The organism is Nonomuraea phyllanthi, assembly GCF_006334985.2.
In the GTDB taxonomy this organism is placed as follows: domain Bacteria; phylum Actinomycetota; class Actinomycetes; order Streptosporangiales; family Streptosporangiaceae; genus Nonomuraea; species Nonomuraea phyllanthi.
Window position 1 is genome coordinate 674,389 of the sequence record NZ_VDLX02000002.1, and the last position, 54,893, is coordinate 729,281.

Genomic DNA, 54,893 nt, shown 5'->3' on the forward strand with positions numbered 1-54,893 from the left:
TGGCCGCCGCCCGCGAGGCCACCGCCCACCTGCTCGACCTCGGCCGTCGCCGGGTGGCCGCCATCGGCGACCAGCCGTACGCGAACGGCGAGACCGCCCAGCTCCGCACCGCCGGCTACCGCCAGGCGCACGCCCGCGCCGGGCTGGAGGTGGACGAGGAGCTCGTCGTCACCACCCCGCACTTCCACCGCCGGCTGGGTGCCGAGGCCATGGAGCGGCTGCTCGCCCTGCCCGAGCCGCCCGACGCCGTGTTCTGCTACAACGACCTGCTGGCCCTGGGCGCGATCAGGGCACTGACCAGGGCCGGCCGCCGGGTGCCCGACGACGTGGCCGTGGTCGGCGTGGACGACATCGAGGAAGGCCAGTACAGCACGCCGAGCCTGACCACGATCGCCCCCGACAAGGGCGAGATCGCGCGCCGGGCGGTGGACACGCTGATGGGCGCGATCAACGGCTCGGCCGCCGCGCCCTCCGAGATCGTGGTGCCGCACCGGCTGATCGTCAGGGAGAGCACCGCGGGCTGAGCGGGGACATGCGACTGCCCGCCGGGCGTCCGCCCAGCGGGCAGCGAGCGTACCGGGCCGGCTGCTAGCGCAGAGCCGCCTCCGACGGGCGTTCGGCGAAACGCTCCTCCATGCCGCCGTACCGGCCGGTCTCGGTCATGGTGTCGGTTATCTCCTCCATGCGCAGGGCGATGCCCATCGCGAAGAACGTCGGCGCCCATTCGCCGACGAAGATTCCCCATCGGTCCGCACGGTCCAGGCTTTCCGCCTCGAACTTGTTGGACGCGAGCCACGATGTGAACGCCAGGCCCACCGAGGCGATGCCTGCCATGTACATGTGATTCGACTTCACACCCCATTTGCGCAGTGTCTTGATCACGACTGTCCCCCTTCGTCCCTGGCCCAGTACCCGCCGGGCCAGGTCAGCAGGCGCGCCGTTTGTCGCTTATTACCTACTTTGCCGGTTCCTGTGGCTCCCCGGCGGCGACCGCGATCCGGCGGACGCGGCGGTCCAGGAGGGCGAGCAGGCACACCATGATCACCCCGACGGCAGCCAGCCCGGCGCGGTCGGCCGCCGTGTCGGCGTTCGAGATCAGGGCGAAGCCGGTGTGCGCCACCAGGGCGCCGGCGACCAGCGCAAGACTGTGTCGATCCGTCCAGCAACTCCCCGCCGCCCTCGTGCCGTCCGCCGTCGACGGGCCGTCCGCCGTCCACTGCCCGCGTCCACCTGTCATCCGCTGCCCGCCCGCCGTCCAGCGGCGCAGGAGCCACGCGGCGACGACGGCCAGCACGGCGGCACCGGCCATCGGCACGGCCACCCACCCGCCGTGCGTGAAGGCGGGCCGCGTCGCGCCGCCGAAGGGGAACAGCAGCGCCAGATACCCGAAGGCGGCCACCGCGCCGAAGCCGAAGACCGCCCCCGGCCCGGGCACCCCAGGCAGTCCGGGCAGTCCAGATGGCCTGGGCAGCCCGGGCAGTCCAGGCGGCGCGGGCGGCTCTCCGGGTGACCTGCCCGGACGCGACCTCAGCCGTACACCCGCCACCACCAGCACGACCACGGCCGCCGCGCAACCCACCAGGACCGCCGGCGGCGCCTGGTACCCGGGATCGATGGCGGTGACCACGGTCACGCGCAGCAGCAGCGCACCCACCACGAAAACCGCCCCCGCCACCCAGAGGCCGAGCCTGCCCAGGTAGGGCCTGTCACGCAGGGACGGGACGGTCAGGTCGACCAGCAGGATCGGGATCGCCGCGCTGAACACCGCGTGGTACGGGATCTGCAGCTCCGCGTAGGCCGTGTTCAGGCCCAGGATCCTCGGCGCCCACCCGGCGGCCCCGTACATCGTGGGGCTGCTCAGCGCCTGGAGCGCCAGGCCCTCCTCGACGATGCCGTAGGCGGCGCCGAGCAGCAGCACCCCGGTCCACCCCGTACCGGCCCGGCGTGCCAGCTCGCGCACGACGACGATGCCCGCGCCGTAGATCGGCACCCACAACAGCAGGAGCCAGGCCATGCGCAGCGGCGGGTTGCCGAGCGTGAACTCGGCGACGAGCGGCGTGATCACCGCGAGCAGCAGTGCGGCCCACCGGCCGCGCGCCCTGTTCACCATTATGGGGCCAGGGTGCTTCCCGTGCCCCTCTCCGGGCTGCTGCCCCGGGTCCTGTCCGTGGCAACCCAGGTGACAGTCCCCCACCAACTCCGGTTGCTGCCGCCACCCGGTCGCCCCCGGTTACGCTGGCCGCCCGTGCCGGCAGGCGCGTGGCGACAGGCGCGGGGGCGGCATACGTAGGCGCGACAGGTGCGGATGCGGCCATACGAGGGTGCGAGACGTTGGTGCGGCAGGCGCGGATGTGGCCGGCGCGGAACGGGGACATCGTGACAGCAGGCGCATGCACGGCAGGCTCGGAAGCAGCGGGCGCGGAAGCGGCGGACCTTGTCGCGACGGGCACGGAGGCGGCTGGCGCGGAGGAGAGGGACGTTGGCGTGGCGGATGCGGGGGCAGGGCGGGACCGGGTGACGATCGCCGGCAGCTTCGCCTGCGCGCTGGTCGCGGCGGTGGTCGTCGTGCACGGGGACCTGGGCGGCACCGCGCCCACCTGGTACCTGGTCGCGGACGTGGTCGGCGGCGCGGCGGCGTGCGCGGCGCTGTGGCTCTCGCGCCGGTGGCCGGCCACGGTGGCGCTGGCGGTCGTGGCGATATCCGTGCCGTCCGCGGCGGCCTCGTGCGCGGCGGGCGTCGCGACGCTGATCGCCGCCCTCCACCGCCGCTCAGCGGTGGCGATCGGGGTGGGCGCGGCCTGGGTGGCGGCGACGCTGATCCGGTTCTGGCTGCGCCCGCCGGGGCTCGCGCCGTACCCCGTGTGGGCGCTGGTCGCGGTGCTGTTCGGGGCGGCGCTGACCGGCTGGGGCATGCTCGCGAGGGCCCGCCGCCAGCTCGTGTCGTCGCTGGTGGAGCGGGCGCGCAGGGCCGAGGAGGAGCAGCGCGGGCGCGCCGAGCAGGCCCGCCGCGCCGAGCGCCTGGCCATCGCCCGCGAGATGCACGACGTGCTCGCGCACCGGCTGTCGCTGCTGGCCCTGCACGCCGGGGCGCTGGAGTTCAACGCGCGGGCCGACCCCGGGGAGGTGGTCGAGGCCGCCTCGGTGGTGCGCGCCAGCGCCCACCAGGCGCTCCAGGAACTGCGCCAGGTCATCTCGGTGCTGCGCGAGGCGCCGGTCCTGGCCGAGCTCGACCTGCCGGCCCTGGTCGCGGAGGTACGGCGGGCGGGCATGGAGGTCGACATACGCGACGGCGGCGTGCGCCTGCCCGACCTGCCGGGCGCGACGGCGCGGGCCGCGTACCGGATCGTCCAGGAGGGCCTCACCAACGCGCGCAAGCACGCGCCCGGCCGGCCCGTGAGCGTGCGCCTCGAAGGCTCGCCGGACGAGGGGCTGACCGTCGAGGTCCGCAACCCCGTCACGGGTACGCCGGGACCCGAAGGGGCCGGCGCCGGGATGCAGGGAGGGGAGGCGACCGGTCCGGCAGGTACAGGCATGCCGAGAACCGGGGAGGCTGGTTCGACCGGCATGCGGAGAGATGAGGGAGCCGATCAGACCGGGAGACCCAGGGGCGGGGGGACCGGGGTGGCCGGGATGGCGGGGATCGAGGGAGCGGGGCTGGCCGGTGTGCGGGAGCGGGCCGAGCTGGCGGGCGGGCGGGTCGAGCGGGCCGGGGTCGAAGCGGGCGAGTTCCGGCTGGCCGTCTGGTTACCATGGCCGGTGTGAGCGCCATACGCGTGCTGGTCGTGGATGACGACCCGCTCGTCAGAGCCGGGCTGACGCTGATGCTCAAGGGGGCCGACGACCTGGTCGTGGTGGGCGGGGTGGCCGACGGCGCGGAGGTCGGGGCGGCGGTCGACGCGCACGCGCCCGACGTGGTGCTCATGGACATCCGGATGCCCGCCCTCAACGGCATCGACGCCACCAGGATGCTGCGGCGGCGGCCCGACCCGCCGCACGTCGTCATGCTGACCACGTTCGACGCCGACGAGCACGTCTTCGGCGCGCTGCGCGCCGGCGCCGGCGGGTTCCTGCTCAAGGACACCCCGCCGCAGGGCATCGTGGACGCGGTCCGCCGGGTCGTGGCCGGCGAGCCGATCCTGTCTCCCGACGTGACCCGGCGCCTGATCGCCCACCTGGCGCCCGAGACGGAGGACCGCCGCCGCGACGACGCCCGCAGGCTGCTGTCCCGGCTCAGCGAGCGCGAGCGGGAGGTCGCCGCCGCGGTCGGGCGCGGCAGGCCCAACGCGGACATCGCGGCCGAGCTGCACATGAGCGTCGGCACGGTCAAGAGCTACATCTCCCGCATCCTCACCAAGACCGGCCTGGAGAACCGGGTGCAGCTCGCCCTCATCGCGCACGACGACTCCTCGTGAGGCCGCGCCGGGCTCGTTAGCGACCGGGCTGCCCGGGTAGCCGGTCAGCCGAGGGACATGCGAGTCGGGGGAAATGCCATGCGTACGACTGTCTATCGCGACACGGCCGCGGAGGAGCCGCGGCGGATCCTGCCACGGGCCGTCATCGTGGGGGGCGCGGGCGTCTGCGCCGGGGCCGCGGTCGCGTACCTGTTCGATCCGGTGGCGGGGCGGGCGCGCCGGGCGCGGGCCCGCGACCAGGCCGCGCACCAGGTGCACGGCCTGCGCGACGGCCTCGGCGTCCTGAGCCGCGACCTGGGCAACCGCTGCCGGGGGTCGGCGGCGGCCGTACGGTACCGCTTCACCGGCGGGTCCGCCGACGACCGGGTGCTGCACGAGCGCGTACGCGCCGAGCTGGGCCGCTACGTCAGCCATCCGCACGGCGTCGAGGTGCACGTGCAGGACCACGTCGTGACGCTGGACGGCGACGTGCTCGCCTGGGAGGACGAGCGGGCCCGGCGGGCGGTGCAGCACATCCCTGGCGTACGCAGGGTCCAGGCCCGCTGGCGCACGCACCGCGACACGGCCGGCGTGCCGACGTTGCAGGGCCGGCGCCGCCGCCGCGAGCCGGTGCCCGAGCTGTTGCAGCAGCAGTGGTCGCCCACCGCGAGGTTCGCGGCCGGCACGGTCTCCGCCTGGATGTGGATGCTGTCCGGCCGGCTGCCCCGGCCGGTGTCGTGGGCCGTCCGGAGCGCGAGCGTGGTGCTGGCCGCCCGCGTGGCGACGAACCTTCCGCTACGCCGGCTCACCGGGATCAACGCGGGCCGCCGGGCCGTCGACGTCACCTCGGCCATCGAGATCGACGTGCCCGTGGACGCCATCTGGTCGCTGGTGAGCGACTACTCCGTCTTCTCCCGCATCATGCCCGACGTGCAGGAGGTACGCCGTTCGCCCGACGGGCAGCTGTCCCACTGGGTGATCACCGGCCCGGCCGGGGCGCCGATCCGGTTCGACGCCACGGAGACCAGGCGCGAGGAGGGCAAGGAGATCGCCTGGAAGACCACGGAGGGCCAGCTCATCGCCCACACGGGCGCCCTGCGCCTGACGGAGCAGGCCAACGGCAGGACCCGGGTCCAGGTACATCTCACCTACAACCCGGTGGCGGGCGCGACGGGCCACGCCATCGCGCGGCTCATCGGCGCGAACCCCGCGCGCAGGCTCCAGCAGGACCTGGTGCGCCTGAAGGAGCACGCCGAGCGCGAGCGGCAACCGGCCGGGCTGGGAACCGGCACGGCACGCTAGTCAAGGAGGCGATCCACATGCCCGAAGGTACGGCCCTCGCCGAGATGCGGCAGGTCCTGGACGAGGTCTTCCAGGACCGCGAGCGGGCGGCGGTCCGGGAGGTCTACGCCTGCGCCTCGGAGAAGGTGCGCCTGCCGGCCGACGTGCTGGCGCACCTGAACGAGGTGCCGGAGGGTGCCTACACCCGGGAGGAGTTCGTGGAGGCGGTCAACGAGGTCATCCGGCGCCGTGGTGAGCAGGACATCCTCGGCCTGCTGGATGAGTCCTGACCGGCGGCTCCGGCCGTCACAGCAGCAGCGACCGCCGCAGCGGCCCTGACGGGCCGGGCCCGCCCGCCGGACGCCGGTGATCACGAAGGCGGCCTCGCCGAGCGCGTCCCCGATCTCGTACAGGTCGATCGGGCGGATGCGTTCCAGGGCGCGGTAGTCCGCGGCGACGTACAGCAGGTGCAGGCCGGTGGCCACCACCACGCCGCCCTGGAACCCGCCGCCGGGGGTGATCGGCCCGTGCGCGACGACGTAGAAGCCGATCAGCAGCGCCACGGGCAGCATCAGCGCGCCGTACCAGCGGATCCTGGCGGACACGTCGAGAGCCGCCGGGCCGTGCCGGCGGTCGCCGCGCGTCTGGCGCAGCAGCACGACCGTGCCGAGCACGGCCGAGAACAGGATCGTCTCCTCGCCGAGCGTGTCGAAGGCCCGCTGGTCGAAGTTGACCGAGGCCACGCTGTTGGGGGTCAGCCGTGCCAGCGCCGCCCGCACCGCGCGGTCGCCGTACGGGTGGTGGTCGCCGCCGAAGGGCGGCAGCGCCAGGCAGGCCATCGTGAACAGCGCGGCGACGACCGCCGCTCCGGCCGCGAAGACCCACAGCCGGGCCCGGCCGCTCACGGACTCTCGCTCTCGTCCCCGTCCTGGTCCGTGGACTCGCGCTTCACCTTGCGTACGGCAAGCAGGATCATCAGCGGCGTGACGGCCGATCCGACGGCCAGTTGCGACAGCGCCACGTCAGGAGCCTGCACGGCCATGAACAGCAGCGCCAGCGACAGCCCGAGGAACGACAGCACCAGTGCCTGGCGCGTGGGGTCCCGGTTGAACACGGCCGCCGTCGCGGCGCCGCCGACCAGGACCAGCGCGATCACGATCACCGTGCTCACCACGCCGGACCGCCTTCACGACGAGCGCGGCCACCACGCCGGACCGCCTCCGCGATGGGCACGTCAACCATGCCGGTCTCCCTTCACGCTGGTGACGGTGCCGCCGGCGACCAGCAGCGCGCCGATGACCAGCACCTTGACCATTTCCCGTCCCGGCCCCACCGCCGCGCACACCGGCCCGACCACCGCCGGCACGCCGATCGCCGCGCCGTACAGCACCGTCCGCGAGCTCGGCAGCACGCCGAGGAAGCGCGCGTAGACGAGCGTTCCGGCCGGGCCGAGCACGGCGAGCACCAGGGCCGCGTCCCGGTAGGGGGAGCGGCCGTAGCCCTGCGCCATCAGCAGGAAGGCCAGCGCCCCCACGACGGTCGCCAGGTTCTGGGCGATCAGCCGCCGCTCCGGCGCGGCGACGGCGGCCACGCACAGCGCCGGGCCGAACGCGGCCACGAGGAGCACCGCGGCCGCGAGCAGCCAGAGGTTCACGGCCGCCCCACTGCCGCCCGCCGGGTGCCCCGCGCCGCGGACGCCGCCAGGAGGGCCGCCCCGGCGCCCACCACGACCTCGAGCGGCTGGACGGAGGAGACGAGCACCAGCCACAGCCCGGTGAGCACCGCCCACCAGGCAAGCACTTCAAGCACCCCGATCATCGGACACCCCCGCCGCGCGGCCGCCCCCGCAGGCCGACGTTTCGCATCGTAAGCCAGCCGGGTGCCCGGATCGGGGAGCCCCACGCCACCCGGAGCATCCAGGTCGCCGAGCGGCCGGTGCCGCGCGCGGTCGCGCCGGTGTACCGCCGAGCCTCAGCCTGGGAACGCCTCAGGCACGTCTTCCGCTGAGGCCGTCCTCTCCGTGGACCGCCTTGCTCCGAGGATCGCCGCAGTGCTCTCGTCGGCCGGCAGGAACGCCTCCAGGCGCAGCTCGGACAGCGTGACGTCCACGGCGGTCGCGAACGACGTCAGCGTGGTGATGAGGCGCAGCTCGCCTTCCCGTACGCGCAACCGCAGCGGCACGGCGAAGCCGAGATGCGCCGCCGACGGGTCCTGGCCGGGCAGGTAGCCGTCCAGCTCGGCGATGAGCTCCTCCAGCCGGCGATCGGGGCTCTGCCACGCCTGGGCGCGCAGGCTGCCGGTGATGTGGCGGCCCCACTCCGCCAGGTTCGCGACCCGGCGGGCCATGCCGTCCGGGTGCAGGGCCAGGCGCAGCACGTTGACCGGGGGCTCCAGCAGGGCGGGCGCGGCGCCCTCGGTCAGGACGTCGAACGCCGCGTTGGCGGCGGCCAGCTCGCCGTACGGCCGGACGACGACGGCCGGGTACGGCATGTGCCCGTCGAGGATGCGCTCCAGCGCCTCGCGTACCGGGCCGAGCTCGGGCGCGTCGAGGCTCGACTCGGCGTAGACGGGCGCGTATCCCGCGGCGAGCAGCAGCTCGTTGCGCTCCCGCAGCGACAGCTCCAGGGACTCGGCGAGCCGCACCACCATGGCGCGCCCCGGACGGGAGCGTCCCTGTTCGAGGAAGCTGAGGTGGCGCTGGGTCGTGTCGGCCCTGATCGCCAGGTCGAGCTGGCTGAAACGGCGGCGCGCCCGCCAGCGCCGCAGCTCGCGCGCGAACTGGTCAGACTCCGCCAAAACCGTCATATCACTATTCATACTGGACGCCGTCCGCCGCGCGATTCCCTCCAGGGAATCGCGGCGCGGCACGTCCCGGACGCACACTGCGGGTCATGACGATCGATGTGAAGCGATGGGCCGACCGCTATGTCGCCCAGTGGAACGAGCCCGACCCCGCGGCCAGGACCGCCCTCGTCCGCGAGCTGTGGGCACCCGACGGCGTCCAGGTGCTGGTCGACCCGCCCCAGGCGATCCGTGAGGCCGCCGCGGACCTGGCGTTCCCCGCGCCGCCGTTGGAGGTGCGCGGCCACGACGCCCTGGACGCCAGGGTGGCCCGCGCGTACGAGATGTTCGTCGCGCCGGGCGAGCACGTGTTCGAGGCCGCCGGGGAGGCGTCCCTCCTCCTGCAGAACGTGGTGGCCATCCGGTGGTCGATGGTCTCCACCCGCACGCGGGAGGCCGTCGGCGGCGGGCTGGACATCCTGGCGCTGGACGGCGACGGCCGGGTGCGTACCGACCACCAGTTCATCGGGGTGAGCTGATGCGTTACACCAGGATCATGCGTACCGAAGCAGGCGGGTCGGCGTTCGAGGACGGCGAGATCGTGCTCGAACGCCGCCAGGTCGCCGACGGGGTGCCGCCCATGACGGTCGGCGGGCTGCCGTCGAAAGGCGGCGTCCAGTTCGTGGGCAGCGCCGCCTTCGACAGCGCCGCGCACCCCGCGCCACGCGAGCAGTGGGTGGTGATGCTGCGCGGGGTGATCGAGGTGACGGTCACCGACGGCGGCCGGCGCCGTTTCGGGCCTGGCGACCTGGTGCTCGCCGCCGACACCACGGGCCTGGGTCACGTCACGACCGGCGTCGGGGACGCGCCGTTCGAGGCGCTGTTCATCCCCGTCTGAGACACGGCTCGAAGCACGGCGTACGGACGTCTCATGGCCGGTATGAGGCCCCGGGCGGCCCTGGGCGACAAGGCGTCCTGACTTGTCATCACGCCGCATTGACACGACAATCACGTTCCCATGGGTCACACCAGCATGAGACGTCTCTCCGCCGTCGCGGCACTTGTGATCACCACCGGCTGCGGGATGCTGCCGGGCACCGCCAGTTCGGGTGAGCCCGCCGAGGGGCCGCACCGGGTGGCCGTCGAGGAGCCCGCCCGGTCCTCCGGCGACGGTGGGCGGCCGGCGGCCGTCGAGCACCACTGGGTCGGCCTGCACCAGGCCTGGCAGGTCGAGCAGATCGACGAGGAGCCGATGCGCTACGGCCTGGTCTCTGACGGCGAGCGCTTCGTCGCCCTGCGCCAGAAGATCGACGGCGAGGGCGCTGCCGAGGTGACCGGCTACGACGGCGCGACGGGCAAGCGGTTGTGGCGCAAGAGCCTGCCCTGGGTGGGCGACAGCTCGCCCGTCGCGGCCGACGGCACGATCGTCGTCCCGCTGGGGAGGACGCACGCGTCCAGCGTCGACGAGCCCGCCCAGTTCGCGGCGCTCGACCTGGCGACGGGCGAGGAGCGCTGGCGCGCGCGGGTGAAGTCGCGCGTGTTCATGACCTCCAGCCTCAACCTGCCCGCGCCCGACCCCGGCGCCATCCTCGACGGCGTCTTCTACTACGCCGACGGCCCGAAGCTGTACGGGCGCGACCTCGCCACGGGCAAGATCCGCTACCAGCGGAAGAGCAAGTCGCACAAGGCGGTCGCGGGCCCGCTGGCGGCGGGCGACAAGCTCGTGGTCGTGGTCAAGCCGGACCTCATGGTCGACACCGAGGGCATCGACTACGGCATCGACAGCCTGGCCGTCCTCAACAAGAAGCTGACCCCCGTCCGCCAGGTCGACTTCCCCAAGGACGCCGCGCCCGACGCGGTGGTCACCGGCGGCGACATCGCCGTCGCCTATGTCGCCGGTGGCGACGACCCCCGCATGTGGGCCATCGACACCAGCACGGGCAAGCGGCTGTGGGACCAGCCGCTCGGCGAGTACCAGGACCCCGGGCCGCCCCTGGGCGACGTCCTGCCGATCATGGACGCCTCGGTCAACCATCAGCAGCAGTTCGTCGGCCGCGACCTGCTCACCGGCAAGCAGCTGTGGAAGCTGGGGCCGCGCGACGCGGAGAACGTCCTCGACAGGGGCCGCGCCATGGGCGTGGCGGACGGGACGCTGTTCGGGCTCGGCCACGGTGTCGAGATCGTCGACCCGGAGACGGGGAAGGTGACGTTCCGCCACCAGTTCACGCCGCGCGGCGGCGGCCTGGTCACGGCGGCGGGCGGCCGGATCGTCATCTACAACCACGACGGGCTCATGGGGTTCGACTAGCCCGCCCGCACTCCCAAGGGCGGCTGATCAGACGGTGATGATGATCTTCCCGGCGGGGTGGCCCTCCGTGAGGTAGCGCATCGCGTCGGCCGTCTCGGCGAGGGGGTAGACGCGGTCGATCGCCGGGGTGACCGAGCCGGACTCGATCAGCCGTCCCAGCTCCTCCAGGTCCTGCGTGCGCTCCCTGGAGGTCAGGCCGCGCAGGCGCTGGCCGGTGAGCATCGAGACGAAGGGCACGCGCAGCTGGCGGGTGTAGCCGCCGAGCAGCCCGCCCGCGTCGTGGCCGCCCCCGGCCACCACCAGGGTCCCGCGCGGCGTGAGGGCGCGGCGCAGCAGCGCCAGCGGCCGGCACCCCGCCGTGTCGATGATCACGTCGTGGCGCGGCCCGTCGCGGTCGACCTCGTCGCGGGTGTAGTCGATGACCTCGTCGGCGCCCAGCGACCGCACCAGCTCCTCCTTGCCGGCGCCGCACACGCCGGTCACGCTCGCGCCGGACGCCTTGGCTATCTGCACCGCGAACGACCCGACGCCGCCGCCCGCGCCGATGACCATCACCCGCTGCCCCGCGCGTACGCGGCCGCAGTCGCGGACGGCCTGCAGCGCGGTCACCCCGGAGATGGGCACCGCCGCGGCCTCCTCGAACGACAGCTTGGCCGGCTTGGGCGCGAGCCGCTGCCACGAGACGGCCGCGTACTCGGCGAACGTGCCGCCCGGGTGGGTGCCGTACACCTCGTCGCCGGGTTCGAAGCGCCGCACGCCCGCGCCGACGGCCGTGACGACCCCGGCCAGCGCCCGGCCGCGCACCCGCACCCTGGGTCTGGTCAGCCCGGCCGCGACGCGCACCGCGTACGGCCGGCCGGTCATGAAGACCCACACGCCCGGGTCGAGCCCGGCGGCGCGTACCTGGACCAGCACCTGGTCGTCCTGGACCGGCGGCCGGTCCACCTCGCGCAGCCCCAGCACCTCGGCCGAGCCGTAAACGTCGTGCGCGATCGCCTTCATCGTGACCGTCCGATCCCGCGTAACCGTCCGGAGTCCATCGTCGCCTTCCTCCTCTATCGTCGTTCGTACTTAGTACGAGACGCTACAGTACTAAGTACGAAAACGCCATGGGCCGGGAGCGAGATGTCGAAACGCGTTGGCGAGACCTCAGGGGCACGCACTCAACTCAGCCGGGAGCGGGTGCTGCGCGGCGCGGTCGCGGTCGCGGACCGGGACGGCATCGGGGCGCTGACGATCCGCTCGCTCGCCCAGGAGCTCGGCGTCAAGCCGATGTCGGTCTACTACTACGTGGCCAACAAGGACGAGATCCTCGACGGCATCGTCGACCTGGTCTTCGGCGAGATCGAGCTGCCCTCGCCTGGTGGCGACTGGCGATCGGAGATCCGGCGGCGCGCGGTGTCGGCCCGGGCCGTCCTGCGGCGCCACCCCTGGGCCATCGCCCTGATGGAGTCGCGCACCACCCCCGGCCCCGCGACCCTGCGCCACCACGACGCCACCCTCGGCACGCTGCGCGGCGCGGGCTTCTCGGTGGGGATGACCGCCCACGCCTACGCCCTGCTCGACGCGTACGTCTACGGCTTCGCCCTGCAGGAGTCCTCCCTGCCCTTCGCGGGGCCGGACACCGCCGCCGAGGTCACGGAGTCGATCGCGCAGCAGATCAGCGCCGAGGACTATCCCCATCTCATCGAGATGGCGACCGAGCACGTCCTGCGGCCCGGCTACGACTGGGGCGACGAGTTCGAGTTCGGGCTCGGCCTGATCCTCGACTCCCTCGCCGCGTCCCTGCCCGAAGCCTGAACGGGCGGGGCTCAGTACGTCGTGGAGATTTGCACGTCGACGTTCTGCTCGTCGCCGTGGAGGGCGGTGGTCAGGCCGGCCCCGGCGGCGAGGGCGACGGCCAGGGCCGCCGCGGCGAGGAGCAGGCGGCGGGGCGACCGGCGATGGGCGACCGGGGCGGGGTCGCCGACGGCGATCCTCGCGCGGGCCGCGAGCCAGGGCCGGAGGTCGTCGCCGTCCAGGCCGCAGGCCCTGACGAAGGCGGCGAGCAGCTCCTCACGGGGGACGCGGTCCTTGGCGAGCATGGTGGAGGCCGTGGAGTAGGGCAGCGTGTCGCCCGCGTCGGCGGCCCGGCGGTCGAGCTGGCGGAAGCTCAGCCCCGACCAGGTCTTGAGGCGTCGCAGCGCGGCCATCAGGGTGGCCGCGTCGGTCGCGGTCTCGGGTGACGGCGGCGGCGTGGCGGTCATGTCGCTCCTCCAGCGGTAGGGGCTCTGAGCTGGGCGTACGGTGTCCCGCACAGTCTCGGACACCCTGACATGTTGATCAGTGTGGACGCCCGTGGTCAACCTTGACCCCCACGAAGCCTGGGGGAGGGGCCGGATGAGGATCACGTGGTACGGCGGTGCGGTCGCGTTGGTCATGGCGACGCTGACCGCCTGCGGCAACGGGCTGGGCGACTGCGCGGAACCGATCGGCGCGTACGTCGCGGACGCCTGGCCGGAGGGTGCCGGCGGCACGGTCATGGTGGCGCGCGGCGGCGAGGTCGCGTACTGCCAGGGGTTCGGGATGGCCGACGTGGCCGGCGGGGTCCGGGCGAGCTGCGACACCGTCTACGACATCATGTCGATCACGAAGCAGTTCACCGCCGCCGCCGTCATGAAGCTGGAGATGATGGGCCGGCTCCGGGTGACGGACCCGATCGGCAGGTACCTCGGCGCGGTGCCCGCCGACAAGCGGCCGATCACGCTGCACCAGCTCCTGACCCACACGTCGGGGCTGGTCGAGGCGCTCGGCGACGACTACGACCCGCTGTCGCGCGCGGACATGCTGGCCGGGGCGCTCGCCTCGGAGCTCCGGTCGCCGCCCGGCGCCGCGTTCCACTACTCGAACGTGGGGTACAGCCTGCTGGCGGCGATCATCGAGAAGGTCTCCGGTCTCGGCTACGAGCGGTTCCTGGCGACGTACCTGTTCGAGCCGGCGGGGATGACCAGGACCGGCTACGTGCTGCCGGACTGGCCCGAGAGCCAGGTCGCGGTGGAGTACGACGGGCGCGGCGCGAGCAGGGGGCGGCCGTACGACCATCCGTGGGCGCCCGACGGCCCGTACTGGAACCTGCGCGGCAACGGCGGCATGCTCTCCACCGCGCGGGACCTGCTCCGCTGGCACCGCGCGCTGTCGGGCGACACGGTGCTGTCCGCGGCGGCCAGGCGCGAGCTGTTCACCCCGTACGTACGGATGCCCGATTCGGACGACTCCTACGGATACGGCTGGGTGATCTCCGATGACGGGCGGATCGTCTCGCACGACGGCGGCGACACCTGGTCGCTGGCGGACTACGCCCGCTCCCCGGACGGCGGCGTGATGGTGTTCTGGATCAGCAACCACGCTTACCAGCAGGGCCGGTGGAACATGGAGGACCTCGACCTGACCCGCGCCCTCACCTGCCGCGCTCGCTCGGCGACCCCGGGGACCGCGAGCATCCCGAGCGCTCCGAGCATCCCGAGCGCTCCGAGCACCCCGGCGACGGGCGCGTCAACCGAGCAGTGAGACCGCCGCCAGCGAGGTCGCCGCGATGAGCCCGGTGGAGATGGCCCCGAGCGCCATCACCCGCCCGCGCCTGAGCAGCTTCCGCAGGTCGATCCCGGTCCCGAGGGCGAACAGGGCGGCGGCCAGCAGCGCGTTCGTGAGCGCGGGCACGCTGTCGGTCACGGCCGTGGGCAGCAGCCCCGTGCTCCGCACCGCCACCGCCGCCAGGAACCCGGCCACGAACAGCGGCACGATCGGCGGCCTGCCCGCCCCGGCGGACCCGGATGGGGCCGTGCCCGCGGGCGTCTCGCGGGCGCCGTCCAGGCGGCGCAGGGACGTGGTGACGGCCACGATCGGGGCGAGCAGGACGACCCGGGCGAGCTTCACCGTCACCGCCGTCGCGAGGACGCCCGTGGCGGCCCCGATCGCCGCCACCTGGGCCACCTCGTGAACGGCCGCCCCCGTCCACACGCCGAGCCGGTCGGGCGGGAGCCCCAGCCAGGACGCCAGCAGCGGCAGCACCACGATGGCCGCGCTGCCGTAGAGGACCACCACGGCGATCGCCCCCGCCGCCTCGTCGTCGGTGCTGTCCGTGCTGTCGTGCATGGCGGCGATCGCCGACGCGCCGCAGATCGACACGCCCGTGGCCACCAGCAGCGACGTACCGGGGGAGAGGCCGAGGCGGCGGCCGGCCGGCGGCGTGAGGACGAACGTCAGTCCCGTGGAGACGGCCACGACCGCGAGCGAGCGCCACCCGAGCGCGAGCACCTGCGGCACCGCGATCTGCAGCCCGAGCAGCACGACCGCCGCGCGCAGCACCCGCTTGGAGACGAACGCCAGCCCGGGACGGAGCGGCGCGCGGACCGCCCCGGTGCTGGCCAGCGCCGTACCGAGGGCCACGGCGGCGGTGGCGGCGCCGACCCCCGGCACGAACCGGCTGATCAGCAGCGAGACCGGTACGGCCAGTGCGCACACCGCGATGCCGGGCAGGCCGGACGTCTTGGACAGGGTGGGAAGCATGATCCCAGTCTTCGGGGGCCGCGACCGAGCCGGTAGCCGCGGGTTGACTGGGAGCCCATAGCCTATGGCTATGACTCCTCTGCCTGACCTGGACTCGCTCAAGCTCCTGGTGGACGTCGGCGAGCTGGGCAGCCTCGGACAGGCGGCCAGGGTGGCGGGCATCGCCCAGCCGTCGGCGAGCAAGCGCATCGCCCAGCTGGAACGGCGGCTCGGGCTGCCGCTGCTGGAGCGCACGCCGCGCGGCTCCACGCTCACCACCGAGGGCAAGATGGTGGCGGGCTGGGCCGCCCAGGTGCTCGCGTCGGCACAGGAGCTCATGCGGGCCGCCGAGGCCGTACGCCACACCGAGGCCGCGCACCTGCGGGTGGCGTCCAGCATGACGGTGGCCGAATACCTGGTGCCCCGCTGGCTCGCCGAGTTCCAGAGCCGCGAGCCCGGCGTGCGGATCGGCCTCGACGTGCTGAACTCCGCCGACGTGGCCGCGCTCGTGCTGTCCGGCTCCGGAGGCATGGAGCTGGGGTTCGTGGAGGGGCCGAACCTCCCGGACGGGCTGGCCGGCCGGGTCGTGGGCACGGACAGGCTCCTCGTCGTGGTGGCGCCCGGACACCCGTGGACGCGCCGCCGTACCGTGCTCAGGGGCGCGGAGCTGGCCGCCACGCCGCTGGTCGTGCGCGAGCGCGGCTCCGGCACCCGCGAAACCCTGGACGTCGCCTTCCGGGGCCTGCACCAGGCCAGCCCGCGCCTCGAGCTCGGGTCCAACTCGGCCGTCAAGGGCGCCGCCCAGGCGGGCGTCGCGCCGGCGGTCCTCAGCCGGTACGCGGTGGAGTCCGAACTGGCCACCGGCCGCCTCGTCGAGGTGCCGCTGGCGGGCCACACCCTGGTCAGGAACCTGCGCGCGGTCTGGCGCCGGGGCCGCCCCCTCAACGGCCCCGCCGCGACCCTCCTGGCCATCGCCGGCCGCAAGAACGCCTGACACCCGCCCGCCGACCGCCCGGACGTCGTGCTGGCCGCCCGGACGTCGTGTCCGGAGGCTGCGTGTCGGTTGTCAGGACGCGGTGACGACCGTGCCGGGCGTCAGGGGCGGGCCGGCATGAGCTTCGTGACCGTGCGGCCGGAGACGGTGAAGCGGCACCGCGCCGATCGCCCGGCCGCCACTCCCTCCGAGCCGCCCGCGCGGACGGTGGTCAGGTAGTGGTGGAAGACGCGCCGGACGGCGGCCGCGCGCCGGGCTTCCGGCATGTGGCGGGCGGCCTGCTCGCGGGCGTAGAGCCGGATCAGGCCGGGCATCCGGTAGCGGCCGGGCCCGCCGGATTCGAGGAGGCGGACCTCCACGAGGCGGCCGAGCGCGGCCTCCGTCCTGCGTTCCGTCCAGCCCGTGAGCGCGGACACGGCGCCCGTCGCGTAGCCGGGGGTCTCCAGGAGGCCGAGCAGGACGAACGTGTGCGCGGCGTCGCGGCCCGCGGGGCCGTCGGGGAGCTGCTGGAGCCCGGCCGCGATGCTCGTACGGACGGCGAGGTCGGCGTGTTCGAGGGCGTCGAGGCGGCGGGCGGGGTCGTTGAGCCGGGCGGCCAGATGGGACAGCGTCCAGCCGGGCCTGGCCGCCAGGCGGGCCGCCGCGATGCGGAGCGCGAGCGGGAGCCCGCCGCACCGCCGGACGATCTCCCGCGCCGCTTCCGGCTCGGCCTCGACGCGGGGCGCGCCCACCAGGCGGGCGAACAGGGCGTCGGCGTCGGCGTCGCCGAGCCCGGCCAGGTGCAGCGGGCTCGCGCCGCCGAGGGCGGCCAGGACCCGGCGGCTGGTGACGATCGCGGCGCAGGCGGGGCCGGCGGGGATCAGCGGGCGCACCTGGTCGGCGTCGTACGCGTTGTCGAGGATGACGAGCAGGTTGCGGGCCGAGGTGAGCGAGCGGTAACGCGCGGCGGCCTCGTCCGGCGTGGCCGGCGCGGCGGCTTCGTCACCGAGCGAGCGCAGCAGCCGGTTCAGGGCTTTGAGCGGCGGCAGCGGGCGGCGACCGGCGGTGGCGGAGTGCAGGTCGACGTAGAAGACGCCGTCGGTGAAGCGGCCCGCGGCGGCGTGCGCGGCATGGACCGCCAGCGCGGACTTGCCGATGCCGCCGGGCCCGTCGATCGCGGCCACGGCGGGCCGTCCCGGCACGGCGCCGGTGAGCGTCTCGTGCAGCCACGCGAGCTCGGCGGAGCGCGCGGTGAACGCCCGGGTCCCGGCCGGCAGCTCACCGGGCACGACGGCCCCGGGACGGGAAAGGCCGGGTGCCCGCCGGCCATGGCCGGAGAGGTCGGATGCGCCCCGGCCGGGGAGGCCAAGCACACCCTGGGCAGGGCTGGGGAGGTCGAGCGCGCCCGGGGCAGGGCTGGGGAGGTCGAGCGCGGTGCGCACATCCAGGTCATGCAGGGCGGGCGCGGCATGCCGGGCGGTGTCATGCAGGGCGGGTGCGGAATGTCGGGCGGGGCCGGGCAGGGAGCGGGCGGTGTGCCGGGTCGGGCCGGGCAGGGTGGGCGCCGTCCGCTGGGCCGGGCAGGGCAGGTCAAGCGCGGGGTCCCGGGCGAGCACCGCCTCCTGGAGGCGCCGCAGCGCCGCTCCCGGTTCGATGCCCAGCTCGTCCACCAGGACCCGCCGCGTCTCCTGGTACACCGCGAGCGCCTCCGTCGATCGCGAGGCCCGATAGAGCGCCAGCATCAGCTGGGCCTGCGGACGTTCCCGCAGCGGGTGGGCCGCGGCGTGCGCGCTGAGCTCCGGCACCACCGCGTGATGATCGCCCGTCTCCAGGCGGACGTCGAAGTGGTGCTCCAGCGCGGTGAGCCGCTCCTCCGCCAGCCGGTCCGACGCGGCCTCGGCCCACGGCGCCGCCATGCCGGCCAGCGCGTCGCCCCGCCACAGTGCCAGGGCCCGCCGGAACAGCCCGTCCGCCGCCGCGATCTCGCCGCGGTCCCGCGCGGCGCCCGCCTGCCGGGCCAGCAGCGTGAACAGGTGGGCGTCCACGCGCTCGCGGCCGAGGTTGAGGCGGTACCCGCCGGGAACGGTGGCGATGATCTCGCCGTCGTGGTGCGGCGACAGCAGGTCACGCAGCTTCGACACCACGATGTGCAGCTGCTTGCCCGCCGTCGCCGCCGTACTCTGCCCCCACACGTCGGTGAGGAGCTGCTCGGCCGGGACCACGCGGTCGGCGCTCATCGCCAGCCTGGCCAGCAGCCCCACCCGCCGGGTCCCGGCCAGCCGCACCGGCTCGCCGTCCACCGTGATCTCACATGGCCCGAGAACGTTGATCTGCAGTCCCATTCGAAGGCTCCCCCTGCCTTGTCGGATGGAGCGGCTGCCTCCGGCGCGAGGCGGGAGGCAGGAGGCGGGGACGACGGCGTCGGCGTCCGCGCGGCCGATCGCCACCCTACGAAGAGGCATGCGGGGCCGGTGTCCGGCGAACGCCCGACAAATGACCCGGCCGACCCGCTCTAAGGATTGAGCTCGGCCAGGGTGACGAGCCCGTCGTCGAGGGCACGGCTGACGAGGTCGCTCTTGGTGGGGGCGGGCCGTCCCACGTTGGCGTACTTCACGCGTACCCGCGCGATGTAGGTGTCGACGGTCTTGACCGTGATGTTGAGCTTCGCCGCGACGAGCTCCTTGGACGAGGCCACGAACCAGGCCCGCAGCACCTCGGTCTCGCGCTGCGACAGGTTCGGCCGGCTCGGCGAGTCGTCGGCGATGAACGCCCCCGACAGCGACGGCGCGGTGTACGCCTCGCCCCGCGCGGCGGCCCGTACGGCGGGAACGAGGTGCTCGGGCCCCTCGCGCTTGGTGAGGTAGGCGAGCGCGCCGAGGTCGACGCACTTGATCGCGGTCTCGTTGTCGGTGTGCTGGGAGTACACGATCACGCGCCGGCCGCTGTCGACCAGCCGGCGCAGCTCGCCGAAGTCCGGCCGGCGCGGCACCAGCTCCAGGTCGAAGATGACCACGTCGGCGGCGGCGCCGGGGCCGGTCCAGACGTCGGCGAGCCGGTCACCGGCGTCGATGAGCTCGATCGGCGGCGTGGCCTGCGAGCACCAGTAGCGGACGCCGGCGGCGATGGCCGCGTGGTCGTCCACGATCACCGCGGTGATCACCTCGTCGGCTGCCGGGCCGGCTGCCATGTGACCTCCATCCATACCGTGTCCTCGTGGTTGAGCGTCTCGATCCGCACGCCGGGCGTCGCGGGGCTCGGCACGTCCACCTCTCCGCAGTCGCCGACGACGCTGACCGACACCAGTTCCGCGTCTCCCACGACGGTGACCCGAGCCCGTGAGGCGGCGGTGGCGAGCACGGTGAGCACCGGCTCGGTGAGATCGCGCCGGACGGCCACCGGCAGCTCGGGCCACTGGCCGCGGGCGTCGAGTTCCACCTCGACGCCCTTGCGGTCCGCCACGTCGGCGCAGTGGCGCAGCTCGTGCAGCAGGGGGTTGGCGACGGTGTCGGCCTCGGCGAACAGCCGCCGCATCCGCGCCGCCTCGATGGCGCAGCGCCGCTGGACGAGCGGGTCCTCGGGGCGGAGCGACCCGCCGGCCAGCCCCTCCAGCAGCGGCACGGTTGTGGCTGAGAGCTCGGCGAACCCCTGCCGCCTGCGGCGGTGCGACTCCACGGCCACGGCTTCCGCGACGCGTACCCGTTCGGCCTCCCGCTGCGAGGCAGCAGCGGCCGCGCTGAGGCCGCGCAGGATGGCCGCCCCCACGGCCACGCACAGGGGAAAGCCGATCACGGTCACCGAGCCCGTGGCGAAGCGGGCCAGCGCCTGCCGCGTGGGCTCGTCGAACAGGAGCAGGTTCAGCAGGGCGACCAGCTCGTGGGCGGCCAGGAACGCCCCGACGGACCGCAGCGGGCGGTCGAGCAGCACGACCAGGCCCACCCAGTTGGCGGCGCCGAAGATCCAGTCCACGGTGGTCGACGTGCGGCCCTCCGGCAGCGTGGCGTACGAGAGCGCGGAGGCGGCCAGCACCACGGCCACGGCGGGCAGCCGCAGCCGGCCCCACGTCCGCCCCCGGACGAGCAGCACGGCCTCGCCCGCGAGCACGGCTCCCAGCGCGGCCAGGGCGGCGAGCTGGGCGGGCGACGAGTCGTGGTCGTCCAGATGGCGCAGGATGTTGGCCGGCCCGAGCCCGAGCACGATGGCCACGGCGACCAGCAGGGTCGCGATCCGCAGCCCGCGCCGCAGCTGCGTCCGCGCCGGCTCCACGGCCGCGGCGGGCTCAGTCATCGGCCTCGGGCCATTCCAGCCGGACGAGGGTGCCCGCCCCCTCGGCGGAGGTGATCGTGGCCGTGCCGCCGATCCGGCTCATCCGGCCGCGCACCGATTCGCGCAGGCCGCGCCGCGTGTCCGGCACGTCGGACGGCGAGAACCCCCGGCCCTGGTCGGCGATGTCGAGCCGCCACGTCCCCGCGCCGGGGCTCAGCCGGAGGGCCGCCCGCGTGGTGCCCGCGTGGCGGCGGACGTTGGTGACGGCCTCCCCGGCCGCGTCGGCGATCGCCCTGGCGGTCCCGAACGGCAGTTCCAGCCGCTCGGGTGCGTCGAACTCCACGCTCAGCTGCGCGGCGTCGAGCTCTGAGCGCAGCAGGTCGACCAGGTCGGCCCGCCGGGGCGCCCGCCCGCTGTCGGAGCGCAGCCGGTCGAGGTCGCGGCGCGCCTGCGGGGCCAGCCAGCCGGCGTCCGAGCGCACCTGTCCGGTGCCGACCATCAGCAGCGTCGTGGCGGCCGTGTCGTGCAGGGCGTTGGCGAACTCGCGTTCCTCGGCGCGGACGGCCGCGGCCACCTCCGCCTCACGGCGTACCCGTGCCGCCTCGGCGGCCATCCGGTCGGCGCGGTCGGCGGCGCGCCGGAGCAGGACCCAGGCCGCGCGGGACAGAGCCGCCGCCGGCACGGCCCACACCAGCCCCCTGATCACGCTCGGCCCCGCGTCCGCCATGGCGACGAGGGCCGCCGCCCCGCCCCCGGCCACCACCGCGGCCAGGCCGCCCGCCAGTGGCGAGGTGTGCCACTGGTACGTGACGCAGGCGAAGACGGTCAGGAGCCGCAGCCACCCGGTGTTGGTGTCCTCGATCGCGCCGGTCCATAAGACGCTCGCGGACAGGCCCAGCAGGACGGCCACGTCGAGCGCCACCGGCGCGGTGCCGTGGCCCGCGCGCAGCCACCAGGCGTAGCCGCAGGTCCAGGCGGCCGCGACGCCGGCCACCGACGCGGTGGCCGCGAGGTGTTCGGGCGGGGCGCGGAAGACGGCGATGGCGACGATCGGGACCAGGGTGGCCAGGCGTACGGCGGCCGCGTACCGGCGGCCGAACCGCACCAGCAGCAGGGCCGCTTCCTTGGCCACTCCGTCACACCTCGCCCTCCTCGTTGTGACGCAGCCTAACGAGTCACCCCCGGCGGCGCCGCCTCTCAGCGTGCCGTCATGGCCCCGTCCACGGCCATCGGCAGGCCGGTCACGAACGACGCGGCGTCGGAGCTGAGCCAGGCGATCGCCTCGCCGATCTCCGGGGGGTTCGCGTAGCGCCCGACCGGGTGGTAGCCGGCGGTCTGCTCCAGCGTCATGATCCCCTGCGCGATGAGGTCGTCCACCATCTGCGTACGCACGGCGCCGGGGCACACGGCGTTCACCCGGATGCCCGTCGTGGCGTACTCCAGCGCGGCCGCCTTGGTCAGCCCCACCACCCCGTGCTTGGCCGCGATGTACGTCGAGACGTACGGGGCCTCGATGCCGACCAGCCCCGCCACGGACGCCACGTTGACGATCGAGCCCGATCCCTGCTCCAGCATCTGGGAGAGCTCGTGCTTCATGCACCACCAGACGCCCTTGAGGTTGACGCCCATCGAGGCGTCCCACGTCTCCTCGCTCACCTCGTGGAAGCGGCCGTCTCCGGCGCTGTCCACGCCGGCGTTGTTGACCGCGCAGTCCAGGCGCCCGAACCGTTCGACCGTGGCGGCGACCATGTCCTTGACCGCGTCGCCGCGCCGTACGTCGACCCACACGAAGGCGGCCTCGCCGCCCGCCTCGCGCACCTCGTCGACCGTGCGCCTGCCGCCGTCCTCGTTGATGTCGGCGACCACGACCCTGGCCCCGTGCCGGGCGAACACCAGCGCCGTCGCGGCCCCGATGCCCGATCCCGCGCCCGTGATCAGCGCCACTCTGCCGTCGAGTAGTGAACCTGTCATGTCGTGCCGACTCCCGGTCCGGTGAAGGGGTGAAGAGGTGAGGAGTGGCACCGTACTGGAGGGTGATCAACATGTCGAGATTCGGGGATTTCGCCTGACACGCCGGGGGTTTCGGAAGTGCCCTGTTTGGGCCGACAGCTTGGGCAAAATGTCGTAAGATCCCTAGTTGCTCGCCCCGCGATCATGGAGATCGGCCAGAACAGGTCCGTCCTTGCGCGTTCGGCCTCGTCGCGTTCGCGGTGACCGCGCTCCACTCGCCGACGAGGAGCTCATAGATGTCAGTGCAGGTCCCTACTCGCCACCGCACGGCGCGCCTGGAGCAGGGTGAACCCCTGCTCGTCCTGGCGGCCGCCGTCATCGTCACGGGGGCCGCGTCGCTGACGGCCGTCCTCACCGCCCCCGCCTCGGCGCAGTCGTTCCTGGCCTGGACGCTCGGTGTCGCGGCCGTCCTGGTGTGCGCCGCGCTGACGTTCGCGGCGTACGGGCGGCAGCAGAACCGGCGGTTACGGGGCGAGCTCGCCGCCGGCGACGCCGAGCTCGCCCGGATGGCCGGCGAGACGATGCCGGCGACGGTGGAGCGGCTCAGGAGCGGGGCGTCGGCGGAGTCCGTGCTCATGACGACGCCGCGGCCCCGGAGCACCGCGCACGAGCAGATCCTGCGCGCCTTCGTCAACGAGGTGAGCAAGGAGGAGCGGATCCGCGCCGCCACGACGTCGGCGTGCGCCAGCGCGGCGGGGCGGGTCCAGGCGCTGGCCACCAGCATGCTGGCCGACCTGCGCGAGATGGAGGACAGGCACGACCGGATCGGCCTCGGCGACCTGCTGAAGCTGGACCACACGACCGCCCAGGCCGGCCGGCTCGCCGACAGCATCGCGGTGCTGACCGGGGCGCGGTCGGGGCGGCGCTGGACCAAGCCGATCGTGATGGAGAGCATCCTGCGCGGGGCCATCGGCCGGATCAGCGCCTACCAGCGGGTCCGCGTCCACTCCGCCAGCTCGTTCGCGATCGCGGGGCACGCCGCGGAGGGCGTCATGCACGCCCTGGCCGAGCTGATGGACAACGCCACCAGCTTCTCCCCGCCCACCGAAGAGGTGCACGTGTACGTGGAGGAGGTCAGCGCCGGCATCGTCATCACCATCGAGGACTGCGGCCTGGTGATGAGCCCCTCCGCGCTGGCCCGCGCGGAACGCGCCGTCTCCGCCGAGCCGCTGGACTTCACGACGCTGTCCGGCTCGCGGCTCGGGCTGGCGGTCGTCGGCTGCCTGGCCCGCAAGCACGGGCTGACCGTCTCCTTCCGCCCGTCCTCGCGGGGCGGCACCGGCGTGGTGGTCATGATCCCGCAGCAGCTCATCAGCCAGAACTACCAGCCGGCGCCGCAGACGCCCGTACCGAGAAGGCAGCCGCAGACGCAGCCGCTGGCGGTCCAGCGCGGTCCCCAGCCCGCCCAGCCTTCCCAGCCCGCCCCGGCCTCCCGGACGGCCCAGCGCGGCCCGCAGGCCGAGCCCTCCGCGGAGTCCGACACCCCCACGGATCCCGGGCCGGACGAGGAGCTGCACGGGCTGCCGCGCCGCCGCCGCGGGCAGACGCTCGCCGCAGCCTCCCCCGCGGCCGCGCCGCAGCGGCCCGCCGCCGCGCAGGAACCCCGGCCCGCCCGGCCGCCTTCCGACCCCGGAGCCAAGTTCACCGCCTTCCACCAGGCAGGCAGGGCACGACAGATTCGTGAGGACGGACCACGATGAGAACCGCAGATCAGGAACTCGCCTGGTTGCTCGAGAACCTGCTGGAGAGGACTCCGCAGACCAGGCACGCGTTGGTGTTGTCGCGGGACGGCCTGCGGCTCTCCCACACCTCCGCGCTGTCCACCGACCGCGCCGACCAGCTCGCCGCGATCGCCTCCGGGATCCAGAGCCTGTCGTACGGCGCCTCCGTCGAGTTCGGCGACGGCACGGGCGGCCTGCGCCAGTCCATGACCGAGTTCCACGGCGGGATGCTGTTCATCGTGGAGGCCGGGGACGGCGCCCACCTCGCCGTGGTGGCCCGCGACGACGCCGACCCGGGGCTCATCGGCCACAACATGAACGAGCTGGTGGAGCAGATCGGCGAGTACCTGACCGCGCCACCCCGTACGGCCCAGCAGAGCAGCCAGGTCTGATGTCGCCGCGCCTGGAGGACGAGAACCCGGACCGCCTCTACATGGTGACCGGCGGGCGCAGCGACGTGACCGACGACGGTCTCGACATGGTCACCCTGATCGTCAGCGAGTGCGACCCCACTCCGGGCATGCAGTCCGAGCATGCCCGGATCCTGCGGCTCTGCAAGAACCCGACGGCGGTCGTGGAAATCTCCTCGGAGCTGCGGATGCCGGTCAGCGTCGTCCGCATCCTGCTGTGCGACCTGCTCGACATGGGACGCATCACCGCCAGGACCCCGCGCCAGGCACCCGCCAGGACGCGACTGCCCGACCCCGAGATGCTCAAGCAGGTGCTCGTTGGACTCCAGAACCTCTGACCCGGTCACGCGCGTCCCGCTGCGGAGCACGGCGACCACCGGACTCAAGATCGTCATCGTGGGCGGGTTCGGTGTGGGGAAGACCACCATGGTCAGGTCGGTCAGCGAGATCCGCCCGCTGAGCACCGAGGAGACCATGACCAGCGCGGGCGTCGGCATCGACGACGCGCGCGGGGTGGAGGGCAAGCCGACGACCACGGTCGCGTTCGACTTCGGGCGGATCAGCCTCAACGACGAGATGGTGCTCTACCTCTTCGGGGCGCCCGGCCAGGAGCGGTTCTGGTTCGTGTGGGACCGCCTGTTCACCGGGACGCTCGGGGCCGTCGTCCTGGTGGACACCCGCCGCCTGGCCGACTCGTGGTACGCCATCGACCGGCTCGAACACCACGGCATGCCGTTCATCGTGGCCCACAACCAGTTCGGCGAGCCCACGCACACGCTCGACCAGATCCGCGACGCGCTCGACCTGTCCGCCGACGTGCCGCTGATCACGTGTGACGCGCGGCAGCGGGAGTCGAGCAAGGGCGTGCTGATCACGCTCGTCAACCACCTCCATGCTCTGTCCTCCGCCCGGCAGGTGACCTCATGACCGATTACTCGCATTCCCCCGATGCCATCTCCTGGTACGCCACCAGGCAGGAGGAGCCGGAGCGGAACCCCTTCGAGGGCGCCTTCCCCATGTACGGCAGGGCGTACCACCAGAATCCCGCCCGGGCCTTCGAGGAGATGCGGCGGCACGGCCCGGTGGCGCCGATCCTGCTGGAGGGGGACGTGCCGGGCTGGCTGGTGCTCGGCTACCGAGAGCTGCGGTACGTGCTCAGCAACCCCAAGCTGTTCGTCCGTGACTCCCGCCACTGGAACCAGTGGAAGAACATCCCGCCGGACTGGCCCCTCATGGCGTACGTCGGCTACCAGCCGTCGATGCTGTTCGAGGTGGAAGCGGCGCACGAGCGCCGGGCGGGCGCGGTCAGCGACGCGCTGGCCGCCGCCGACCAGTTCGAGCTGCGCGCGAACTGCGAGCGGGTCGCCGAGGGTCTGATCAACACGTTCATCGGCACGGGGCGGGCGGACCTGATGGCGCAGTACGCCAACCCGATCCCGCTGCTCGTCCTCGGGTCGATGCTGGGCCTGCCGGACGCGGAGACCCGCGCGCTGGTCGGCGAGGTGGCCACGACCCTGAACGGCGGGCCCGCCGCGATGGAGGCCTACCACCGGGTGCAGGCCATCATGGCCTCGCTGCTGGAGCTGAAGCGGCACAACCCGGGGCCCGACCTGCCGTCCCGGCTGCTGGCGCATCCCGCGAACCTCACCGACGAGGAGCTCACCCAGGACCTCCTCCTGACCATGACCGCCGGCCACGACCCGACGGCCACCTGGATCGGCAACACGCTCCAGCTCATGCTGACCGACGACCGGTTCGCGATGACGCTGTCGGGCGGCCGGCGCAGCATCGGCCAGGCGCTCAACGAGGTGCTGTGGAAGGAGGCGCCCGGGCAGATCGCCATCGGCCGGTGGCCCGTCATGGACACCCAGCTCGGGGGCCGCCGCGTCAAGGCCGGCGACCTGCTGGTCTGCGGCCTGGCCGCCGCCAACCTCGACCCCCAGGTACGCCCCGACTTCTACGGCGGCTCGGTGGGCAACCACGCGCACATGTCGTTCGGGTTCGGGGCGCACGGCTGCCCGCACCCCGCGCCGGAGCTCGCGGAGATCATCGCGCACATCGCGGTGGAGATGCTGCTCGACCGGCTGCCGGACGTGGTGCTCGCGGTGCCGGCGGAGTCGCTGGAATGGCGGTCGTCGATCCAGATGCGCTCGCTGGAGGCGCTGCCGGTGGAGTTCACCCCCGGCTACCCGGTGTGACCCCCCGGCGGCCACCGTCAGCCGCCGGTCAGAAAACGCCACCGGTCAGAAACTCGGTGGCAGCCCGGCGCCGCCCAGCAGGTCCAGTTCGACGGCCCCGGCCGACTCCACGAGCCGCAGCGCCGCGGCGGCCTCCGGGCTGCCCGTCACCTGCTTCAGCGCGGCGTCGAGGTCGGCCTTGCTACGCCAGAGCTCGGTCACCCACACGGTGTCGGGGGCGTCGCGCTGCCGGCTGACCAGGTAGAGCTCGCATCCGGGCTCGTTCTCCAACCCGTCGGCGGCGGCCAGCAGCAGATCGGCCAGCTGCCCGCCGCTCCCTTCCTTGGCGACGAACTTCCCGTATCGCGCGACTCTGTCCATGCCCATCGAGCTTACTCAGAGGTGGGCGCGGCCATGAGCGCGGCGCCTGTGACGCCTCTCGCCCAGAGGGGGACGTCGCCGGATCGGCGACCACCAGTTGGCGCGGCCGGCCAGCCGCATGACGGCGGGCACGAGCAGCGCGCGGATCACGGTGGCGTCCAGCAGCACGGCCACGGCCAGGCCGACGCCGATCATCTTGAGCGGGGTGAGGGTGGAGGTGGCCAGCGCCGCCATGACGACGGCGAAGACGACGGCCGCCGAGGTGAACAGGCGGCCGGTGTGCTGGAGGCCGCGCGCCACCGCGGTGACGGTGTCGCCGGTGCGCCGGTGCTCCTCGGTGATGCGTGACAGCAGGAAGATCTCATAGTCCATGGACAGGCCGAAGGCGACGCAGAAGATCATGCTGGGCATCAGGATGTCGATGCTGCCCGTGACGGTGAAGTCGCCGACCAGCCCGCGCAGGTGGCCGTCCTGGAAGACGTGGACGAGGACGCCGAAGGTGGCCGTCAGGCTGAGGGCGTTCATCACCAGCGCCTTGACCGCCAGCACGATGCTGCCGGTGAGCGCGGTGATCAGGGCCAGGGTGGTCAGCGCTATCAGGGCGAGCGCCACCGGCAGGACGTCGCCGATGCCCTGGCGCGTGTCGGCCAGGTTGCCGCCCGGCCCGCCGATCAGGACGGGGCCGGGCGCGCCGACCTTGCGCAGCCGCAGCACCAGGTCGCTGTTCTCCATCGAGTACGGCTCGTAAGCGGTGGTGACGGTCAGGTGCGGGACGCCCGCCCTGCCGGGAACGGCGGGCGCCGCGTGACCAGAGCCCCTGACGGCCGAACCAGCGGCGGCCCGACGGAAGCCCTCGGCGGCCGAACCAGGGGCCGCCCGACGCGAGCCCTCGATGGCCGAACCAGGGGCCGTGTCCACGCGCAGGACCCCGGGCACCGCCGAAATGCGCCGGGCGTAGTCGCTCAGGGCAGGCAGGTCGGCCGCGCCGGGCAGCACGATGGTGGTCGGGGCGATGCCGCCGCCCGCCGCGAAGTCCCGCCGCAACTGCTGCCCGGCCTGCGCCGCGGGCGCCTGCGGCGGCAGCACCCGGTCGTCCATGGTGGCGAACCGGACGTGCACGAAGGGCACACCGAGCGTCACCAGCACAAGCGTGACGGGCAGCGCGACGACGACGGGCCGGCGCATGACGGCGACGGCGCCGTCGTACCACCGACGGCCGGCCGGGCGTCCGGCCCTCCAGGGGCCGGGCACCGGCAGCCGGTTGACCCGCTCGCCGAGCAGCCGCAGCAGGGCCGGCAGGACGACCAGGCTCGTGACGGCCGCCAGGACGGTGATCGCGATGCCGCCGCAGGCGATGGAGCGCAGGATGCCGAAGGGGAACAGCAACAGCGCGGACAGCGACAGCGTCACGGTCGCCGCCGAGTAGCCCATCGCCCGCCCGGTGCTGCGCATGGTGACGGCGACGGCCGTGTGCGGGTCCAGCCCCCGGGCGAGCTCCTCCCTGAACCGCGTGACGATGAACAGGCTGAAGTCGACCGCCAGCGCGAAGCCGAGCGCGGTGGCGATGCTCAGGGCGAACACCCCGATCTCGGTGACCGAGGTGAGCAGCCGCAGCACGGCCATCGCGCCGACGACGGACAGGGCGCCGATCAGGAGGGGTAGCAGGGCGGCGACGACGCCGCCGAACACCACCAGCAGGATGGCGAGGGTCAGCGGGGCGGCGATGAGCTCGGCCGTGCGCAGGTCGTGCTGGCTGCGTTCCTGGGTCTCCGCCCTGATCACGGCCTCCCCGGTCGCCGTGACGGTCAGCGGTCCACGGCGGCCGGTCAGGTCGGCGACGAGCCTGCGAGCCGTGGCGATCCGCTGGACGCGGTCTCCGCTCAGCAAGGCCGTGACGAGGGCGCTGCGGCCGTCCTTGCTGCGCATCGCCGGCGCGCCCGTGGTCCAGTACGAGACGGTCCACGCCACCCCGCGGTCGGCCGCCAGCGTGGCGGCGAGCCGCCGGCCCGCGGCGGCGTCGCCTGGGTCGTCCACGGAGCGGGCGGCGCGGGCGATCAGCACGATGTGCGGTACGCCCTGTCCGGGGAGGTTCCTCAGCAGCTCGTCGGCCCGCACCGCGGCGCTCCCGATGGGTTTGGTGCCGCCGAGCACCAGCCGGTCCTGCACGTCATGGCCGACCAGCAGCGCCAGGACGAACGCGACAGCGGTCAGCCAGAGCACGGTACGGCTGGACCGCCCGAGCGCCGCGGCGTGTGACATGAGGGGGCTCCTTCTCGGTGCGGCGCGTGGGGAATGCGGCGACGAGCGTGACGGCCGGTCCCGCGCACACGTCGGTGAGGTAGCGGTAGCGGCATGTCGACGTAGCCGCTGCGCAGGGCCGTGGCGTACCGCTCGGCGGAGGTGTAGAGGAAGGGCTGCGCGGCCGGCGGGCAGGGCATCCACAGGAGACGGCCGCGAAGGCGCCGGTGACGGCGAGATGGGCGAGGAACAGCCAGGTCGACGGCGCTTTGCGGCAGGACTGCCAGGGCGCCGCCGGGTCGTACGGCACGGGCAGGGTCGCGCCGGCCATCTACGGCGTGACGAGCGACAGCGGCGCCGTGCCGTCCTGCGTGGCGGCGATGAGGCCGAGACGGCGGCCGGCGGCGGTGCACGCGTCCACGATGCGGGTCAGCTGCGCGTCGGTGTGCGCGGCGGTGACGCTGAGGCGGATGAGCGCCTTTCCCTCGGGGACGCCCGGAGGGACCATGGCGTTGGTGTAGACGCCCTCGTCCAGGAGCTCCTTCCACATGCGCGCGCACAGTGCCGTGTCTCCCACCGGTATCGCCATGGCGGGAGCGATGCCGGGGGCGGTGCCGAAACCGAGTGCCGCCAGCTCGGCGCGGAGCCTTTCGCCCGCGGCCAGGGCCCGCCTGCGGCGTTCCGGCTCGGTGCGGATGATGCGCAGCGCGGCCAGCGCGGCGGCGGCGCAGCCGGCGGGCAGCGACGCGGTGAACACCGCGGGCCGGGCGTGATGGCGCAGGTAGTCGATGACGTGCCGCGGCCCCGCGACGGCGCCGCCCAGGGTGCCGAAGCACTTGGAGAACGTCAGCGTCTGCACGTCCACCGCCGCCTGCCGTCCCAGCTGCTCGGCGGCGCCCCTGCCGCCGACGCCGAGCAGCCCGGCGTCGTGGGCGCAGTCCAGGATGAGGCGGGCGTCGTGGCGGCGGGCGAGTCGCGCGATGCCCGGCACGTCGCACAGATCGCCGTCCGTGGAGAACATGCCTTCGCTGAGGACGAGCCGCCCATCGCGGGGATCGGCCGCCTTCAGCAGCCTCTCCAGGTGCGCGAGGTCGTTGTGCCGGTAGCGCACCAGCCTGGCATGGCCCAGCCGGACGGCGTCCATGAGCGAGGCATGGACGAGCCGGTCCGCGTACACCACGTCCTGGTGGGCGAACAGCGCGCTGAGCGTGAGGTTCGCCTGATAGCCGGTGGAGACCACCATGGCCGCCTCCATGCCGAGAAAGGCGGCGAGCTCGGCCTCCAGCTCCTCGTGCAGCGGCAGCGAGCCGTTGAGCAGGCGCGAGCCGGAGTTGCCCGTTCCGTGCCGGTCGAGCGCCTCGGTGGCGGCGGCCTTGAGCCGGGGGTCGTCCGACAGGGCCAGGTAGTCGTTGGACCCGGCCATCAGCACGGCACGACCGCCGATCACGACCTCCCCGTCGTCCAGCCGTTCCGTGACGGGACGGTAGTACGGGTAGGTCTCCGACCCGATCGCGACCAGCTGGTCGGGGCGGGGACGGCATTTGCCGAAGGCGTCCAGCACAGGCTCTGCTCTCCTCGTCGTCGTGGTACGTCGGCGTCACCGGACGGACGCCACAGAGCGGCGACCACGAACGGTGATCGCCGGGGGTGGTGCGGGGGAAAGCTTTGACCAGCGCATACCGAGCGAGGACGTGTCTTTGCGAAACCTTTACCGAGTGATCGTTACACAGAGTCACGATCTCGTCATACTGGGTGCTCCGCAGGAGACCGCCCTTCGGCGCCTGCGTCCCCCCGTTTCCCGCGATCCGGAAGGACGTCCCCTTGTGAGCGACAAGGAGATCTTCGAGGAACTCCGCTCCATCTACGCGCACCTCCTGGCCGTCGACCCCGCGACGCTGACCATGGACACCGATCTGCGCCGCGACCTGGAGGTGGACAGCCTCGACCTCGCCGAGGTGGCCAGGGCCGCCGAGGAGCGGTTCGGGTGCTCGCTCGACTTCGACCTCGCCATCCGCCTGCGGACGGTGGCCGACGCCGTGGCGCTCGTCCGGGCCGCCGCCGATCGCGACCTTCCCGTGCGGGCCGGCTGATGGCCGATCGGGTACAGGTCGCCGTCACCGGTCTCGGAGTGCGTACGCCCGCGGGCCACCGGCTCGACGACCTGTGGGAGACCCTGGCCGGGGGACGCTCCACCGCGCGCACCATCACCTCGTTCCCCGTCGACGACCTACCGGTGACCTTCGCCTGCCAGGTGGGCGACGTCGGCTGGGAGGAGCACGTGACGGCCAGGCAGGCGCGCCGGATGGACCGCACGACGGTGCTGGCCGTGTGCGCCGCCGCCGAGGCCCTCGCCGACGCGGGCGTGGAAGCCGGTGGGCACCTGCAGCCACCGCCCGAGCGCCGGGCGGTGGTGGCCGGGACGGGATGGGCCGGCAACGCGACCTACGAGCAGGCGATGCTCGGGCAGGGCGACCGCGGCGCACCCACGCCGCTGACCGTGCTGAAGATCATGCACAACGCGGTGCCGGCGTGGATCAGCATGCGGCATCAGATCATGGGCCCCAGCCTCACCGTCTCCACCGCCTGCGCCTCCGGCGGCCACGCGATCGGCGAGGGCCTGCGCCTGATCAGGGAGGGCTCGGCGGACCTGGTCGTGGCGGGCGGCGCCGAGGCGTGCGTGTCACCGACGGTGCTCCTGGCCTTCCACCGGTGCCGCGCCCTGTCCACGCGCGTCGCCGATCCCGAGGGCGCCTCCCGTCCCTTCGACGCCGACCGCGACGGGTTCGTCATGGGGGAAGGAGCGGCCTTCGTCGTGCTGGAGCGGCTGGAGGACGCCGTACGGCGGGACGCCCGCGTCTACGCCGTCCTCGCCGGTTACGGCCGCACCTCGGACGCGTACCACCTGACCATGCCGGCACCCGGCGGCGGCGGCGCCGAGCGGTGCATGCGCCAGGCGCTGGCCGACGCCCGGCTCTCCCCGGCCGAGGTTGTCCACGTCAACGCCCACGGCACCAGCACGCGCCTCAACGACCTCGCCGAGGCGCAGGCGATCTCCCGGCTGTTCGGCCCGGGGAAGGTTCCGGTCACCGCCAGCAAGAGCGTCATCGGCCACTCCCTCGGCGCGGCCGGCGCGATCGAGGCCGTCATCAGCGCCCTCACCGTCCGCGCGGGAGCGGCGCCTCCCATCGCCAACCTCGACACCCTCGACCCCGAGTGTGACGTCGACGTGGTCCGCGCCCCGCGCGCGCTGGAGCCGGGCGCGGTCGTCTCCAACTCGTTCGCCTTCGGCGGCCACAACGCCAGCCTCGTCCTCACCCCCTACGCGACCCGGAACTGAGCCCATGCCGTCCCACCTTCCCGCCGCGGCGCCCGTGACCCGGCCCGTGCGGACCCGCCGCGACCTGAGGCAGTTCGTCGAGCTGCCGTACGAGCTACACCGCGGCGACGCGGCCTTCGTGCCGCCGCTGCGCGTCGAGTGCCGCCGCCTGCTCGACCGCAGGCGCAACCCCTTCTTCGCGTACGGCGAGGCCGAGCTGTTCCTGGCCCACGGCGGCGACGGGCGCGTGGTGGGCCGGATCGCGGCCGTGCACAACCCACGCCACAACGACGTCCACGACGCCCGCGACGGGTTCTTCGGCCAGTTCGAGTGCGTGGACGACCCGGCCGTGGCCCGCGCCCTGGTCGAGGCGGCCGCCGCGTGGCTGCGCCCGCGTGGCCTGACCACCATGATGGGGCCGGTCAACTTCACCACCAACGACGAGTGCGGCCTGCTCGTGCACGGCTTCGACCTGCCTCCGCGCGTGCTCATGCCGTACAACCCGCCTTACTACCCGGCGCTGCTGGAGGCCGGCGGGCTGACCAAGGCCAAGGACCTGCTGGCGTTCGAGCGCGATGCCGGCCCGTGCGGCGAGCGCGTCGTGCGCATCTGCGACGTCGTCGAGCGGCGCAACGGGCTGCGCGTGCGCTCGCTCGACCTGTCCGACTTCGACGCCGAGGTGGCCCGTGTCAAGCGCGTCTACCACCGCGCCTGGCAGGACAACTGGGGGTTCACCCCGATGACCGACGCCGAGTTCGCCGCTCTGGCCCGCCGGCTGCGCCGGATCGTCGATCCGTCGCTCGGGCTGCTGGCCGAGTCGGGTGGCGAGCCTGTCGCCGTCGTCCTCGCCCTGCCCGACCTCAACCAGGCGCTGCCGGTCGCGCAGGGCCGGCTGACCCGCTTCGGCCTGCCGTTCGGGGCGGTGCGCCTGGCCAGAGCGGTACGCCGGATCGACCACGCCCGTCTGGTGCTGGCGGGCGTCGTCGAGGAGTTCCGCGGCCGGGGGGTCGAGGCGGTGCTGTTCCACCGCCTGCAGGAGGCGGGCGTGGCCGGCGGCTACCGCGGGGTCGAGCTCGGCTGGACGCTGGAGGACAACGAGCCCGTCAACCGCATCATCGCGACTCTCGGCGGCACCCACGCCAAGACGTATCGGATCTACCGGCGCTCCCTGTGACCCGCTATCTCCTCACCGGGGCGACCGGCTTCGTCGGCCGGCGGCTGACCCGGATGATCCTCGCCGGCGGGCACTCCGTCACCGCGCTGGCCCGCCCCTCGGCCCGCGCCCAGGCCCTGCGCGCGATGGGCGTCACGGTGATCGACGGCGATCTGCGTACGGGGGCCGGTCTCGGCGACGCCGTCGCCGGCGCCGACCGGGTGATCCACCTCGCCGCCCTGGTCAAGGCGCGTACGGCCGCCGACTTCCGGGAGGTCAACCACCACGGCACCGCCCGGCTGGCCGGCGCGCTGGCCGCCCTGGACCGGCCGCCCCGCCTGGTGGTCTGCTCGTCGCTCGCCGCCGCGCCCGCGGGCGGCCCGGTCTCTCATTACGGCGCGAGCAAGCTGGCCGGCGAACAGGCGGTCCGCGAGCACGCCGACCGGCTCCAGGCCGTCATCCTGCGGCCCGGCATCGTCTACGGGCCCGGGGAGCCCGCGCTCCTGCCCGCCCTGATCCCCATGGTGAGGATCGGGGTGGTGGTCAAGGCCGGGTTCGGCCCACGCCACCATTGCCTGCTCCACGTCGACGACCTGTGCGCGGCCCTCCTGGCCGCCGCCGAGCGCGGCGCCACCCTGTCGGGGGCAGACCCGTCCGCGGGCGTCTACCCCGTCTGCGACGGGAACGCCTACGACTGGCTGGATCTCTGCACCGCCCTGGCCGAGGCACTGGGTTGCCGGCCGCCCGCGGTCCTGCCGATGCCCATGGGGGTGGTCCACGGTGCCGCCCGGGTGGCCGAGCTCGTCGGCCGGGCATGCGGCCGGGTGCCGGCGTTCAACGCCGACAAGGCACGGGAGATGAGCCACACCCCGTGGGTCTGCCCGTCCGCCGGCATCGGCGCCGCCGCCCGCGAGCTGGGCTACGCCCCGTCCATCCCGCTGCACCGCGGCCTGGCCACGGCGCTCACCGGCGGCTGAGCCCCGGGCCGTCAGCGGTAGAGGTCGGCGACGGCCGCCAGGAGGCGCTCGCGGGCGACGGCACCCGGGGTGACGCCGATGAGCACGTACGCGGCGAGCCCTTCGGCCAGCGCCACCAGGGCGAGGGCGCTCCCGTGCGGGTCCGCCCCGCCGGGGACGCGCCCGGCCTCCTGGTCCCTGCGGATGAGGTCGGCCATCTGGCGGTGGAAGTCGTCGTACAGCACGCGCATGCGGGCCGCGATGGCCTCGTCGGAGAAGGCGAAGGCGTGGAAGGACTGGCGGACCCTCATGTGCGCCTCGGTGGTGGCGTCGTACGGGATCAGCTCGGTGAGGACGGTGGTGAGCACGACGCGCGGGTCGGCGCGGTCGAGGTCGGCGCCGACCCGCTGCCTGATGCGGGCGCTGCTGAGCGCGTTGCCGCGCTCGAAGGCGGCCTCGATGAGCTGCCGCTTGGCCGGGAAGTAGTGCTGGACGCGGCCGGGTGAGATGTCGGCCTGGGCCGCCACCTCGGTCAGCGACACGGCTGCAAGGCCGCGCTCGGCCACGACGGCGAGCACCGCGTCGGCGATCTGGGCGCGCCGCTCAGCGTGGTGCGCCCCGGGCCCGCGGGTACGCTGCTCCGCCACCACACCTGCCTTCCCGGTATGACCGCATCGGATTGACCGGGGTGAGTATAGCGGGGCCCGCCGCCGTCAGTCGGCCGCGACGGCGGCCGCCGCTGCGGTGAGCTTGTCGGGGTTCATGACCCACAGCACCTCGTGGATGCCCTCTTCCGAGGTGCTGATCGCCAGCAGCGTGTACGGTTCCCCGTCGCGGGTGAGCAGCACCGCCGGCTGCCCGTTGACCTCCGTCCACGCCACGTCGACCTCCGCCCAGAAGTGGGGGGCGAACGCCTTGACGAACTTGGCCACCCGCGGGGCCCCCACGACGGGGAAGCGGGAGGCGCGGACCCTGCCGCCGCCGTCGGAGTAGCTGATCACGTCCGCGGCGAGGAGCTCTTCGAGCGCGGTCAGGTCGCCGGCGCGGGCGGCGGTGACGAAGGTGCTCAGCAGCCTGCGCTGCTCGTCCCGGGTCACGGGGGTGCGCCGCCCGGTGCGGACGTGCTTGCGGGCCCTGCTGACCAGCTGGCGCACGGCCGGCTCGTTGAGCTGGATGATCTCGGCGATCTGCCGGTAGGGGTACTCGAACGCCTCCCGCAGCACGTACGCCGCGCGCTCAGTTGGCGAGAGCCGTTCCAGCAGGAGCAGCACGGCGAACTCCAGGGCTTCGCCCCGTTCCGCGCCGAGGTGCGGATCCGCCGTGGTGTCCACGGGTTCGGGCAGCCAGGGGCCGATGTAGGTCTCGCGGCGGGCGCGGGCGGACCGGGCGGCGTTGATGGCCAGCCGGGTGATGCTCGTCGCCAGGAACGCGGCCGGGTTCTCCACCGTGTCGCGGTCATACTTCTGCCAGCGCAGCCACACCTCCTGCACCAGGTCCTCGGCCTCGCCGACGCTGCCCAGCATCCGGTACGCGATCCCGAACAGGCGGGGCCGCACGCTGGTGAAGACCTCCGTGGCCCGTTCGAGGTCGTCCGATGCGCTCCGTTCCGTGTCTGACACCGTCATTCGCCCCCCGTCGCGTTCACCCTAAACGTCCCGCTCACTGGTCCCCGTCCCGGGACCGCCCGTCTACCCCTTGAGCGGCCGGAGCAGACCAGCGACAGGTCACAATCCCGGCATGTACCCGCAGGTCACACCTTTGCCATCCGATGTGCGCAAGAAGAGACAAGAAGGGGCAGGGGACTTGTCATGAAGATCGTGGTCATCGGCGGGACCGGCTTGATCGGGTCGAAGGTGGTGGCGAGGCTGTCGGACCAGGGTCATGAGGCGGTGGCGGCGTCGCCCAGGACCGGGGTCGACACGCTCACCGGGGAGGGTCTGGCCGAGGCGCTGACCGGCACGTCGGTGGTGGTCGACGTGTCGAACTCGCCGTCGTTCGAGCGGGAGGCGGTGATGAGGTTCTTCGAGACCTCCACCGGCAACCTGCTCACGGCGGAGGCGGAGGCGGGCGTCGACCACCACGTGGCGCTGTCGATCGTGGGCACCCAGCGGATGCCGGAGAACGGCTACTTCGCGGCGAAGATCGCCCAGGAGCAGCTGATCGAGAAGTCGCCGATCCCGTTCTCGATCGTGCACGCGACGCAGTTCTTCGAGTTCGCCCCCGGCATGGCCGACCAGGCGACGATCGACGGCGCGGTGCACGTGCCGCCGGTGCGCTTCCAGCCCATCGCGGCCGACGACGTCGCCGAGGCCGTCAGCCGGGCCGCCGTGGCGGCGCCGCTGAACGGCCGGGTGGAGGTGGCCGGCCCGGAGCAGTTCGGGATGGACGAGTTCTTCCGCCAGGCCCTGGCCGCGTGGGGCGACCCGCGCGAGGTGGTCACCGACCCGCGGGCGCGCTACTTCGGCACCGTGCCGGGGGAGCGCACGCTGGTGCCCGGCGAGGGCGCCAGGCTCGGTCGGATCCGCTACCGCGACTGGCTCGCCGCCTCCGCCGGGTAGCCCGCCCGGCTCAGGCAAGCAAATCGACGAAGGTGATGCACATGTCGAGATCGACCGCGTGGCAGACGGCGCTCACCACGCTGCAAGAGGTGGAGCCGCCGTTCATCCCGGAGGGCGCGCACGTGATGACCGTGGTCGTCGAGTACCCGCCCGGCGACCCCGGCGCGCCGCCGCACCGCCACTCCGGTCCCGCCTTCGGCTACGTGGTGGAGGGCGAGATGCTGCTGGAGATCGAGGGCGAGCCGGAGCGGGTCGTACGCGCCGGCGAGGCGTTCTGGGAGCCGGGCGGCGACGTCATCCACTACCAGGACGGCAACAACCGCGACGACGTTCCGCTGCGCTTCACCGTCACCATGCTGTGCGTGCCGGGCACGCCCATGCTGACCGTGGTGGACGAGGAGGAGCTCGCCCAGCGCCGGGACCGCCGCGCCGCACGCGCCGTCTGAGCGGTACTTCCCGTGCCGTAGCCGCGCGGGCGGCTACGGCGGCGGGAGTAACGCGTACTGCCTTCCGCCGTACGACGACGCCGGCGGCACCCGGCGGCGAGGATCGAGGCCCAGCAGCCGTCGAAGGGGCCACGATCCATGCCGTCACTGGTACGCCACATCACTCCCGTCCCGCCCGACCGCGCCCGCGGCGTGGTGGCCGAGGTCTACGCGCAGGTCAACGCCGAGTTCAGCAGCATCGGCCCGGCCGTGATGATGATGTCTCCGTCCGACGAGCTGATGGCGGCGGGCTGGTCGCTGATGCGCGAGGCCCAGCTGGCCGGCGGCGTCCCCGCGCTGGAGAAGGCCGTGGTGGCGCTGGGAGCGGCCCAGGCCAACGACCTGGCGTACGACGTCCAGGCGTTCCTGTCCGTCCTGCGGCTGCTCGGCCGGCCGGAGGTCGCCGACGCCGTCGAGCGCGGCGACCAGCCCGCCGATCCCGCGCTGGCGGCCCTGCTCCGCTGGGCGGTCGCGACGGGAGGCGACCCGGTGCCGCCGCCGTTCTCCCGCGAGGACGCCGCCGAATATGTCGGTACGGCGCTGTTCACGCACTTCGTCGACCGGGTGGCGGCGGCGATGCTGCCCGCCGGGCTCACCCCGGGCAGCATGGCGGCCGGCGACGAGCCGCCGTTCGAGGGCGCGCCGGTGCTGCGCGAGCTCGGCCGGGACCTCCGCCCGGGCGCCACCCTGCCGCTCCTCGACGGGCTGCCCGCCGGGAAGGAGCCGGCGTGGGCGACCGGCCTGCCGATCGGCACCGCGTACGCCACCCTCGCCGCCACCGCGGCGCAGGGCTCCGGCCTCCTCACGCCCGCCGCCGCGCAGGCCGTGACCGCGACGATCGCCGAGCACCGGGGCCGCCGCAGGCCGGCCGGCGACTGGCTGGACGGGCCGCTGTCGGCGCTGGGGGAGCAGGAGCAGGCGGGGGCCAGGGTGGCGATCCTCGCGGGGCTGGCTCCGGAGGCGGTGACCGACGAGCAGGTCGCCGCCTGGCGCGCCACCGACCGCCGCCTCGGGGACCACTGCACGGTGTTCCTGCTGGCGTACGGCGCCATGACCGCCGTCACCCACATCGAGTCCGCCGTCGCCGCCACGCTCGCCGCCTAGGCCGGCGGCGCGTGGATCCGGCCGGTCAGGTTCTCAGCAGCGCGAACGCCGCGTACGCGGTGATCCCGTACGCCAGGTGCGGGACGGCGTCCGAGATCCACGCCTGGCCGACCACTGCCGCGGGTCGGTGGTGCCGAGCGCGGCCAGCGCCTGCTTGCGGTGGTCGGCCTGCTCGTCGTCCCCGAGGTCCACGTCCGTCAGGTCGGTCAGCTTCTCCACGGCCTGCTGCGGGGTGCTGCTGGCCGCGCGCGCCCGGATGGCCATGTCGAGATACGTGGCGATGTTGAGCGCGCTCGTGCCGGCCGCGCCCGCGATCAGCCCTTTGACGAGTGTGTGCATCTCCCGCCGCTACCCGGGACGCCGCCGTACAGGCCCGCCGGAGGTGCGGCCCCGTTCGGTTGGGCGGTGCGCTCCTGCCCGGGTGCGTCATTTGAGCGGGTCGTGGCCCCAGTTCATCAGCGAGTAGCGCCACCGGCTGTCCCGCACGTCTCCTGAGGGCCGCTGTGCCAGATGGCGGTGCACGTAGCCGACGACCTTGCTCATGTGCTCGTAGTCCTGCTCCGTCCAGGACGACTTGCGCTTCCTGAGCAGTTCGACGATCCTGCGGCCGGAGGCGTGGCCGGTCGACTCGCCACCGCCGTCCTTCTGGCCGACGGACCTCGACTCCTCCGTCGTGAGCCAGTGCTCCAGCTCCTTGGCGGTCATGTTCACCGCCTCGCCGAACTCGGCCGCCACGTCCCGCTCGCCACCGGTCACTTCGTGTCCTTGCCCTTGCGCAGTGCCGACGGCTTGTGCACGGCCTTCTTCCCGCTCTTCTCGCTGCGGACGACGTACTGCGGATCGTCGGGAGAGGCCGCGACCGTGCGGCCGGCCTCCTTCGTCCTGCCGGTGACCTTCTTCTCCACCTTGCCGTGGGCCGTCGACCCGTGGCTCTTCCAGGAGACCTCGTCGCCCACGGACGGCTCCTTCTTGCGTCTGCCGCTCATACGGCCCCGCTACCCGCGCCGCCGCGGACACGCGGGCCTCGTGGCAAAACCTTTCCCAGTTCCTTTTTCGGGCTGTCACAGTTCGGGGGGCTGCCCTGTCCTAGCTTGCGACCGGTTGGCAGGAGGGCCCCGGGCGACCCCCGGGGCCCTCCGACGCCTCTCCCGAGCCGAAGTGAGACAGCATGAACCAGCAAGAGCAGCAAGGGACGACCGCGACGCGGGCGCCGATCGCGACACTCGAGAGCCTCCGCGAGCACCTGCAGTGGGCGATCGAGCTGGAGCACGCGACCCTGCCGCCGTACCTGAGCGCGCTGTACTCGCTCGACCCGGAGCGGAACCCGGAAGCGGTCGAGGTGGTGGGCAGCGTCTTCGCCGAGGAGATGCTGCACCTGGCGCTGGCAGCGAACCTGCTCAACGCCGTCGGCGGCCGGCCGGTCCTGGACTCGCCGGGGATGTTGCCTCCGCATCCCCGGCGACTGCCGCACGGCGAGCTGGAGCTGTCGCTGCTGCCGTTCGGCCCGGAGGCGCTGGAGATGTTCCTGAACCTGGAACGGCCGGCCCCGCCCGGCGCGCCGCCGGAGGCGGACGAGTACGAGACGATCGGCCAGTTCTACGACGCGATCGAGCGGGGCCTGCGCCACCTGTGCGAGCAGCTTGGGGAGCGGGAGGTCTTCACCGGCGACCCCGCCCGCCAGGTGACCGAGGTCCACTTCCGGCAGACCGGCGGGCGGCTCATCGCGGTCGACGGGCTGGACTCCGCGCTGGCGGTGCTGGAGGAGATCGTCGAGCAGGGCGAGGGCACGGCCAGGGGCGAGGTCTGGGACGGCGACCAGGACATCTTCCACCCCGACCGGGAGGAGGTCGCGCACTACTACCGCTTCCAGGAGCTCAAGGCCGGCCGGCGCTACCGGCGCGGCGACAGCCCGCAGTCCGGTCCCACCGGCGAGGAACTCCTGGTGAACCTGGACGCCGTGCGCCCGATGCGCCCCAACCCGCGCCTGTCCGACCACGCTCCGGACAGCCCCATCCGCGCGGCGCAGGAGGAGTTCAACCACACCTACTGCGCCGTCCTGCACCTGCTCGAACGGGCCTTCAACGGCAGCCCGAAGCTGCTCGGGGTCGCCACCGGCACCATGTACGCGCTCAAGGCCCAGGCCCAGACCCTCATGCGGATGCCCGACGAGGACGGAGCCACGGCCGGGCCGACCTTCGAGTACGTGCCGTCCGAGTCGCGCCGGTGGAGCGTCGGCGATCAGCAGCGGATCGTCGTGCTCCGCGACGGCCCGTACGTCGTGTACGGCCGCGTCCCGCTCAGGCGCAAGCGCAAGATCGTCTCCGCCGAGGACAACGCGCTGACCTGGCAGACCGGCGAGCCCCTGGAGACCGAGGACACCTACGCGCTGTGCCGCTGCGGCCACTCGGGCTCCAAGCCGTTCTGCGACGGGACCCACGCCCGGATCGGGTTCGACGGCACGGAGACCGCGGGGGTCCGGCCGTACGAGGAGCTGCAGCACGTGCACGACGGCGTGGGGATCTCGGCCCAGCGGGTGGGGGAGCTCTGCGTCCATGCGGCCTTCTGCATAGGACGTACCAGGCCGATCGCCGAGATGCTGGCCGACACCGCGGACAGCGACGTGCGCGCCGAGATCATGGGCCGGATCGACCACTGCCCCTCCGGGTCCTACAGCTACGCGCTGGAGCGCGGCGGCGACACGATCGAGCCGGACCTCCCGCGGGCCATCTCGGTGCTGGAGGAGGAGGGCAAGCTGGCCAGCGCGCTGTGGGTCACCGGCGGCGTGCCGGTCCACCGCGCGGACGGCCGGCCGCTGGAGACCCGCAACAGGATGACCCTGTGCCGCTGCGGGCACTCCGGCAACAAGCCGCTGTGCGACGGGACCCACCGGAAGATCGGCTTCCGCGAGTAGGCGGCCCGCGGCGCGCTCCAGCGGCACGCGATCCGCGCGCTATGGGGATGGCCGAGCATGGCTGCGAGCGCGTGGCGACCGCCTGGACCCCTGCTCCCCGCCGTCCATACCGGAAACATACCGCCTTCGACAAGGATGCCGGTCGGAGGTGGGAGTCCATGATCAAATTGTTGGGACGCCTGGCGGTGACGGATGCCGGCGGTCGCGCGATCAAGGTCAGGGCCGCCAGGCAGCAGGCGATCCTGGCCGTCCTCGTGCTGTGCCAGGACGAGGTGATCACCATCGACCGGCTGGTGTCCGAGCTGTGGCAGGACGAGCCGCCGGTGACGGCGAAGGAGAGCCTGCGGACGTACGTGTACCGCCTGCGCCGCGCCCTGTCCCCGCTCGCCGCCGACGGCGTGGACCTGGTCACCGTGGGGAACGGCTACACGCTGGCCGTCCCGGACCGGGCGGTGGACGTCAGGGCGTTCGAGTCGGCCGTCGCCAAGGGGGTGGACGCCCTGACCGAGGGCGACGCGAGGCTCGCGGCCGCGATGCTGCGGGGCGCGCTGGCGGTGTGGCGCGGCCCGGTGGCGCCGGAAATCGACGTCGAGCTGGTCTGCGACGAGCGCCGCCGCCTGGACGACCTGCACGTGACCGCCCGCGAGCTGTACGTGGAGGCGGAGCTGCGGCTCGGCCACCACAACCGCGCGATTCCCGAGCTGGAGCGGCTGGTGGAGGCCCATCCGTTGCGCGAGGCGTCGTGGGGGATGCTGCTGCGGGCGCTCGCCGCCCGTGGCCGCCGCGCCGAGGCGCTGGCCGCCTACCGCCGGCTGCGCGCCGTCCTCAGCGCCGAGCTGGGCGTCGAGCCGGCCGACGAGCTGCGCCGCCAGCACCAGGCCATCCTCAAGGGCGAGGTCGGCAGCATGAGGTAGGACGGGTTCTCCCCTGGAGCTAGCTCCCGGACGGGGCGTCGGCGCGGAGGCCGCGGATGAACAGCTCCAGGTGCCTGCGGGCGAGCTCGTGCTTCCACTCCGGGGGCTGCGGTCCCGGCAGGGGGCGGGAGACCCGTACGAGGAACGTCACGATGTCGATGAAGGCGACGTCCTTCGGAAGGGATCCGGCGTCGTGGGCGGCGGCGATCAGCCGCTTGATGGCGTCCGCGGCCTCGCTCCGGGGAGGGGAGAGCTCGGGGTCGTTCGCCAGGTCCACCACGCCGAGGAGGGACGGCAGGATGGCGGAGACCCGCAGGTCGAGAGCCTCGCGCAGGTAGCGGGCCAGCGCGTCGAACGGGTCGCGCTCCTGCTCGCCCGCGGCGCGGGCCGCGGCGAGGGTCGCGGTCAGCGCGTCGAGGGCGACCGCGCGCAGCAGCGAATCCCGGTCGGGGAAGCGGCGGTACAGCGTGCCGGAACCGACGCCCGCGCGCCGGGCGATCTCGTCGAGGGGCGCGTCGGGGCCGCGCTCGGTGATGACGTCCCTGGCGGCGGTCAGGATCTGCGCGAGGTTGCGCTTGGCGTCCGCCCGCATCGGCCTGGCCGCGCCCCGGGCCTCCTCGACCTGCATGGACAGAGCATAGACGGCCCCGTGGCGCCGTCAGCCGCCTGCCCGTCTCGCCGGATGGGTGCGGAGCGCGTGGTCGAGGGTGTCGAGGGCCCAGGCCCAGGAGGCGTCGGTCGAGCGCTCGGTGTGGCGGAAGCTGCCCGACAGCTCCAGGCTCACGTATCCGTGGAAGGCGCCGCCGAGCAGGCGTACGGCGTCCGTCTGGTCGGGCTCCGGCAGGTCGTAGCCGCGCAGGAGTGCCCGCGTCATCTCGGTGTGCCGGGGCCCCGCGCTCCTGGCGGCGGTCTCCGGGTCGAGCTCGAACCGGGAGGCCGCGTATCTGCCGGGATGCCGCCTGGCGTAGTCGCGGTAGACGTTGGCCAGCGCCACCAGCGCGTCCTTGCCCGCGCGCCCCGCCAGCGCGGCGGCGGCCTGATCGGCCATCTCCTCCAGAGCGAGCAGCGCCACCCGCACCTTCAGCTCCCGGGCGTTGGCGATGTGGGCGTACAGGCTGGGCTCCTTGACGCCGAGCCGGCGCGCGACCGCCGAGCCGGTCACCCGGTCGAAGCCGATCTCGTCGGCCAGCTCCGCCGCCGCCCGGGTGACGCGTTCGCTCGTGACGCCCGCTCGTGCCATGTGACCTCCCGTTTCCTAATGGAAATAAGAATTTGCCTAATTATATTAGGTACAGTTAGCCTGCGGAACATGAGACCCATAACGGAACGTGACATCCGCGGCTCGTTCGTCAACTGCTCCAAGGGAGAGGCCAAGCGCCTGGGCGTCCCCCACGACCTCGACCAGCAGCCCTGGGATGACCTCGACTTCCTCGGCTGGCGAGACCCCGGCGCGCCCGATCGCGGCTACCTCGTCGCCGAGCGCGACGACGGCGGCCTCGTCGGCATCGCGCTCAGGGCCGCCCCCGGCGCCGCGCGGGGCTTCACCGCGCGCAGCATGTGCTCGCTCTGCCTGACCACCCGCACCAACGGCGGCGTGGCCTTGATGAGCGCGCGCCGCACCGGCGAGGCCGGGCGCCTGGGCAACACCGTCGGCCAGTACGTCTGCGCCGACCTGGCCTGCTCGCTCTACGTCCGCGGCAGGAAGAAGTCGGCCGCGGGAGACCTCGACGAGACCCTGACCCTGGACGAGAGGATCGCCCGCACCCGTGACCACCTGCGCGCGTTCGTCGGCAAGGTGATGGCCTGACCTCCCCGTCGTGGATGCCCTCTGGCGGAGGCGATCCGGCGCTGTTAACGTCAATGGTGGTGCGCCGGGAAGTCTGGTCGGCAATGTCATGACAGGCTCGCTCCAGGGGAGGCGCCCATGTCCACCGATCGACGCGACGAGTCCGCACGTACCGGCATCGCCGAGCGCTACCACCTTTCCAAGCAGCACTTCTGGCTGCACGGGCCGCGCACCGGCCCGCAGGTCGAGTTCGAGGCCGGGATGTGGAACGTCTACGGCTACCCGGAGGTCCACGAGATCTTCGGCGACCCGGCGACGTTCTCCTCCGACACCATGCGGGTGATCCCCGAGCACCTGCTGCCGGACGGCGAGGACTTCTCGCTGAAGGGGTTCATCACCCAGATCGACCCGCCCGAGCACGGCAAGCTGCGCAAGCTGGTCAGCAGCGCCTTCACCCGCAAGATCGTCGCGGACCTCGAGCCGCGGATCGCCTCCCTCACCCACCAGCTGCTCGACGCGGCGCGCGAGCGCGGCCGGTTCGAGCTGGTGACCGACCTCGCCTACCCGCTGCCCGTCATCGTCATCGCCGAGCTGCTGGGCGTGCCCAGCAGCGACCGCGCCCTGTTCAAGAAGTGGGCCGACGGGCTGTTCGAGCGTGACAGCAAGGTCTCGCTCGCCGAGCCCGCCGAGGGCCTGGACGCGGAGCGGGACGCGGCCATGGAGGCCACGCTGAAGCCGTGGAGGGAGATGACGAGCTACCTCGCGGCCCACGCGGCCGAGCGGCGCCGGCAGCCCCGCGCCGACCTGCTGACCAGGCTGGTCGAGGCCGAGGTGGACGGCGAGAAGCTGCCCGACGACCAGGTGGTCAACTTCGCGATCGTCCTGCTGCTCGCCGGGCACATCACGACGACGATGCTGCTCGGCAACACGGTGCTCTGCCTGGACGCCTTCCCGGAGGAGCAGGCCAGGGTACGCGCCGACCGCTCCACCGTCCCGGCCGTCATCGAGGAGTCCCTGCGCTTCCTCACCCCGTTCGCCGCTCTCGGCCGCGCCACCACCCGCGAGGTCGAGCTGGGCGGCGTCACCATTCCGGCCGACCAGCTGCTCATGATCTGGCTCGGGGCGGCCAACCGGGATCCCCGCCAGTTCCGCGACCCTGAGGTCTTCGATCCCCGCCGCGACCCCAACCCGCATCTCGGCTTCGGCCGCGGCATCCACTTCTGCCTGGGCGCGCCGCTGGCCAGGCTGGAGGGCCGGGTCGCGCTCGACATCCTGCTCGACCGCTTCGACACCCTGCGCACCGACCCGGACGACCCCGTGGTCCTCATGCCCGCCCCGACCATGACCGGAGTGCGGCGCCTCGCCCTCCTCTAGCCCTCGCCCTCCTTCCAGCCCTCGCCCTCCTCCGGCCACGGGCCCCGCCGGGCGGTGAGGCGCCCGGCGGGTGATCCCGCCCGTCAGCGCTCGATGAACACCGGGTTGGAGTAGAACCACAGGTCGGCCCACGGGTCGGAACCCTTCGGGTCGGGCTCGGGCTCCATCTCGTCGGTGCTGGTGCCACGGACCCGCACGTACATGGGGCCGTCGATGTCGCGCAGCGTGTGCTGTACGACGATGTCGTCGCCGTCGCGCCGCCACTGGCCGGGACCGTAGCGGGCCACGACCTTGGTGGTCGGGTTGGTGTCGGCGGAGCGGTCCTTGACCGGCCCGGTGACCCGGCCGGTGATGATGTCGACCCGGCTCACCTGCGGCCGCTCGCCCTTGGCGTTGGGCGTGGACGGCACGTGGAAGCGGACCTCCACCTCGGCGTCACGGTCGTGGCCGCGCAGCGTCAGCGTCTCGCCGACGGTCGCGGTGTTGCCCTGGGCCTGGCCGTGCGCCTTGCCGGTACGGGAGACCGTCAGGTCGAGCCGGTCGATCAGGTCGCCGATGACGACGAAGATCCGGCCGCTGCGCAGCCCGTCCAGGATGTCGGCGTAGTCCCAGCCGGCGTACACGTACGTCTTGGAGTACTCGCCCGGCCAGAAGTCGCTGCCGCCCTCGGTGTAGTGGACGTGGGAGTCGGACGTGGAGGTGATCCACCAGCGGCGGCCCTCGCCGAGCAGCGAGTCCCACAGGCCCCCGAGCCGGGCGGTCATCTGGTCGAACCCGCCCATCGTGGGGTGGTTGCCGTAGCCGCCGCGGTCGCCGTTCGGGTCGATGCCGCCGTCCTTGTTCAGCGCGCCGGCCTGGTGGCCGGGCGCGCCCTCGAAGCCGTGGGCGATGTCCGGCGCGGTGTCGTTCCAGTTCCGGAACTCCGCCGGCGTGTCCTGGCCGTAGACGCCCAGCCCGGTGGCCGAGCGGGCGGGGTGGTTGGCGAACAGCAGCGGCTTGTGCGGGAGCTGCCGCATCACCCGCAGGGCCTCCAGCATCTTCTGCTCGGTGTCGAAGGCCGGGTCGGAGGGGAACGGATCGCGCTTGGAGAACTTGCTCTCCAGCTGGAACAGGATGTCCCGCTCGGTGCTCACCTTCGGGATGATCAGGCTGGAGTGGTCGGCGGCGGGCGTGTCCAGCTCCATGCCGTAGAACTGCAGCACCCTCGGCACGGACCGGCGGGCCTCCAGCAGGCTGGGGTAGCGCTGCTCGGCGTCCAGCTTGGAGTGCAGGGGGCCGCCGTGGTCGGTCGAGACGATCCACGCGAGCCCGTGCTGCTGCGCGTGCGTGGCGTTCACCGACAGCGGGTAGATCGCGTCCCCGCCGATGATGGGCGTGGGCGGGCTGGTGGAGTCGTCGTACCCGACGCTGAACTCGCTGTGCACGTGGTGGTCGCCGGGCAGCCACCGCCGCCGCCCGCCGCCGGGCCGCCGGTCGTCGGCCCAGGCGGGGCCGGTCAGGCCACCCACGGCGACCGCGCCGACCAGCCCGCCGGTGACGGCCAGGAGCCGCCGCCGCGTGACGGAATCGGGGTTCTCAGAAGCGGACATCGAGGCTTGTTCCTCTCCAAAGGGCGCCAATATCCGCATGAGTTCATCGGTCCCGCGTGACGGTTCGCTGACCGCTCGTCCACCCCACGGCGAACAATGGAGAACCGGCGGCCCTCAGGGGCCGACCTCGCGCCGGCCGGCCAGGCGCGCCCCGCCGGCTAGGGCAGCCGCCAGTTGTGCGGTGCGCGTTTGAGGGTGTAGACGGCCTCCGGCAGGTCGTCGCGGACGCGGATCATCCACAGGGCGAGATCGGTGGTGAGGGCGGCGCGGACCTCGGCGAGCGCGGGATCGTCGTAGCGGTTGTCCAGCTCCACCGGGTCGGCGTCCAGGTCGTAGAGCTCGCCGGTGCCCCGCTCGTCCAGGAGCAGCTTCCACCGCTCGCGCCTGAGCATCACCGTCGTGCCCGACTGGGTGACGGTGTTGAGCTCGTCGAACGTGCGGCCCTCGTACGGGAAGTGCAGCGGGGGCCGCTCGTCCACGCCGTAGGAGAGGCCGCCGAAGCCGCGCTCGGCGTATCCGGTGGCGAACTCCTCGGCCGGGTACGGCTCCCCGGTGAGCATGGGCCACAGGCTGCGGCCCTGGACTCCGGCGGGGATCTCGGCGCCGATCGCGTCGCAGACCGTCGGGAGCAGGTCGGCGAGCGAGACGAAGTCGGTGCGGTTGACCGACGGCCGCACGCCCGGCCCCGCCACGGCGAACGGGATGCGCATCAGGCTCTCGGACATGCCCGCGCCCTTGCGCTGCAGGCCGTACTCGCCGGTGTAGTCGCCGTGGTCGGCGACGAAGAACACCAGCGTGTCGGAGTCGCGGCCGCGCTCGCGCAGGTGCGCGAAGAACCGGCGGAGCTGGTCGTCGATGAGCCGCAGCATCCCGCAGTAGTTGGCGCGGTAGCGCCGCCACTCCGCGTCGTGGCCGGGCCGCTTCTCCTCGATGAGCCGGCTCAGCCAGGTGTACGTGCCGCCCTTGCGCTCCGCGCCCTCGGGCCCCGCCAGCCGGTCGGGCACCTCGTCCTCGCCGAAGAGGCTGAAGTACGGCTCGGGCACCTGGTACGGGTTGTGCGGCTCCGGGAACGACAGCCAGGTGAAGAACGGCCGGTCGGCGGGCGTCCCGTCGACGGCGCCGATCGCGTCGGTGACGATCCGGTGCGGGAACTGGCACTCCAGCGGGAACGGCGTCGGCTCGTGGCTGACCGAATGGTCCAGCTCGCCGAGCCACTCCTCGAAGGCCGCCTGCTCGGGCGTCGCCGCGCCGGCCGGGCCGCGCACGTGCCAGTACGGCGCGGCGAACGTGTCGAAGTCGGCGGGCTCGCGGTGGAAGTGCGTCTTGCCCGCCAGGTGCAGCGCGTAGCCGGCTTCGCGCAGCACGTCCACCAGATCGGCCCCGCGCAGCACGTGCCGCGCGGCGCTGTTCTGCCGGACCCGGTGCGCGGACGGGTAGCGCCCGGTGACGAGGCTGACGCGGGCGGGCACGCACAGCGGGGACGTCGTGTACGCCCGCTCGAACTGGACGCCGTCGCCCATCAGCCCGTCGAGGAACGGCATGGTGTCGAGGGGGAAGCCGCTCGCGGCCGTCCAGCCGGCGCGCTGCTGATCGGTCATGACCAGCACGATGTTGGGTCGTCTCATCGATCCGCCTAGCGCTGCTCGTACATCGGCTTGAGGTAGTCCTTCCGCGGTTTCCAGTTGGGGAAGGCGTAGTCGTCCAGGCTGACCTGCGCGCCCTTGCTCTTGGCCGCCGCGATCGCCTGGTCCCGCTGCTTGGCGCTCTCGCTGGACAGCTTGGTCAGCGCCGCCCGCACGTCGGTGACGTCGCCGGTGAGCGCGCCCTGCACGATGTCGCCGAGGGTGGGGCGCACCGGCTTGGTCTCGATCAGCACCTGCTTCATGTCCTTGTTGCCGGCGATCGGGTCGGGGGCGAGGAAGACGCTCTCCTGGAACCAGCCGATCAGCTTCTTGTACGCCGGGTGAGCCTCGGACCGCTCGACCACGGAGATGTCGCGCGGCGGCTGCGACATGGTTCCGGCAACCTGGAGGGAGTACTCCTCGGTGGTGAAGTGGTCGCTCAGCAGGGCGTTCGCCGCCGCGGCGTGCTTGGTCGTCGGGGACAGCCAGTAGTCGCCGGCCTGCGGCGGGTGGTACGTGGCCACGGTGGCGCCCGCCTCGGGCACCAGGATCGGCCCCACCCCGAGCTTCTCCCCGAACTCGGGCGTGTCCTTCAGTGCCACGCCGGGACACCACGGACCGTCGAAGTAGTACGCCGCCACCCCGGCGGTCCACCGGGCCCGCGCCACGTCGTCCAGCCACGAGTTCGCCCCGGGCACCAGCACCTTGTCCTGGCGCAGCGAGACCAGGAACTCGATCACGTCGAGGTATTCGTCGGCGTGGAAGGCGAACTCGCCGGTCTCGTAACGCACCCCGTTGCCGCCGGCGAACCCGGCCGCCTGCGCCATGTCATGGAGCTGCTCGCCCAGCCGGTTGGGCATGCCGATGTTCCACACCCAGCCGTACGCGTCGCCGCCCGCCGCGTCCTGCGCCTTCCGGGCCGCGGCCCGGAACTCGTCGTAGGTCTTCGGCGGCGCCTCCGGGTCCAGCCCGGCACGGCCGACCAGCTCCGTGTTGAACCACGGCACGGCGACGTAGACCTGGTGGCTGAAGATCGGGAACGCGTACGTCTTGCCGTCGAAGACGTGCAGGCCCTCGATGAGCGAGTCCTCGACCCGGGCCTGCGCCTCGTCGCTGAGCTCCAGCGGCCGCGCCCAGCCGGACGCCACGAGCGCCGCGGCGGGCAGGTTGAGCCCGGCGTTGGTGCGGATGTCGGGCAACTGGTCGCTCTGCTTGGCCAGCTGCAGCGCCTGGCCCATCTTCGCGGGGTTGTAGTACGTGTACTGGACGGGGACGCCGCCGGGGCTCTTGGCGAACTTCGCGAAGATCTCCGCCTTCGCCTTCTGGAGCTGGTTCTGGTGGTCCCACCAGGTCAGCGAGTTGCCGCCGGCACCTCCGCCACCACCGCCGCCTGCGCCGCACGCGCTGGTCGCCGCCGCGGCGGCCAGGGTGCCCGCCGCGGCGAGGAATCCCCGCCGAGTCATCGCGGTCATCGGTTCTGCCTCCTACCTCGCGGCCGTGAACGTCTCGTCAAATGTGTTGCCGCGTGGCAAACTCATTCTTGCCACGCGGCATGCCACGTGGCAAGAATGCTTTCCGAATTCGTGTCATCGACTCCCGACTGGAGGGTGGACCATTGTGGTGACACAACGTGACGTGGCGCGGCTCGCGGGAGTCTCGGTGCGGACCGTCTCCAACGTCGTCAACAACTTCGCCTACGTGGCGCCGGAGACCCGCGCCGTGGTGCAGCGGGCCCTCGACGAGCTCGACTACCGGCCCAACATCGCGGCCCGGAGCCTCAACCGGGGGCGGTCCAACCTGCTGGCCCTCGTGCTGCCGCTGGACGTGCCGTACTTCACCGAGCTGGCCGGCCACGTGGTCGACCAGGCCGAGGAGCGCGGTTACACGGTGCTCATCGACCGCACCGAGGGCGTGGCCGAACGCGAGCGGCAGATCATGATGCGGCGCGACCGGTCGGCGCTCTTCGACGGGTTCATCTTCAGCCCGCTCGGTCTGACCGAGGACGAGCTGCGCCGCTGGGTGGGCAACTGCCCGGCGGTGATGCTGGGCGAGATGCGGGTGGCCGGCGTGGACCACGTCGCCATCGACGACACCGCCGCGGCCAGGGCCGCCACGGCGCACCTGATCTCGCTCGGCCGCACCAGGATCGCCGCCATCGGCGTGCCCCACGTGAAGCCGGAGAAGAGCGGGGAGCGGCCGGCGAGGCGGACCGCGGCCCACCGGTCGGCCGGATACGAGGAGGCGCTGACCGAGGCGGGGCTGCCCGTGCTGCCCGAGCTCGCCGTGCCCGTGCAGCGCTACCAGCGCCACGACGGGCGGCTCGCGATGGAGCGCCTGCTCGACCTGCCCGAGCCGCCGGACGCCGTGTTCTGCTACAACGACCTGCTCGCGCTCGGGGCGATGCGCGCCGTGCTGGCCCGGGGGCTGCGGGTGCCGCAGGACGTCGCCGTCGTCGGGTTCGACGGCATCGACGAGGGCCGCTACGCCACCCCGCCGCTGACCACCGTCGCGCCCGACAAGGCGCGGATCGCCGAGCTCGCCGTGACCCGCCTGCTGGAGCGCGTCGAGGGAGACCAGGAGCCGCCGGCCCACCTGGAGGCGCCCTGGCGGCTGCTGGTCGACGAGAGCACCACGGGTGTCCCCGGGGAGAGCGGATGACGGTCGCCCTCTCACCCCCCGGGGCGCGGCGACCGCGCGCCGCCCGCAACACCCTGTTCGTCTGGCTGTTCCTGACCCCAACCGTGCTGCTGTACGGCGCGTTCACCGTCTATCCGATCGTCGGCAGCTACGTCTACTCGCTCACCGACTGGAACGGCTTCGACGCCAGCCCGTCCTTCATCGGCGTGGCCAACTACCGCGAGGTCCTCGCCGACCCGATGTTCTGGAGCTCGTTCCGGCTGACGCTGACGTTCATGGTCGTCGCGGTGCCGATCCAGGTCCTCGCCACGCTGCTGCTCGCGATCGTCCTCAACTCGCCCCGCATGCCGCTGCGCAAGCTCTTCCGCACCGCCCTGTTCCTGCCGGTGGTCACCACCACGGCGATCGTCGGCGTGGTCATGCAGTTCGTCTTCGACCCGGCGAGCGGCCCGGTCAACCTCGCGCTGCGCGAGCTCGGCCTGGCGCCGGACGGTGTCGACTTCCTCGGGCAGTCCTCCACGGCGCTGGGCACGGCGATCGGCGTGTACGTGTGGAAGTGGTTCGGCATCACCCTCGTCTACTGGCTGGCCGCGCTGCAGACCGTCCCCAGCGAGGTGTACGAGGCGGCGCGCCTCGACGGGGCCGGCGCCCTGAACACCCTTCGGTACATCACCATGCCCCTGCTCAAGCCCTTCCTCGTCATCATCACCCTGCTGTCGATCGAGGCGTCCCTGCAGGTCTTCGACCTCGTGCTGACCATGACCGGAGGCGGCCCGTTCTACTCGACCGAGGTGATCGAGGTCTACATCTACCGCTGGGCCTTCGCCGCGACGATCCCCCGGCTCGGCTACGCGTCCGCTGCGGCCGTCCTGTTCGGGCTGTTCATCTGCCTGGTCGGGCTGCTGCAACTGCTCGCGATCCGGGCCACCCGGCGGGCCAGGGGGGCGGCGTGAGCATGACCCGCACGACCTGGCGCGGCACGCTGCGCCGGCTGCCCTGGTGGCTGGCCGCCGCCGCGCTCGCCATCGGCTGCCTGATCTGGATCTACCCGTTCCTGTGGATGGTCGCCGCGTCGCTGAAGACGTCGGCCGAGGTGTTCACCAAGGGGCTCGACCTGCTGCCGGCCGACCCGGCGTGGGAGAACTACGAGCGCGCGTGGGGCGAGGCGCAGTTCGGGAAATATCTGCTCAACACCGTGATCGTCACCGTCGCCACGGTGGTGGTCGTGGTCGTCCGGTGCGCCATGGCCGGCTATGTCATCGCCCGCCACGACTTCCGCGGGCGCCGCATCGTCATGGGCGTCCTGGTCGCCACCCTGTTCGTCCCGGCCGGATACACCATCATCCCGCTGGTCGACCTCGCGCAGCGGCTCGGCATGCTCAACTCGCTGACCGGCATGATCCTCGCCATGTCGGGTGCCGCGCACGTGGCGGCGATCCTGCTCTACGTCGGATACTTCCGCGGCATCCCCAAGGAGCTGACCGAGAGCGCGCTGATCGACGGCGCCGGGTTCACGACCGTCTTCTTCCGCATCATGCTGCCGCTGGCCAAGCCGGTGACGGCCACGGTGACCGTCCTCACCTTCCTGTCCACCTGGAACGCGTTCTTCCTGCCGCTGGTCTTCACGTTCTCCCGGCCCGACCTGCGGACCGTCAGCGTCGGCATGCTCGCGTTCGTCGGCGAGAACACCACCGACTGGTCGGGCATGGCCGCCGCGGCGACGATCTCGCTGCTGCCGGTGGTCGCGCTGTTCATCGCCCTCCAGCGCTATTTCGTCGAGGGCATCGCCGGTGCCGTCAAGTCCTAGAAATGTCGAGAAAGTGAGCGTTGTGCCTGAGACCCCCATGGTTCCCCGTCCGGAGTACCCGCGACCGCAGTTCGTCCGCGCCGCGTGGCAGTGCCTGAACGGGACCTGGCAGTTCGAGAGGGATCCCGGCGACTCCGGGCTGGAGCGCGGCCTGCTGGAGCGGGACCTGACCGGCGAGATCGTCGTGCCGTTCTGCCCCGAGTCCGCGCTGTCCGGCATCGGCGACCCGGACTTCCACCAGGCCGTCTGGTACCGCCGTACCGTCCGGGTGCCGGAGGAGTGGGCGGGGCAGCGGGTGGTGCTGCACTTCCAGGCGGTGGACCACGACGCCACGGTGTGGGTGGACGGCGTGGAGGCCGGCCGGCACCGGGGCGGGTTCACCCCGTTCTCGTGCGAGCTGGCCGGCGACGCCGACCCGGCGCACGCGTACACCGTGGTCGTGCGTGCCAGGGATCCCCGCAGCGGGCCGCAGGCGCGCGGCAAGCAGGCCACCACCTACCAGGGGCACGGCGCGCTCTACGGGCGCACCACCGGCATCTGGCAGACGGTGTGGTGCGAGCCCGTGCCCGCCACGCACCTCGGCCGGCCGCGCATCACGCCGAACGTCGCCGCGTCCGCCTTCCGGGTCACCGTCCCGGTCTCGGCCAACCGCCCCGGGCACGAGGTCCTGGTGACGGTGTCGGACGGGAGCGGCACCGTCACGCGGGCACGGGCGCGCGCCGACCTCGACCTCGCCGCCGAGGTGTGGCTGCCGCTGCCGGACGACCGGGTACGGCTGTGGTCCCCCGAGGACCCGCACCTGTACGACCTGCGCGTCGACCTGCTCGACGGCGACGGCGCCCTGGTCGACACCGCCGCGAGCTACGCCGGGCTCCGCTCGGTCACCATCGACGGGCACGCCGTCCTGCTCAACGGTGAGGTGCGCTTCCAGCGGCTCGTCCTCGACCAGGGCTACTATCCCGACGGCCTGATGACCGCGCCGTCGGACGAGGCGCTCCGCCGCGACATCGAGCTGGCCATGGACGCGGGATTCAACGGCGCCCGGCTGCACCAGAAGGTGTTCGAGGAGCGGTACCTGTACCACGCCGACCGGGCGGGGTTCCTGGTCTGGGGCGAGTTCGGCGACTGGGGCGCCGACGTGGGCGGCCCTCCCGGGCACAACCAGCAGCCGACCGCGTCGTTCGTGACCCAGTGGCTGGAGGCGGTCGAGCGCGACTACTCCC

General features: G+C 73.2%; 58 protein-coding genes (2 of these 58 only partly in view). 30 read left to right on the forward strand and 28 right to left on the reverse strand.

Translation table 11 applies throughout. The features are described 5' to 3' along the window. A protein-coding gene (locus FH608_RS08640; RefSeq protein WP_139629817.1) for a LacI family DNA-binding transcriptional regulator crosses the window boundary here: on the forward strand, positions 1-524 show its 3' portion. Its footprint begins 487 nt before the window's first position; only the last 524 of its 1,011 coding nucleotides appear in the window; its start codon lies off the left edge, out of view; its stop codon occupies positions 522-524. Between the two features lie 64 nt (positions 525-588). Here the strand turns inward: FH608_RS08640 and FH608_RS08645 are convergent, their stop codons facing one another. Then, positions 589-882: a hypothetical protein gene (locus tag FH608_RS08645; RefSeq protein WP_193318318.1), complete on the reverse strand. Its 294-nt coding sequence runs from the start codon at positions 880-882 to the stop codon at positions 589-591. Between the two features lie 73 nt (positions 883-955). After that, a complete protein-coding gene (locus tag FH608_RS08650; RefSeq protein WP_139629818.1) occupies positions 956-2,110 on the reverse strand; it encodes a hypothetical protein in 1,155 nt (384 codons plus the stop codon). A 374-nt stretch (positions 2,111-2,484) separates the two neighbouring features. On the opposite strand from FH608_RS08650, the gene FH608_RS08655 reads away from it, so the two are divergent. The 3 genes from FH608_RS08655 to FH608_RS08665 all read left to right on the forward strand — a co-directional run bounded on the left by FH608_RS08655 (position 2,485) and on the right by FH608_RS08665 (position 5,693). Next, complete coding sequence (locus FH608_RS08655) at positions 2,485-3,762, forward strand: sensor histidine kinase (protein ID WP_193318301.1); 1,278 nt, start codon at positions 2,485-2,487, stop codon at positions 3,760-3,762. After that, positions 3,750-4,412, forward strand: a complete 663-nt coding sequence (locus tag FH608_RS08660) for a response regulator (protein WP_139629820.1) — start codon at positions 3,750-3,752, stop codon at positions 4,410-4,412. Before FH608_RS08655 ends, FH608_RS08660 begins: the two co-directional genes overlap by 13 nt. 78 nt (positions 4,413-4,490) lie before the next feature. Beyond that, positions 4,491-5,693: an SRPBCC family protein gene (locus tag FH608_RS08665; protein WP_139629821.1), complete on the forward strand. Its 1,203-nt coding sequence runs from the start codon at positions 4,491-4,493 to the stop codon at positions 5,691-5,693. On the opposite strand, the gene FH608_RS51335 is transcribed toward FH608_RS08665, so the two are convergent. The 5 genes from FH608_RS51335 to FH608_RS08685 all read right to left on the reverse strand — a co-directional run bounded on the left by FH608_RS51335 (position 5,690) and on the right by FH608_RS08685 (position 8,477). Continuing rightward, positions 5,690-6,577, reverse strand: coding sequence for an MnhB domain-containing protein (locus FH608_RS51335; RefSeq protein WP_193318302.1), 888 nt, complete (start codon positions 6,575-6,577; stop codon positions 5,690-5,692). The genes FH608_RS08665 and FH608_RS51335 overlap by 4 nt on opposite strands. Beyond that, positions 6,574-6,846 (reverse strand): Na(+)/H(+) antiporter subunit B, encoded by a 273-nt coding sequence (locus FH608_RS08675; protein WP_139629822.1) that lies wholly within the window; start codon positions 6,844-6,846, stop codon positions 6,574-6,576. The genes FH608_RS51335 and FH608_RS08675 overlap by 4 nt, the downstream gene beginning before the upstream one ends. A gap of 60 nt (positions 6,847-6,906) precedes the next feature. Next, positions 6,907-7,326 carry an MrpF/PhaF family protein gene (locus FH608_RS08680; protein WP_139629823.1) on the reverse strand — a complete coding sequence of 140 codons (420 nt, stop codon included), beginning with the start codon at positions 7,324-7,326 and terminating at the stop codon, positions 6,907-6,909. Further along, on the reverse strand, positions 7,323-7,481 hold the full coding sequence (locus FH608_RS51340; protein WP_193318319.1) for a hypothetical protein: 159 nt from the start codon (positions 7,479-7,481) through the stop codon (positions 7,323-7,325). The genes FH608_RS08680 and FH608_RS51340 overlap by 4 nt, the downstream gene beginning before the upstream one ends. Before the next feature lie 162 nt (positions 7,482-7,643). Further along, positions 7,644-8,477 (reverse strand): helix-turn-helix domain-containing protein, encoded by an 834-nt coding sequence (locus FH608_RS08685; RefSeq protein WP_139629824.1) that lies wholly within the window; start codon positions 8,475-8,477, stop codon positions 7,644-7,646. A gap of 86 nt (positions 8,478-8,563) precedes the next feature. On the opposite strand from FH608_RS08685, the gene FH608_RS08690 reads away from it, so the two are divergent. The 3 genes from FH608_RS08690 to FH608_RS08700 all read left to right on the forward strand — a co-directional run bounded on the left by FH608_RS08690 (position 8,564) and on the right by FH608_RS08700 (position 10,761). Next, the gene (locus FH608_RS08690; RefSeq protein WP_139629825.1) at positions 8,564-8,992 is read left to right on the forward strand and encodes a hypothetical protein; all 429 of its coding nucleotides are present in this window, start codon (positions 8,564-8,566) and stop codon (positions 8,990-8,992) included. A gap of 17 nt (positions 8,993-9,009) precedes the next feature. Continuing rightward, positions 9,010-9,351, forward strand: coding sequence for a cupin domain-containing protein (locus FH608_RS08695; protein ID WP_139629826.1), 342 nt, complete (start codon positions 9,010-9,012; stop codon positions 9,349-9,351). A gap of 135 nt (positions 9,352-9,486) precedes the next feature. Next, complete coding sequence (locus FH608_RS08700) at positions 9,487-10,761, forward strand: outer membrane protein assembly factor BamB family protein (RefSeq protein ID WP_193318303.1); 1,275 nt, start codon at positions 9,487-9,489, stop codon at positions 10,759-10,761. 27 nt (positions 10,762-10,788) lie between these two features. On the opposite strand, the gene FH608_RS08705 is transcribed toward FH608_RS08700, so the two are convergent. Further along, entirely contained in the window at positions 10,789-11,763 is a 975-nt protein-coding gene (locus tag FH608_RS08705) for an NAD(P)-dependent alcohol dehydrogenase (RefSeq protein ID WP_139629828.1), read from the reverse strand. 123 nt (positions 11,764-11,886) lie between these two features. Between FH608_RS08705 and FH608_RS08710 the strand changes: the two genes are divergently transcribed. After that, positions 11,887-12,561: a TetR/AcrR family transcriptional regulator gene (locus FH608_RS08710; protein WP_139629829.1), complete on the forward strand. Its 675-nt coding sequence runs from the start codon at positions 11,887-11,889 to the stop codon at positions 12,559-12,561. Positions 12,562-12,572: 11 nt separating this feature from the next. On the opposite strand, the gene FH608_RS08715 is transcribed toward FH608_RS08710, so the two are convergent. Beyond that, positions 12,573-13,070: a helix-turn-helix domain-containing protein gene (locus FH608_RS08715; protein WP_226899158.1), complete on the reverse strand. Its 498-nt coding sequence runs from the start codon at positions 13,068-13,070 to the stop codon at positions 12,573-12,575. 70 nt (positions 13,071-13,140) lie between these two features. On the opposite strand from FH608_RS08715, the gene FH608_RS08720 reads away from it, so the two are divergent. Then, the gene (locus FH608_RS08720; protein WP_193318304.1) at positions 13,141-14,307 is read left to right on the forward strand and encodes a serine hydrolase domain-containing protein; all 1,167 of its coding nucleotides are present in this window, start codon (positions 13,141-13,143) and stop codon (positions 14,305-14,307) included. Here the strand turns inward: FH608_RS08720 and FH608_RS08725 are convergent. Next, positions 14,293-15,306 carry a YeiH family protein gene (locus tag FH608_RS08725; RefSeq protein WP_226899159.1) on the reverse strand — a complete coding sequence of 338 codons (1,014 nt, stop codon included), beginning with the start codon at positions 15,304-15,306 and terminating at the stop codon, positions 14,293-14,295. The two genes, FH608_RS08720 and FH608_RS08725, sit on opposite strands and share 15 nt — an antisense overlap. Before the next feature lie 70 nt (positions 15,307-15,376). Here FH608_RS08725 and FH608_RS08730 point away from each other — a divergent pair, with 70 nt between their 5' ends. Next, positions 15,377-16,279: a LysR family transcriptional regulator gene (locus tag FH608_RS08730; RefSeq protein ID WP_139629830.1), complete on the forward strand. Its 903-nt coding sequence runs from the start codon at positions 15,377-15,379 to the stop codon at positions 16,277-16,279. Positions 16,280-16,380: 101 nt separating this feature from the next. Here FH608_RS08730 and FH608_RS53770 read toward each other — a convergent pair whose 3' ends face one another. From FH608_RS53770 to FH608_RS08755, 5 genes are all read right to left on the reverse strand, one after another. After that, positions 16,381-18,600 carry an AfsR/SARP family transcriptional regulator gene (locus tag FH608_RS53770; RefSeq protein WP_193318305.1) on the reverse strand — a complete coding sequence of 740 codons (2,220 nt, stop codon included), beginning with the start codon at positions 18,598-18,600 and terminating at the stop codon, positions 16,381-16,383. Positions 18,601-18,770: 170 nt separating this feature from the next. Continuing rightward, positions 18,771-19,445 carry a response regulator gene (locus FH608_RS08740; RefSeq protein WP_139629832.1) on the reverse strand — a complete coding sequence of 225 codons (675 nt, stop codon included), beginning with the start codon at positions 19,443-19,445 and terminating at the stop codon, positions 18,771-18,773. Then, positions 19,415-20,542 (reverse strand): hypothetical protein, encoded by a 1,128-nt coding sequence (locus tag FH608_RS08745; protein ID WP_139629833.1) that lies wholly within the window; start codon positions 20,540-20,542, stop codon positions 19,415-19,417. Before FH608_RS08745 ends, FH608_RS08740 begins: the two co-directional genes overlap by 31 nt. Then, the gene (locus tag FH608_RS08750) at positions 20,535-21,653 is read right to left on the reverse strand and encodes a sensor histidine kinase (protein WP_139629834.1); all 1,119 of its coding nucleotides are present in this window, start codon (positions 21,651-21,653) and stop codon (positions 20,535-20,537) included. The genes FH608_RS08745 and FH608_RS08750 overlap by 8 nt, the downstream gene beginning before the upstream one ends. Positions 21,654-21,718: 65 nt before the next feature. Continuing rightward, the gene (locus tag FH608_RS08755; protein ID WP_139629835.1) at positions 21,719-22,492 is read right to left on the reverse strand and encodes a glucose 1-dehydrogenase; all 774 of its coding nucleotides are present in this window, start codon (positions 22,490-22,492) and stop codon (positions 21,719-21,721) included. Between the two features lie 275 nt (positions 22,493-22,767). On the opposite strand from FH608_RS08755, the gene FH608_RS08760 reads away from it, so the two are divergent. From FH608_RS08760 to FH608_RS08780, 5 genes are read left to right on the forward strand one after another with little or no spacing between them, the layout of a single operon-like run. Then, on the forward strand, positions 22,768-24,231 hold the full coding sequence (locus FH608_RS08760) for an ATP-binding protein (protein WP_139629836.1): 1,464 nt from the start codon (positions 22,768-22,770) through the stop codon (positions 24,229-24,231). Further along, positions 24,228-24,644 (forward strand): roadblock/LC7 domain-containing protein, encoded by a 417-nt coding sequence (locus FH608_RS08765; protein ID WP_139629837.1) that lies wholly within the window; start codon positions 24,228-24,230, stop codon positions 24,642-24,644. Before FH608_RS08760 ends, FH608_RS08765 begins: the two co-directional genes overlap by 4 nt. Further along, the gene (locus FH608_RS08770; protein WP_139629838.1) at positions 24,644-25,000 is read left to right on the forward strand and encodes a DUF742 domain-containing protein; all 357 of its coding nucleotides are present in this window, start codon (positions 24,644-24,646) and stop codon (positions 24,998-25,000) included. The genes FH608_RS08765 and FH608_RS08770 overlap by 1 nt, the downstream gene beginning before the upstream one ends. After that, complete coding sequence (locus FH608_RS08775) at positions 24,981-25,589, forward strand: GTP-binding protein (RefSeq protein ID WP_139629839.1); 609 nt, start codon at positions 24,981-24,983, stop codon at positions 25,587-25,589. The genes FH608_RS08770 and FH608_RS08775 overlap by 20 nt, the downstream gene beginning before the upstream one ends. Next, on the forward strand, positions 25,586-26,860 hold the full coding sequence (locus tag FH608_RS08780; protein ID WP_226899161.1) for a cytochrome P450: 1,275 nt from the start codon (positions 25,586-25,588) through the stop codon (positions 26,858-26,860). The genes FH608_RS08775 and FH608_RS08780 overlap by 4 nt, the downstream gene beginning before the upstream one ends. Before the next feature lie 45 nt (positions 26,861-26,905). Here FH608_RS08780 and FH608_RS08785 read toward each other — a convergent pair whose 3' ends face one another. From FH608_RS08785 to FH608_RS08795, 3 genes are all read right to left on the reverse strand, one after another. After that, on the reverse strand, positions 26,906-27,220 hold the full coding sequence (locus tag FH608_RS08785; RefSeq protein WP_193318306.1) for a putative quinol monooxygenase: 315 nt from the start codon (positions 27,218-27,220) through the stop codon (positions 26,906-26,908). Positions 27,221-27,235: 15 nt separating this feature from the next. Next, complete coding sequence (locus FH608_RS08790; protein ID WP_139629841.1) at positions 27,236-29,479, reverse strand: MMPL family transporter; 2,244 nt, start codon at positions 29,477-29,479, stop codon at positions 27,236-27,238. A 310-nt stretch (positions 29,480-29,789) separates the two neighbouring features. Beyond that, positions 29,790-31,019, reverse strand: a complete 1,230-nt coding sequence (locus tag FH608_RS08795) for an aminotransferase class I/II-fold pyridoxal phosphate-dependent enzyme (RefSeq protein WP_139629842.1) — start codon at positions 31,017-31,019, stop codon at positions 29,790-29,792. A 262-nt stretch (positions 31,020-31,281) separates the two neighbouring features. Between FH608_RS08795 and FH608_RS51345 the strand changes: the two genes are divergently transcribed. From FH608_RS51345 to FH608_RS08815, 4 genes are read left to right on the forward strand one after another with little or no spacing between them, the layout of a single operon-like run. Further along, positions 31,282-31,548 (forward strand): acyl carrier protein, encoded by a 267-nt coding sequence (locus FH608_RS51345; protein ID WP_193318307.1) that lies wholly within the window; start codon positions 31,282-31,284, stop codon positions 31,546-31,548. Further along, the gene (locus FH608_RS08805; protein WP_139629844.1) at positions 31,548-32,795 is read left to right on the forward strand and encodes a beta-ketoacyl-[acyl-carrier-protein] synthase family protein; all 1,248 of its coding nucleotides are present in this window, start codon (positions 31,548-31,550) and stop codon (positions 32,793-32,795) included. Before FH608_RS51345 ends, FH608_RS08805 begins: the two co-directional genes overlap by 1 nt. A 4-nt stretch (positions 32,796-32,799) precedes the next feature. Then, positions 32,800-33,948, forward strand: coding sequence for an N-acetyltransferase (locus FH608_RS08810; RefSeq protein ID WP_139629845.1), 1,149 nt, complete (start codon positions 32,800-32,802; stop codon positions 33,946-33,948). Further along, positions 33,945-34,904: an NAD-dependent epimerase/dehydratase family protein gene (locus FH608_RS08815; RefSeq protein WP_139629846.1), complete on the forward strand. Its 960-nt coding sequence runs from the start codon at positions 33,945-33,947 to the stop codon at positions 34,902-34,904. Before FH608_RS08810 ends, FH608_RS08815 begins: the two co-directional genes overlap by 4 nt. An 11-nt stretch (positions 34,905-34,915) precedes the next feature. Here the strand turns inward: FH608_RS08815 and FH608_RS08820 are convergent, their stop codons facing one another. Together FH608_RS08820 and FH608_RS08825 are read right to left on the reverse strand one after the other, a co-directional pair. Further along, positions 34,916-35,530: a TetR/AcrR family transcriptional regulator gene (locus FH608_RS08820; RefSeq protein WP_139629847.1), complete on the reverse strand. Its 615-nt coding sequence runs from the start codon at positions 35,528-35,530 to the stop codon at positions 34,916-34,918. A gap of 66 nt (positions 35,531-35,596) precedes the next feature. Next, positions 35,597-36,508, reverse strand: coding sequence for an RNA polymerase sigma-70 factor (locus FH608_RS08825; RefSeq protein ID WP_139629848.1), 912 nt, complete (start codon positions 36,506-36,508; stop codon positions 35,597-35,599). A 183-nt stretch (positions 36,509-36,691) separates the two neighbouring features. On the opposite strand from FH608_RS08825, the gene FH608_RS08830 reads away from it, so the two are divergent. The 3 genes from FH608_RS08830 (at position 36,692) to FH608_RS08840 (ending at position 39,030) form a co-directional block, all read left to right on the forward strand. Continuing rightward, entirely contained in the window at positions 36,692-37,441 is a 750-nt protein-coding gene (locus tag FH608_RS08830) for an SDR family oxidoreductase (protein WP_139629849.1), read from the forward strand. 41 nt (positions 37,442-37,482) lie between these two features. Next, positions 37,483-37,887, forward strand: coding sequence for a cupin domain-containing protein (locus FH608_RS08835; RefSeq protein ID WP_139629850.1), 405 nt, complete (start codon positions 37,483-37,485; stop codon positions 37,885-37,887). A gap of 138 nt (positions 37,888-38,025) precedes the next feature. Beyond that, positions 38,026-39,030 carry a carboxymuconolactone decarboxylase family protein gene (locus tag FH608_RS08840; protein ID WP_139629851.1) on the forward strand — a complete coding sequence of 335 codons (1,005 nt, stop codon included), beginning with the start codon at positions 38,026-38,028 and terminating at the stop codon, positions 39,028-39,030. A gap of 33 nt (positions 39,031-39,063) precedes the next feature. Here FH608_RS08840 and FH608_RS08845 read toward each other — a convergent pair whose 3' ends face one another. The 3 genes from FH608_RS08845 to FH608_RS08855 all read right to left on the reverse strand — a co-directional run bounded on the left by FH608_RS08845 (position 39,064) and on the right by FH608_RS08855 (position 40,016). Then, on the reverse strand, positions 39,064-39,369 hold the full coding sequence (locus FH608_RS08845; protein WP_226899165.1) for a hypothetical protein: 306 nt from the start codon (positions 39,367-39,369) through the stop codon (positions 39,064-39,066). 87 nt (positions 39,370-39,456) lie between these two features. Beyond that, a complete protein-coding gene (locus FH608_RS08850) occupies positions 39,457-39,786 on the reverse strand; it encodes a DUF3140 domain-containing protein (RefSeq protein ID WP_139629852.1) in 330 nt (109 codons plus the stop codon). Beyond that, on the reverse strand, positions 39,783-40,016 hold the full coding sequence (locus FH608_RS08855; RefSeq protein WP_139629853.1) for a hypervirulence associated TUDOR domain-containing protein: 234 nt from the start codon (positions 40,014-40,016) through the stop codon (positions 39,783-39,785). Before FH608_RS08855 ends, FH608_RS08850 begins: the two co-directional genes overlap by 4 nt. A 182-nt stretch (positions 40,017-40,198) precedes the next feature. On the opposite strand from FH608_RS08855, the gene FH608_RS08860 reads away from it, so the two are divergent. Then, on the forward strand, positions 40,199-41,941 hold the full coding sequence (locus FH608_RS08860) for a ferritin-like domain-containing protein (RefSeq protein WP_139629854.1): 1,743 nt from the start codon (positions 40,199-40,201) through the stop codon (positions 41,939-41,941). A gap of 158 nt (positions 41,942-42,099) precedes the next feature. Continuing rightward, positions 42,100-42,855, forward strand: coding sequence for an AfsR/SARP family transcriptional regulator (locus FH608_RS08865; RefSeq protein ID WP_193318308.1), 756 nt, complete (start codon positions 42,100-42,102; stop codon positions 42,853-42,855). 19 nt (positions 42,856-42,874) lie between these two features. On the opposite strand, the gene FH608_RS08870 is transcribed toward FH608_RS08865, so the two are convergent. Beyond that, positions 42,875-43,483, reverse strand: coding sequence for a TetR/AcrR family transcriptional regulator (locus FH608_RS08870; protein ID WP_139629856.1), 609 nt, complete (start codon positions 43,481-43,483; stop codon positions 42,875-42,877). Between the two features lie 30 nt (positions 43,484-43,513). Beyond that, positions 43,514-44,095 carry a TetR/AcrR family transcriptional regulator gene (locus FH608_RS08875; protein ID WP_139629857.1) on the reverse strand — a complete coding sequence of 194 codons (582 nt, stop codon included), beginning with the start codon at positions 44,093-44,095 and terminating at the stop codon, positions 43,514-43,516. A 69-nt stretch (positions 44,096-44,164) separates the two neighbouring features. On the opposite strand from FH608_RS08875, the gene FH608_RS08880 reads away from it, so the two are divergent. After that, positions 44,165-44,662: an FBP domain-containing protein gene (locus FH608_RS08880; RefSeq protein WP_139629858.1), complete on the forward strand. Its 498-nt coding sequence runs from the start codon at positions 44,165-44,167 to the stop codon at positions 44,660-44,662. A gap of 117 nt (positions 44,663-44,779) precedes the next feature. Next, a complete protein-coding gene (locus FH608_RS08885) occupies positions 44,780-46,015 on the forward strand; it encodes a cytochrome P450 (protein WP_139629859.1) in 1,236 nt (411 codons plus the stop codon). Positions 46,016-46,098: 83 nt separating this feature from the next. On the opposite strand, the gene FH608_RS08890 is transcribed toward FH608_RS08885, so the two are convergent. The 3 genes from FH608_RS08890 to FH608_RS08900 form a co-directional block, all read right to left on the reverse strand. Then, positions 46,099-47,604, reverse strand: a complete 1,506-nt coding sequence (locus tag FH608_RS08890) for a CehA/McbA family metallohydrolase domain-containing protein (protein WP_139629860.1) — start codon at positions 47,602-47,604, stop codon at positions 46,099-46,101. 158 nt (positions 47,605-47,762) lie between these two features. After that, positions 47,763-49,229, reverse strand: a complete 1,467-nt coding sequence (locus FH608_RS08895) for a sulfatase-like hydrolase/transferase (RefSeq protein ID WP_139629861.1) — start codon at positions 49,227-49,229, stop codon at positions 47,763-47,765. A gap of 8 nt (positions 49,230-49,237) precedes the next feature. Then, positions 49,238-50,698 (reverse strand): extracellular solute-binding protein, encoded by a 1,461-nt coding sequence (locus FH608_RS08900; RefSeq protein WP_139629862.1) that lies wholly within the window; start codon positions 50,696-50,698, stop codon positions 49,238-49,240. A 145-nt stretch (positions 50,699-50,843) separates the two neighbouring features. On the opposite strand from FH608_RS08900, the gene FH608_RS08905 reads away from it, so the two are divergent. The 4 genes in view from FH608_RS08905 to FH608_RS08920 are tightly spaced (at most 22 nt apart) and all read left to right on the forward strand, a layout consistent with a single transcriptional unit that may run on beyond the window. After that, the gene (locus FH608_RS08905; RefSeq protein ID WP_226899166.1) at positions 50,844-51,884 is read left to right on the forward strand and encodes a LacI family DNA-binding transcriptional regulator; all 1,041 of its coding nucleotides are present in this window, start codon (positions 50,844-50,846) and stop codon (positions 51,882-51,884) included. Continuing rightward, on the forward strand, positions 51,881-52,816 hold the full coding sequence (locus FH608_RS08910) for a carbohydrate ABC transporter permease (protein WP_139629863.1): 936 nt from the start codon (positions 51,881-51,883) through the stop codon (positions 52,814-52,816). The genes FH608_RS08905 and FH608_RS08910 overlap by 4 nt, the downstream gene beginning before the upstream one ends. A 2-nt stretch (positions 52,817-52,818) precedes the next feature. Beyond that, positions 52,819-53,670, forward strand: a complete 852-nt coding sequence (locus FH608_RS08915) for a carbohydrate ABC transporter permease (protein ID WP_139629960.1) — start codon at positions 52,819-52,821, stop codon at positions 53,668-53,670. Between the two features lie 22 nt (positions 53,671-53,692). Further along, positions 53,693-54,893 carry the 5' portion of a glycoside hydrolase family 2 protein gene (locus FH608_RS08920; protein ID WP_226899168.1) on the forward strand. The gene runs 602 nt beyond the window's last position, so the window shows 1,201 of its 1,803 coding nt (coding positions 1-1,201); its start codon is at positions 53,693-53,695; its stop codon lies beyond the right edge, outside the window.

Coding starts and splice junctions, on each gene's coding strand:
- FH608_RS08650 (WP_139629818.1), bottom strand. CDS start 2,110: ATGGTGAACAGGGCGCGCGGCCGGTGGGCCGCACTGCTGCTCGCGGTG.
- FH608_RS08660 (WP_139629820.1), top strand. CDS start 3,750: ATGGCCGGTGTGAGCGCCATACGCGTGCTGGTCGTGGATGACGACCCG.
- FH608_RS08665 (WP_139629821.1), top strand. CDS start 4,491: ATGCGTACGACTGTCTATCGCGACACGGCCGCGGAGGAGCCGCGGCGG.
- FH608_RS08685 (WP_139629824.1), bottom strand. CDS start 8,477: ATGACGGTTTTGGCGGAGTCTGACCAGTTCGCGCGCGAGCTGCGGCGC.
- FH608_RS08690 (WP_139629825.1), top strand. CDS start 8,564: ATGACGATCGATGTGAAGCGATGGGCCGACCGCTATGTCGCCCAGTGG.
- FH608_RS08695 (WP_139629826.1), top strand. CDS start 9,010: ATGCGTACCGAAGCAGGCGGGTCGGCGTTCGAGGACGGCGAGATCGTG.
- FH608_RS08700 (WP_193318303.1), top strand. CDS start 9,487: ATGAGACGTCTCTCCGCCGTCGCGGCACTTGTGATCACCACCGGCTGC.
- FH608_RS08705 (WP_139629828.1), bottom strand. CDS start 11,763: ATGAAGGCGATCGCGCACGACGTTTACGGCTCGGCCGAGGTGCTGGGG.
- FH608_RS08710 (WP_139629829.1), top strand. CDS start 11,887: ATGTCGAAACGCGTTGGCGAGACCTCAGGGGCACGCACTCAACTCAGC.
- FH608_RS08720 (WP_193318304.1), top strand. CDS start 13,141: ATGAGGATCACGTGGTACGGCGGTGCGGTCGCGTTGGTCATGGCGACG.
- FH608_RS08725 (WP_226899159.1), bottom strand. CDS start 15,306: ATGCTTCCCACCCTGTCCAAGACGTCCGGCCTGCCCGGCATCGCGGTG.
- FH608_RS08730 (WP_139629830.1), top strand. CDS start 15,377: ATGACTCCTCTGCCTGACCTGGACTCGCTCAAGCTCCTGGTGGACGTC.
- FH608_RS53770 (WP_193318305.1), bottom strand. CDS start 18,600: ATGGGACTGCAGATCAACGTTCTCGGGCCATGTGAGATCACGGTGGAC.
- FH608_RS08740 (WP_139629832.1), bottom strand. CDS start 19,445: ATGGCAGCCGGCCCGGCAGCCGACGAGGTGATCACCGCGGTGATCGTG.
- FH608_RS08745 (WP_139629833.1), bottom strand. CDS start 20,542: ATGACTGAGCCCGCCGCGGCCGTGGAGCCGGCGCGGACGCAGCTGCGG.
- FH608_RS08755 (WP_139629835.1), bottom strand. CDS start 22,492: ATGACAGGTTCACTACTCGACGGCAGAGTGGCGCTGATCACGGGCGCG.
- FH608_RS08760 (WP_139629836.1), top strand. CDS start 22,768: ATGTCAGTGCAGGTCCCTACTCGCCACCGCACGGCGCGCCTGGAGCAG.
- FH608_RS08765 (WP_139629837.1), top strand. CDS start 24,228: ATGAGAACCGCAGATCAGGAACTCGCCTGGTTGCTCGAGAACCTGCTG.
- FH608_RS08770 (WP_139629838.1), top strand. CDS start 24,644: ATGTCGCCGCGCCTGGAGGACGAGAACCCGGACCGCCTCTACATGGTG.
- FH608_RS08780 (WP_226899161.1), top strand. CDS start 25,586: ATGACCGATTACTCGCATTCCCCCGATGCCATCTCCTGGTACGCCACC.
- FH608_RS08785 (WP_193318306.1), bottom strand. CDS start 27,220: ATGGACAGAGTCGCGCGATACGGGAAGTTCGTCGCCAAGGAAGGGAGC.
- FH608_RS08790 (WP_139629841.1), bottom strand. CDS start 29,479: ATGTCACACGCCGCGGCGCTCGGGCGGTCCAGCCGTACCGTGCTCTGG.
- FH608_RS08805 (WP_139629844.1), top strand. CDS start 31,548: ATGGCCGATCGGGTACAGGTCGCCGTCACCGGTCTCGGAGTGCGTACG.
- FH608_RS08810 (WP_139629845.1), top strand. CDS start 32,800: ATGCCGTCCCACCTTCCCGCCGCGGCGCCCGTGACCCGGCCCGTGCGG.
- FH608_RS08825 (WP_139629848.1), bottom strand. CDS start 36,508: ATGACGGTGTCAGACACGGAACGGAGCGCATCGGACGACCTCGAACGG.
- FH608_RS08830 (WP_139629849.1), top strand. CDS start 36,692: ATGAAGATCGTGGTCATCGGCGGGACCGGCTTGATCGGGTCGAAGGTG.
- FH608_RS08835 (WP_139629850.1), top strand. CDS start 37,483: ATGTCGAGATCGACCGCGTGGCAGACGGCGCTCACCACGCTGCAAGAG.
- FH608_RS08840 (WP_139629851.1), top strand. CDS start 38,026: ATGCCGTCACTGGTACGCCACATCACTCCCGTCCCGCCCGACCGCGCC.
- FH608_RS08845 (WP_226899165.1), bottom strand. CDS start 39,369: ATGCACACACTCGTCAAAGGGCTGATCGCGGGCGCGGCCGGCACGAGC.
- FH608_RS08855 (WP_139629853.1), bottom strand. CDS start 40,016: ATGAGCGGCAGACGCAAGAAGGAGCCGTCCGTGGGCGACGAGGTCTCC.
- FH608_RS08860 (WP_139629854.1), top strand. CDS start 40,199: ATGAACCAGCAAGAGCAGCAAGGGACGACCGCGACGCGGGCGCCGATC.
- FH608_RS08865 (WP_193318308.1), top strand. CDS start 42,100: ATGATCAAATTGTTGGGACGCCTGGCGGTGACGGATGCCGGCGGTCGC.
- FH608_RS08870 (WP_139629856.1), bottom strand. CDS start 43,483: ATGCAGGTCGAGGAGGCCCGGGGCGCGGCCAGGCCGATGCGGGCGGAC.
- FH608_RS08875 (WP_139629857.1), bottom strand. CDS start 44,095: ATGGCACGAGCGGGCGTCACGAGCGAACGCGTCACCCGGGCGGCGGCG.
- FH608_RS08880 (WP_139629858.1), top strand. CDS start 44,165: ATGAGACCCATAACGGAACGTGACATCCGCGGCTCGTTCGTCAACTGC.
- FH608_RS08885 (WP_139629859.1), top strand. CDS start 44,780: ATGTCCACCGATCGACGCGACGAGTCCGCACGTACCGGCATCGCCGAG.
- FH608_RS08890 (WP_139629860.1), bottom strand. CDS start 47,604: ATGTCCGCTTCTGAGAACCCCGATTCCGTCACGCGGCGGCGGCTCCTG.
- FH608_RS08895 (WP_139629861.1), bottom strand. CDS start 49,229: ATGAGACGACCCAACATCGTGCTGGTCATGACCGATCAGCAGCGCGCC.
- FH608_RS08900 (WP_139629862.1), bottom strand. CDS start 50,698: ATGACCGCGATGACTCGGCGGGGATTCCTCGCCGCGGCGGGCACCCTG.
- FH608_RS08910 (WP_139629863.1), top strand. CDS start 51,881: ATGACGGTCGCCCTCTCACCCCCCGGGGCGCGGCGACCGCGCGCCGCC.
- FH608_RS08915 (WP_139629960.1), top strand. CDS start 52,819: ATGACCCGCACGACCTGGCGCGGCACGCTGCGCCGGCTGCCCTGGTGG.